This is a genomic window from Terrimonas ferruginea DSM 30193 (assembly GCF_000425585.1).
Lineage (GTDB): Bacteria > Bacteroidota > Bacteroidia > Chitinophagales > Chitinophagaceae > Terrimonas > Terrimonas ferruginea.
The window spans coordinates 55,997-113,667 of the sequence record NZ_AUDS01000022.1; the positions used below are offsets into that span (position 1 = coordinate 55,997).

Here is a 57,671-nt window from a genome sequence, read left to right on the forward strand (position 1 = left end):
TTCAGCGTGCTGGCATTGGGTGATACGGCTTACCCGCTGTATTGCAAAACGGGTGAAGACGTACAGCAGCGCTTCAAAGCATTGGGCGCAACAGAAATAATCCCTATGCAGAAATGTGACGTGGATTATGATGCGGATGCTGATGCCTGGTTTGAACAGGTGGCGAAGTTGTTATCTACTCCTGCAACGGTATCTGCCGCTGCCCCTGCCCCCATTGCAAAAAAAGCCTCCGGTAAAAAATATTATGAAGGAACGATTGTTGCCAATATCAATCTGAATGACCGCGGGTCCAACCGTGAGACCTATCATATTGAATTAACAACAGAAGAGCCCGTTGTGTATGAACCAGGTGATACCATCGGTATCGTGCCACGCAACCGCGCCGTCGTTGTTGACCGTATTCTTGCACTGACCGGTGCTGATGGCGAACAACTCGTTACCACACCAAAAGCATCAGCTTCTATCAGGGAGTTGCTGACGATTCACCTGAATATCTGCTACCTGATGACGAACACCGTCAAAAAATATGCAGCACTCACCGCTCAGGATATTCCCGATACAAGAATGGACCTGGTAGACCTCCTGCGTATTTATCCGGTGAAAGACGCAACGGTTTTTACAGAAGTACTTTCCTTGTTATTACCGGTTGCTCCGCGCCTGTATTCCATTGCCTCATCGCCCGCGGCGCATGGTGAAAATGAAATACATATTACCGTTGCCAAAGACCGTTTCCTCGCAGAAGACGAGCAGCGTTTTGGTTTGTGCAGCGAATTTCTCGGTGACCTGCCAACCGGATCGACCTTGAATTTTTACATACATAAAAGCCGCAATTTCAAATTACCTGCACCGGATAAAAAGATCATTATGATCGGTCCGGGAACAGGTGTGGCGCCATTCCGTTCTTTTCTTGCAGAGCGGGATGCAACGGGTGCTGGTGGCGAAAACTGGTTTTTCTTCGGCGGGCAATATTTTGAAAAAGATTTTCTTTATCAAACGGAAATGCAGGCTTTTCATCAAACCGGCGTACTCAGTCGCCTCGATCTCGCTTTCTCGCGTGATCAGGCAGAAAGAGAATATGTGCAGCATCGCATGTTGCAGCAGGCGGCCGATCTCTACAACTGGATCGAACAGGGTGCCCATATATACGTAAGCGGTGTAAAAGATCCGATGAGCAAAGAAGTAGAACAAACCTTGTTGCAGATCATCCGTGAGCAAGGTGGCAAGACAACTGAAGAAGCAACGGCGTTTCTCGAACAGCTACGCAAAGAAAACCGATACGAAAAGGACGTTTATTAATATGGCATGAAAGAAAAGAATAACCTGTCGCCTGTTGAACGAATCAAAACATCCAGTGATGGTTTGCGTGGCACATTGAAAGAAAGCCTGCACGACCAGATCACCGGTGCCATCCGGGAAGACGATCAGTCACTGATCAAATTCCACGGTATGTATCAGCAGGATGACCGCGATCGCCGGGAAGAACGCAGCGCCAAAAAGCTGGAATGGCTTTATTCTTTTATGATCCGGCTTCGTTTGCCCGGAGGTTTGATCTCGCCGGAACAATGGCTGGGTATTCATCATGTGGCCGGGGAACATTCAACCGGTGTTATCAAGATCACCACGCGCCAGACCGTACAGTTGCATGGCATCCTGAAGTCGCACATCAAACCAACCATACAGGCATTCAATACGCTCAACCTCGATTCCATTGCCGCCTGTGGTGATGTGAACCGCAATGTGATGTGCAGTGCGCATCCGGGCCAGTCGGCTATCCACGAACAGGTCTTTGCTTTTGCCGATAAGATCAGTACGCTGGCACTGCCCAAAACACGCGCTTATTACGAAATATGGCTGGATGAAGAACAGATTGCCGACCGCAAAGAAGAAGATCCGCTCTACCAGGACCGCTACCTGCCACGTAAATTCAAAATAGCGATTGCCATTCCACCCAATAACGATGTAGATGTTTTTACCAACGATATTGGGCTCATAGCCATAGTGGAAAATAATGAGCTGAAAGGATTCAACATTGCTGCAGGTGGGGGATTGAGCGCCACACATGGCAATGCTGCCACCTACCCGCGGCTGGCATCGATGCTCGGATTTGTGGATGCAGAAGAAAAAGTATTGAAAGCCGTTTACGAGATCATGACCATTCAGCGCGATAATGGCAACCGCGCCGACCGTAAACTGGCGCGATTGAAATATACCATTGACAGAATGGGAGTGGACGGCCTGAAAGAAGAATTGGAAAAACGTTGCGGGTTCAAACTGGAACCGGCCAGGCCCTATACTTTCGCTACACGGAAAGATCAATATGGCTGGCAACAGAATCATGCCGGCAACTGGTATTACACGGTATTTGTGGAAAATGGCCGCGTGTTGGATGAGGAGCAGTTGCCTTTGAAAACAGCCTTGTATGAAATTGCGCAGACAGGCAAGGCAAATTTCCGTTTCACCGGCAACCAGAATGTGATACTCAGTGATGTGCAGGATGAGGACAAGCCACTCGTGGATGAATTGCTGGAGAAATTTGGCATTGCCGGACATACACGGCGGGCTGGCGCGTTGCGCAAAAATGCGATGGCCTGCGTGGCGTTCAATACCTGTCCGCTTGCATTAGCGGAAGCACAGCGTTATCTTCCATCCCTGATATCGAAGATCGAACCGCTGCTGGAAAAATATAATTTACAGGAAGAAGAGATTACGCTGCGGATGACCGGTTGTCCCAATGGATGTGGTCGCTCACCTGCAGCCGAGATCGGGCTGATCGGAACCGCTTATGGTGAATACAACCTGCATATCGGCGGTGACCGCATCGGAGAAAGATTGAATACAAAATACAAAGACAGTCAGAACGAAGAACAACTGTTGCTGACATTGGATGAACTGTTTCATACCTACGTGAATGAAAGAAAGGACGGTGACAACTTCGGAGACTTTGCTTATCAGAAATGGATTCAAGGAAAATAATAAAATGGACAATCCGGCAAACGATATAATAACAGAAGTAGCTGCGGAGCAGAACGAACTGTTTCCCGTGTTTCTGAAACTGGCCGATCTGCGTGTGCTGGTGGTGGGCGGTGGTGCGGTGGCATTGGAAAAATTGCAGGCGCTGGCAACCAATTCGCCGTCCGCGCGGATAAGGATTGTGGCAACAGCGCTCAAAGACGAGGTGAGGGCATTGCTGGACAAACACAGTAATCTGTTTGCAGAAGAAAGGCCCTTTATTACAGACGACCTGGATAACACGGATATTATTATTGTAGCGGTAAACGACCGGGCGGTGAGTGAACGCATTGCAGCGGTGGCGAGGCTGCGCGGCATACTGGTAAATGTTGCCGATACGCCGGACCTTTGCGACTTTTATCTCGGATCGGTTGTGCGCAAAGGAAATCTCAAACTGGCCATTTCCACCAATGGCAAATCACCAACGATGGCCAAGCGGGTGCGTGAAGTGTTAGAAGAAGCGATCCCGGATGAACTGGATGAATCGATCCGCAACCTGCACCAGATCCGCAACAGGTTGAATGGAAATTTTCCTGAAAAAGTAAAAAAGCTGAATGCGCTGACCCGAACGCTCATCGAGAAAGACAACGGCAACGGCGAAAAACGCTGGCGCAAAGTGGCTACCTACTCCCTGCTCGCATTCGGTCTGATGTTGGTCGGTCATTTCATCTTCTCTTATATTCCCCTTTCCTCCATCGGCGATCAGGCCGTTACTTTCTATCAGTCGCTTGACCGGTCTTTCCCCATTATGTTACTGGCCGGGTTCCTGGCGCAATTGGTGGACGGTGCATTGGGCATGGGTTATGGTGTAACCAGTACCAGTGTGTTGTTGTCCGCCGGTATCAGTCCCGCTGCTATCAGCGGCAGCGTACATACCGCTGAAATGTTTGCCAGTGGTGCATCGGGTTATAGTCACTATAAGTTCGGCAACGTCAATAAAAAATTATTCAAAAAACTCGTGATCCCGGGTGTGATCGGTGCTATTATAGGAGCCATTTTACTACGCAAGCTCGGAGATCAATACGCAGATTATATACGTCCGGTATTGGCTATTTATACACTTATATTGGGTGTCAAGATACTGACCAGTGCTTTCCGTAAGCAGCAGCGAAAGAAAAAATTCAAACAATACGGATTGCTTGCCGGCACGGGTGGATTTCTCGATTCATTCGGCGGCGGGGGCTGGGGACCAATCGTCACCACCACGCTTATTACCAAAGGCCGTACGCCGCGTTATGTAATCGGCTCGGTGAGTCTCACTGAATTCTTTGTCACGCTCGCAAGTGCATTCACTTTTTTTGTCATGCTCGGTGTTACGCATTGGCAAACGATCGTTGGTTTGATCGTGGGTGGTTTGGTGGCCGCACCTATTGCCGCCAAACTTACGGGCAAACTACCCCGTAAGACTTCCTTTATTTTATTAGGGTTGCTGGTTATTTTCTGGAGTGTGCGGATACTCGTGAAAGTGCTTTGAGAGGTGTAAGGCGTAAGGTGTAAGGCGTAAGGTGTAAGGTGTAAGGTATAAGGCGTAGGGTTATAGGGTTTAAAGAAGTCTTTGCTCCTTAGGCGTCTCTGCGTGAAAAGCACAACCCTGTTATTCACTATTGACCATTCACTATTCACCCAACTCGAAGGTAATAACTTTCCTGAAAATATTTAGTCCACAAAATTGGTAGAGTAATAGTTTGACTATACTTTTGGTCTATATTATTAAATGCGATGAATATACTTTCTTATAGTGAGAAGATGATGCCGCAAATGCCGGCACGATGTTGTTAGCTCCCACCCCTTTCTTATTATTCCCAATAATTCCCGCGGCCGGTCCGCACAACTGTTTCAAAAAAAAACCAACCATGCAACGCATCTTTTTCTTTTTACTGCTATTACTCGGTACAACTGTCAGCGCACAGGAAACCACCGTGCTGCAGATCTCCGGTCAGGTCACTGATCAGGAAAGACAGCAACCTTTATCCGATGTCAACGTTCAGGTAAAAGGAACTGTAGGAGGCACCGTTACCAACTCGGCCGGTCAGTTCAGTCTGCGCACCAAAACAAAACTTCCGCTGACACTTGTTTTCTCTTCGATTGGTTTTGCCACACGTGAGATCGTAGTGAGCAGCCTGGGTTCCGATCTGCGGATTGAACTTGTTACGCAAACCGTACTGGGAAATGAAGTAGTAGTAACGGCATCACGTGTGCCGGAGAATATTTTGCGTTCGCCCGTGGCAATCGAGAAACTGGATATCCGCGCTATCCGGGATGCGGCAGCTCCGAGTTTTTATGATGCGTTGGAAAATGTGAAAGGCGTACAAATGACCACCTCCAGTCTTACTTTCAAAGTACCGAATACCCGCGGTTTCAATATCCCCAACAACTTCCGCTTTATGCAATTGGTAGATGGGGTGGATATGCAGGCCGCAACACTGGGTGTGCCGCTTGGTAATGCTATTGGCCCCACGGAACTCGATATTCAAAGCGTAGAGATTACGCCCGGCGCGGCTTCCGCTTTGTATGGCATGAACGCGATCAATGGAATGGCCAACCTGTTGACCAAAAGTCCGTTTACACACCAGGGGTTGAGCGTTTATCAAAAAACAGGTGTGAACCACGTAGATGGCAAAGACCGTGACCCCGGTATTCTCTCCGAAACAGCGATCCGTTATGCCAAAGCTTTCAACAACAAATTTGCTTTTAAAGTAAACTTCAGCTATCTCACCGGTGTGGACTGGCTGGCCAACACAGCAACGGATCAGAACCCGAATAATCTCAATACCGCCAACCCGGCTTATCCGCAACTGAACGGGGCAGAAAACAATCCTGCTTATGATGCCTGGAACCGGTATGGCGATGAGAACAACAACGCCGTAACCATCAGTGGTGTAAACTACCAGGGAGGTAACAAAACTTTTATCGTGCGCCGTACAGGCTATTGGGAAAAAGATCTGGCAAAGCCGCGTGTCGATAACCTGAAAGCGGATCTGGCGCTTCACTACCGGATACATGACAACGCGGAATTATCCTATGCGTACCGGGTAGGCAAAATGGACGGCGTTTTCCAGCGGGGAAATAAAATTCAACTGGACAATGTGGTGGTACAAAACCATAAACTGGAATTAAAAGGACATAACTATTTCGTTCGTACTTACGTGTCGTTGGAAAATACCGGCGACTCCTACAACATCAAGCCGCTGGCGGATAACCTGCAACTGACACATTTATCCAATGGTGCATGGGGTACGCGTTTCAAAACGGCATTGCAAAATGACATCAACAATGGCGTAGACCTGGCTACCGCGATGCGTAACGCAAGAGCCGCGGCAGATGCCGGCCGTGCAGAACCGGGAACGCAGGCGTTCAATGACCTGAAAAATACCATTATCCGTATCAATAATTGGGACCACGTGAACGCAGGTATTGCCGGTGCACCGGCAACGGGTGGAGCCTGGCTTTCGCAAAAGAGCCGTATGTACCATGCCGATGCGCAATATGATTTTGAAAACAAAATCAACTGGTTCAACCTGCTGGTAGGTGTGGATGCGCGTATCTACGAAGTGGTGCCCGATGGCAACAACTTTGTGGACTTTTCGCGGCCGGTTGCGGATCGCAACAAACCCGTGGAAATAGATGGCAAAGTGCCGGACTCTACTGATTTTGGTAAAAATGTTTACTATAAAAAATTCGGCGCTTTTGCGCAACTGACCCGCACCTTCTTCGATGAAAAACTGAAAATATTTACCTCAATAAGGGTTGATTACAATCCTGAATTTGATCCGAAAATAAATCCACGTTTCGCCGTTGTATACACTGCCGCTAAAAAACACAACTTCCGGGCATCCTTCCAGAATGGTTTCCGTTTTCCGGCACTGTTCGAAGCATTGTCCTTCGTGAATAACGGAAACGTGCGCCGGGTAGGGGGGCTTTCCTATATCAACGAAGGCCTTGGTTACCTGGATAATTCTTACACGCTCGCTTCGGTCAATGCCTTCAATGCAGCGGTAAACCGCGATGTATCGAATGGTGCTACGGCCAATGCTGCTGCGTTGAACAACCGTCAGTTGCTGGAGGTGACCAACCTTTCTCCTACCAGACCGGAGCGGATCAATTCATTCGAGATCGGCTACAAAGCGATATTGCTGAACAACAAACTCGTGGTGGATTGGGATGCCTACACCAATGTGTATGACGGGTTTCTCGGACAGGTGGAAGTGGCCGTGCCGGTCACCGATAAAGTAGGAACAGATGCTTCCGTTATCGACATGCTGGCCGCCAACCGAAACCGCCAGGTACGTTACCGTGTATATACCAATGCGCGCAACAAGTACAACAACTTCGGATCATCGATCGGCGTAACCTGGAATTTTTTCAAAGCCTTTACCGTGTCGGGCAACCTGAACTATAACGACATCAAGGCCAATAAAACAAGTGATGTATTCGTAACAGGATTCAATACGCCGAACTGGGTAGCGAATCTGTCGATTGGTAACCGTCAGTTGTTCACCAATTTCGGCTTCAATGTGGTGTGGCGCTGGCAGGATGCATTTGTATGGGAAAGCCCGCTGGCTAATGGTTCCGTACCATCTTACAGCACCATCGATGCACAGGTGAACTATCGTTTTCCGAAACTTAAAAGCACGATCAAGATCGGCGCCTCCAATATTTTCAACAACAGGTATATACAATATGCAGCAGGTCCGACAATTGGCGGCTTGTATTATGCGGCCATTACTGTGGACGGACTGCTGAACAACTGATCGCGAGAAGCGGAAAAACAACTAAAAAAAAGACCATGGAAAAGATTTATTTAAGTGATGCGGGGCCGAAAGTATCGCCTGCCGTGTACGGTTTCTGGAGATGGGATGACACCAGTGAAGCGGGAAGCCGTGAAGTGGAGCGTATTGTAAATTTTTGCCTGGAAAAAGGCATTAATACCTTCGACCATGCAGACAGATACGGGAAATATGCTTGTGAAAAATTATTCGGTGAAGTGATCAAACGAAAGAGTTTCCGTCGTGAAGAGGTGGTGCTTTTCTCCAAGTGCGGGGTGGTGGTGCCGCACGCGGCCGATCCTTCCATTCGTCTTAAATATTATGATACGTCCTCGGAGCATATCGTTAAAAGTGTAGAAAACTCGCTGCGTAACCTGCATACTGACTACCTCGATATCTTTTTACTCGATCACCTCGATCCGTTATCCAACCTGGAAGAAACGGCGCTGGCGCTCGAGCGGTTGAGAACAGCGGGCAAGATCCGGAATGTCGGCGTATCGGGCTTTACCGTATTCCAGCACCAACTGCTGACATCCTACCTGAAATTACCCATCGTTACACACCATATCGAACTGAACCTGTTGCAAACGGAGGCGCTGGACAACGGACAACTTGATTATATCAAGCAGCGTTATATGCGCCCGCTTGCGGCTGCGCCGCTCGCGGATGGCCGTATCGAAAATGGCACCGATGAGCTCGCGGTGCGTGTGCACAACAAACTGGAGGAGATCGGTAAGAAATATGATGCGAACATAGAATCTATTGCCGTGGCATGGATCATCAAACTGGGTGCATTACCGTTGATCGGTACGCGCAGCGAACAGCGCATACAACATATCATCGATGCCTTTGATATTAAACTGGATCAGCAGGATTGGTATGATTTGTATAATACATCCAAAGGGGAGAGTTTACAATTTGATGATTTGAAAATTTGAAAATCGGGGAGTGGGAGTGAATGGTCAATAGTGAATAGTGAATAGTGAATGGTGAATGGTGTGTAGAGGAGTGGTGAATCGTCAATCGTGAATAGAGAGTGGTCAGCTCCCTGATGTCGGTGCTTCGGCCTCTCGAAGGGGCACAAGTGAATCCGCATTCCCATGGTTCGTGTATACACGAACCATGACGTGAACGCACTGACTTAATACCTATCACTTAATACTTAAAAACTCCCTCATAAAATAATAGTCTATAAAAACGATAGACTAATAAAAAATGCCTAGTTTTGTTCCGATGTTAGTTTATCAACTATCCATAGTACTCGTAAGCTGGCTCTCTTCTTTTCATGGCAATGCCGTTCCTGCTGCCGTGGTGGTGCAGGGAAAAGTAGTGGATGCGCGTAATGACAAACCCATCGCCAAAGTGCATGTGTATGTTGTACGGGGAGAAGAGGAAGCGCTCACCGATAACAATGGTCGTTTCCGTGTACAGAGCTGGCAGTCGCTGCCCTTGAAGGTGTCGGCCACTGCGCAGGGATTTCAGACGGTTTCCCTCCTGGTGAAAGAACCGGGAAAGGAACTCGTGATCCGGCTCAACCGGGAATGACAGACGGATATCGTTACGTGGCCGAGTGGTTAGGCAAAGGTCCGCAAAGCCTTCTACGGAGGTTCGAATCCTCCCGTAACAACTTTCATGGCAAACAGTTGTTTACAGGGTAGTGTTTCTACACTCGCCCTTTTTTCTTTTACCCCTATTCCCGCACTGCGTATCTTTGCTCCTCATTAAATACCTGTTATGTCGCAGCACCCGGAAACAAGAGCTATCCGCATACAAACTCCCCGGACAGCCCAGAAAGAACACGCTACTCCGCTTTTTCTTACCAGCAGTTTTGTATACGACAAAGCCGAGGACATGGCCGCTGCCTTTGAAGATGACAACCTCGATGTAAATATTTATTCACGTTTTTCCAATCCAACCGTGGATGAGTTCATCGCCAAAATCGCATCATTGGAAGGTGCGGAAGATGGTGTGGCCACCGGCACAGGCATGGCCGCTGTTTTTTCTACCTTCATGACATTCCTGAGTGCAGGTGATCATATTCTTTCCGCCTCTGCCGTTTTCGGCAGTACACATTCCATCCTTACTAAATATTTACCTAAATGGGGCATCACGTCGGATTATTTCGACATGAACAAACCGGAAAGCATCGAGGCATTGATCAAGCCCCATACAAAAATGCTTTACCTGGAAACGCCATCTAATCCGGGTTTGGATATCATCGATATCGAATATGTGGCAGGTATTTGCAAACAGAAAGGAATCCTGCTGGTAGTAGACAATTGTTTTGCTACACCGGCGGTGCAGCAGCCGCTTGCACTGGGTGCTGATCTTGTTATTCATTCGGCTACCAAATTCATCGACGGACAGGGACGTGTGTTGGGCGGTGTGGTCGTGGGACGCAAGGAGCTTATTTATCCCTTATATCTTTTTATCCGCAATACCGGACCGTCCATGAGTCCGTTCAATGCCTGGGTGCTGACCAAGAGCCTGGAGACATTACATCTTCGTATGGAAAAACATGCGTCGAATGCATTGGCACTGGCGAAACATTTTCAAAACCATCCGCAATTGAGCTGGGTAAAATATCCCTATCTCGATACGCATCCGCAACATGCGGTTGCCGTTAAGCAAATGAGCAACGGTGGGGGTATTGTTACATTCGAGATTAAAGGCGGAGTGGAGAAAGGAAGAACGTTCCTCAATTCATTGAAGATGCTCAGCATGACCAACAATCTTGGTGACAGCCGCAGCATTGCTTCTCATCCGGCATCGACCACACATTCTAAATTATCCGAAGCAGAAAGAGCCGCGGTGGGCATTACTCCCGGTCTTATTCGTATTTCCGTAGGCCTGGAACATGTGAGCGATATTATTGCGGATATTGAGCAGGCGTTGGAGGTTTGCAAGTGAACGGAGAAGCTAGTCTAGGCGAGATGTTTTTGAATATTTTCCAATCCTAGTTTGATAAATTTTCGGTTGGAAAATAAGGTTTTCTTTCTGTCACTCCATGCTTCAAGACGTAAGGAAAGTTCGTTTTCGCTTAAATTCCTATCATCTTTCATAAGAAAGTCTATAGTAGATAATAGTTCCAACCCAAAAGGCGTGTAGAAGCCGTTAAGAAATTTTTTGGTTCTATCAACAATCTGCCTATAGGCTGTGTTTTCCGGAAGGTTTAGATAATCCAGTATTTCTTGTTCCGCATCTGGAACAAGACCAAGTTCCTCAAAGGGTTTTTTATCCTTGGAACTATAACCTGTTATATAACTCCCGTTCAGATAATATAAAACATGTTTTACCTTTCCCGAATAGGGGCCATAAAAGTTCGGCTGATAGTCTAGTTTAAAAGCCTCCTTCGCTCCAAATCTCTGGAGGAAATAGGCGACTTTTTCAGCAGAAAACTCTGAAACAAATTCTCCATTTCTCACCAAATCATATAAGATGGCTAATAACATTGCCCTGGCGGGAGTAAGTTTCACACGTTCTTTTTTTAATGCTTCTTTTATTTTTGAATTAGGCTCATAGATGTAAACATCAATATCCAGATCACTCAGATATTGCTCTAATAAATTTTTCACTCTCGACCAATCTAGTCCGCCATTACCGGCTCCCAAGGGGGGGACTGCGATAGATTGTATTTTATATTCTGAAACTATTCTTATGAGATCTTTTAATCCGGCTTCTATATAACTGTATTCGGAAGGTTTTCTCCAGGAAGTTTTTGTAGGAAAATTGATGATTAATCTCTCTCCACCTAGTAAGGATGACTCATTAGTGACCAGAAGTTTTCCTACAGCTATTTCCTTCTCTTTGCAAGCTTTTATATAGGCCTTTAGATTATTAGGGAACAATTTACTAAACTGCAAAGCAATGCCTTTTCCCATAACGCCATCGGTGTTGACGGTGTTTACGAGGGCTTGTGCTTCACTCTCGAAGATGTCTCCTATTTTGTATTGAATCATAAACTAAAAATAAGCTGTCGCCTTCACTTGAATTTTTGTCTCATCTACTCCGTATTCTTTCAACTTCGATTTAGCGGCTTCGTTGTAAACCAAAAAACCTGCTATGGCGGAATAGGGTATATCACCTAAAACCAAAAACTCGGCTTCTTTCCGGCGTTTTAAGTCAAGATCTGCCTCATCTTTCCAGTATTTCGCATCAATGGCATTTTTGTCAAGAATGGTCTCTATTTCCTTAATATTAGTTTGATCATATTGATCAGATAAAGAGCTTACGGCGTGTCCATCTGTAAATATAAATGGCAATCCTACTTTAAGAATACGTTGAAGCGAAGTAACGCAGTAAACAATCTCCGGTGCTGAAACTGAGTTGACCATATTATATCCCCTTTGAACAACATATAGCATCGGCATGCGTACTCCGAAATAAAACGGTATATAATCTCCCAGTAGTTTTCCGTTTTTTAGCATAAACTGATTTCTGGAAGAAATAAGACTACCATCTCCAATTGAAATAAACGAAGGGTTCGCGTTCACTGAACTATTATGGGTAATCCCAAACCGAATAATATGCGGCAAATTACCGATATGCGTAATTCTATACAGATATATTTTGTCGTATTGCGGCACAGTAAAGCTAAGTATATTAGCAAATTTACTATTTAAATCTACGATATACAACTCATTTTCACATTCCGGCAAGCGTTGAAATACCAAATTGTCGAGACGTTTTTACACGCCTGCGGCGAAAATTAAAAATGTGCAAATATGTAAATGTGAAAATTCAATACAGGACATCTTACTGAATCATTTACACACTTGCACATCTACGCATTTCCACATTATTTCTTCATTCGCTTCTCCAATTGCTGCAACGTCGCACGAAAATCCTTGGGTAATTCGGCAATGAATAATTTTTCCTCCCCCGACGGCAGGGTAATGGTCAGTCTGCTTGCGTGTAATGCCAGGCGACCCATCAGCGGCCGCTCTTCTTCCGCATCGCGGGAAAGTTTGAATTTTGATTTGAAAGAAGACAGGAAAATGGGTTTGCCATCGCCATACAATGTATCACATACAATGGGATGACCAAGTTCTTTACAATGTACGCGGATCTGGTGCGTGCGACCGGTATGAATGCGGAACTGCACAAGACTGTACATGCTGAAATTTTCCTGCACTTCATAATCGGTCAAAGCATCCTTGCCTTTGCGGTTGATCACCATCAGCGGCGGCTTCACCGGATGCGGCGCGATCTTGCCGTCCATTTGACCGGAAGGCGGATCGGGTACGCCTAACACCAAACCGGTATAAATTTTCACCGTAGATCGTCCTTCAAATTGCTGGGAAAGAAATTTATGTGCATCGGCATTCCGGGCAAAAATGATCAGACCACTCGTGTCTTTATCTAGGCGGTGAACGGTAAAGATGTCGCCGTATTTTTCCTGCAATTGTCTCTTCAGGGAAATTTCCTTGCCTTCGCGGTCCGGGATGGACAATAACCCGGATGGTTTATTGATGGCAATGAGGTCTTCGTTCTCAAAAATGATCATGATCAGCGGCCTTTCTTAAAGTGTTTGAGATCGCGTACTTCTTTTTCTGTCAGAAAACGCCATTTGCCTCTTTCAATATTTTTCTTGGTGAGTCCGGCAAACATCACGCGGTCCAGTTTTTTTACATCATAACCTACCGCTTCAAAGATGCGGCGGACGATGCGGTTACGGCCATTGTGTATTTCTACACCGACCTGTGTTTTATCACTTGCATCTGAATAAGCCAGTACATCCACATTGGCGGGGCCATCCTCCAATGTCAGACCTTTCAGTATTTGATCGAAATGATTTTTTTCGAGTGGCTTGTCCAGGGTTACCGCGTAGATCTTTTTGATCTCGTGTTTGGGATGCGTCAGTTGTTGCGCCAGTTCGCCGTCATTGGTAAGCAGCAGCACACCTGAGGTATTGCGGTCCAGCCGGCCAACGGGGAATACGCGTTCGGTCGTGGCGCGTTTGATGAGGTCCAGCACCGTTTTCCTGTTTTGCGGGTCGTCGGTGGTAGTGAGGTAATCTTTGGGTTTGTTGAGCAGCACATACACCAGGTTGCGGCTCGGGAAGATCTTTTTGCCGTTCACCTTTACCTCGTCGCTTTCTTTTACTTTGAAGCCCGGTTCGGTAATCACTTCTTTGTTCACCTGCACCTTTCCTTCTTTCACCAGCTCGGCTGCTTCACGGCGGCCACAGATGCCGGCATGGGCAACGTATTTGTTGAGGGGCATTTCGCCGGTAAGGGCGGGGCGGGGAATAGCGGCTTTGGTAACGATTCCTTTTTGTTTGCTTTCGAGACCGCGCTCTTCTGCTTTTTTCTTTTCAAAAAATTCGGCGCGTTCCTTTTTGTACTTTCTCTTTTCCTGCTTGAATTCTTCTTTAATAGCGGCGTTGCTCTTTTTTACGGCAAACTTGGAAAAGTTGTCTGTTCTTTTTTTCATGCGAAGTAGATTACTGTTTTACAACAGGGATGAGCGGCGAAGATACAACGCATTTCCCCCATTTCTAAGCTCTATATAAAAAATCCCACACCGGGGAGTGTGGGATTGATAGCTAATCGCTTGTTTATAATCGGATTACTGGGGCTGAGCGGGCGCCTCGGTTCTTTTCTTTTTGCGGTCGCCATGTTTTTTGCGCGACTCTTTCATCTTTTGTTGCTGCTCGGGCGTAAGGATGGATTTCATCGATTCTTGCTGCGCTTTCATGATCTTCTTGCGTTCTGCTTTCTTAGCGTCTTCGCTGAGCGATTGATTGTCTTTAAGCGCTTTGAGCTGATCGCCCGTGGCTTTACGGCTGGCCGCGAGTTTCTCTGATTGCTCGGGAGTAAGATTCAGGTCCTGTCCCCATTTGCCATCTTTTTTTCTTTCCTTGCCTTTGAACTCACCTCTTTTGGTCATGCCTTCCTTACGATCCTTGCGGAAGCTTTCCATCTGTGTTTTTTGTTCGGGGGTCAGGAGCGCCTGCGACTTTGCATGATAGTCCTTGCGCAGGGCTTCCATTTTTTCTTTGTTTTGTTCGGGGCTGAGATTCTGTGTTTTCAGCGCCTCCATGTCTTTGCGGCGTTGTTCCTGCAGGCTTTTGAATTGTTTTTTCTGGTCTTCGGTGAGGTTGAGTTTTGCCATTTCATCGCCACCACGTTTTCTCATGCCTTCAGCCTTACTATGGCCGTCATGTTGACGTTCGGGAATATCCTGGGCTTGGGCCGCCGATACGGTCAATGCCGCCGCCAGCAGTAAAAAGAATGTTTTTTTCATATTGCGATTTCATTTTAATGCCCGGTACGCGTCTGCGGGCGGTTAACAATGCATTTACGGAAAATAAGACCCCGGAACATGTCCGGGGTTTAAAAGCAAGTATGAATATTTTCGTAGAAAGCGGATGCTTAACAGTTTCTTCACTCTTTGTTGGCCAACTGACCACAAGCCGCATCGATGTCTTTGCCGCGGCTGCGACGCAGGTGCGCATTTACCCGGTTCTTTTCCAGGTAGTTCATAAACGCTTCCACTTTTTCTTCTGTGGGTTTGGAGAAACGGGCGAAGTCGATCGGGTTGTATTCGATTATATTAACCAGGTCGGCAGGCACCTGGCGGTAGACTTTGATCAATTCATCCGCATCCTTCTGGCTGTCGTTGAATTCATTGAACAGGATGTATTCAAAAGTGATCTCGTTCTTTGTCTGTTTGTAAAAATAATTCAATGCATCCACCAGTGATTTGATATCGTTGGTGTCGTTGATCGGCATGATCTGGTGGCGTTTGTTGTCATTCGCCGCATGCAGGGATAAAGCAAGTTTGAATTTTACTTTGTCGTCGCCCAGTTGACGGATCATTTTGGCAACACCCGCAGTAGAAACCGTTATACGGCGCGGACTCATGCCCATGCCTTCCGGTGAGGTGATGCGTTCGATCGATTTGAGTACGTTCTTATAGTTGAGCAGGGGTTCACCCATACCCATGAATACGATGTTGGTCAGTTTTTTCCCATACACCCGTTCACTTTGCTGGTTGATCAGCGCTACTTCATCGTAGATTTCATCATAAGTAAGGTTGCGTTTGCGGTCGATATAACCCGTGGCGCAGAATTTACAGCTCAGGGAACAACCGATCTGCGAGGATACGCAGGCAGTTACCCGGTGTTCAGTGGGAATCAGTACGCCTTCCACAAAATGCCCGTCGTGGGTGCGGAAACGGGTCTTGATGGTGCCGTCCTCCGAGTATTGGGTGGCGTCAACCGCCAGGGCAGGAAACGAAAAATCCTGGCTCAGGTAATGCCGGAGCTCCTTGCTCAGGTTGGTCATGGCTTCCAGCGAAGGTGCCTGTTTCAGCCATATCCAGTCGTATACCTGCTTGGCTCTGAACTTCTTTTCTCCTTTTTCCGCAAAATACTCTTCCAGTTCGGCCAGCGTAAGGTGACGGATATTTCTTTTCACGTGCGTGCTCATTTTGCAAAGGTAGATAAAACCTTTGGGCTTCCCGATAGAGAGATACAGCTTACATTTGCGGCCTAAACGTTTTGCATGAATCCTGTCTATGTGATCGATGCCGTCCGCACACCGGTGGGGAAGTTCGGCGGATCCCTCAGTTCGGTTCGCCCCGACGATATGCTTGCCCATGTGATCAAAGCCCTGCTGAGCCGCCAGCCATCAGCTGATCCCGCTGCTATTGAGGATGTTATAGCCGGCGCCGCCAACCAGGCCGGGGAAGATAACCGCGATGTGGCCCGCATGTCGGCCCTGCTTGCCGGATTGCCAGTAACCGTAGCCGGTAATACCGTTAACCGCCTCTGCGGTTCGGGTTTGCAGGCCATCATGGACGGTGCCCGCCAGATCGCAACCGGCGATGCGCAACTCGTGATAGCCGGTGGCGTCGAAAGCATGACACGCGCCCCCTTTGTAATGGGGAAATCTTCCGAGCCTTTTCAACGCAATGCCGAATTGTACGATACCACGCTCGGCTGGCGGTTTATCAATAAAAAATTGTCCGCACTCTACCATCCGTACAGTATGGGCGAGACCGCAGAGAATGTGGCTAAACAATGGAACGTGTCCCGCCAGGAACAAGACACCTTTGCTTTTGCTTCACAACAAAAATTCATAGAAGCGTGGAAAGCCGGTAAATGGCAACAGGAGATTGTGCCCATCGAAGTAACGGAAGGGAAAAAAGAAACACGTGTTTTTGATACCGACGAACATCCGCGCCAGACCAGCATGGACAAACTCGGCTCACTCAAACCGGCTTTTGTAGCGGATGGCTCGGTGACCGCGGGTAATTCAGCCGGCATCAATGATGGCGCCGCTGCTTTATTACTGGCAAGCGAAGAAGCAGTAACGCAATATGGCCTGCAGCCGATGGCCCGCATCGTATCGATGGCGGTGGCCGGTGTGGATCCTTCGATCATGGGCATCGGGCCAGTACCCGCCACCCGTAAGGCATTGCAGCGCGCCGGACTGACCGTTGACCAGTTGGATCTTATTGAACTCAATGAAGCGTTTGCTGCGCAATCCATCGCCTGTATCCGCGAGCTTGAACTGGATATCGATAAAGTGAATGTGAACGGCGGTTCCATTGCCATCGGGCATCCGCTCGGGTGCAGCGGCGCACGCATTTCCACTACCTTATTACACGAACTGAAACGCCGCGGCGGACGCTATGGCCTGGCCACCATGTGCATTGGTGTAGGACAGGGAATAGCGGTTGTGTATGAAAACCTGCAGCGTTAATACAAACGGTAAAGCAGTTTGCGTACAAGCCGGTAATTGGTGACGATCGAAAGAATGATCAATACCACGCCCACCAGCCATACACCCCAATGTATAAAAGAGGACAGTTCGGGGCGGTCAAACATCACAAAATGATGAAAGGCCCATTGTGCCAATTGTGTTACAAGCAAAGCTGTTAACACGATTGTGATATATACGGGAATAAATCTTTTGGAAAAATTACGGCTCAGCCATGCGGGTGAATACCCGATCGTCAGCAGCAATTGCAGGCTGTCGCGGCTTCTCGCGATCACGAGTTGCAGGTAAAAGGAGAACAACATCAAGGCAAGAATCACCACGAGCAGGCCGAAGATGCCGAGTCCGCTGAAGATGCCATCAATCACCATTTTGTTGCGTCCGAGGATCGTTTTGTCTTTGTTGAGTTTATAATCTTTCCCGTCAAGAAACCGCAGGAAATCGGGGTTGTTGGCATCTTTTGTTTTGATGAACAAACGCGTGGCACTCACTTCACGTCCTTTGCCAAATTCCTGGTTGGCCCAGTCGAGAAATGATTTGGGTACGAGCACGGAGTTGATGCGGTCGCTGAAGGCGGCAATTCTTCCTACAAATATTTCTTCTTTTTCCCTGCCTTCGCAATGGATGTTTACGGCCAGGCTTGTGGCGGTCTCTCTTGAGATCTGCGGCAGTCCCTGTCCCGGTGCAAACACGTTATATATTTCGAGGAAATCGGAAGAAAGAATAATCGGCACGCTTCGTTGCCCGGGTTGCCAGGCAAAGGAAGGCGGCACCGTATCGATGTAGCTGTTGTCGAGTGCTTCGAGAAACATATCGGTGCGGAAAGGGATCATGGCGCCGGCGCTCAGCTTTACGTGAAAGTCATTGGCCAGCAGCGGCTCCACGCCATCGATGAAAGGCTGTTTTTTCAGCTCATCGATATCGGTCTGGCGGAATAGATTTTTTTCTTCCTGTCCCTGCGTTTCGGCGGTCACATTTTTTGTGATGGAAATATAATCGAACCCGTTTTTACGGATGCTTCCCTCGCGCAGCAATGATTGAATGTTGATGTACATCTGTATGGCACAAAGCAGCAGCAGTACGCCAATACCCAGGCCTGCGTAAGAAAAGAGGCGTGAGCTTTTGTTGGTGCCGGTCTGCAGTAAGGGGCGTATAGGTTTAAAAGAAAGTGCCATAGGTTAGAGGTAGAATAAACGGGTAAAAGGAAAAAAGTCGATGCGTTCAAGATCGGCGAAGATGATCGAAGCGCCACGGACGGCCGCTTCTTCCAGCATCAGCTCCATGGCTTTCTCCGCATTGCGGTTATCGAGGTGACTGAAAGGCTCGTCGAGCAGGAGGAAGTCGAATGGCTGCATCAGCGAGCGGATGATGGCTATGCGTTGTTGCTCTCCGTAGGAGCAGGTGCGGCCCAATGATGCGAGTTTACTGCCCACACCGAGGCGTTCTGCCATCTGGCGCACTTTGTCTTCGTTGTGATAGGGATTCAACTGCCGTTTGATTTCCAGGTTTTCCATCACGGTTTGTTCAGGTAACAGGCGCATGTCCTGGAATACAATGCTCACTTGCGAACTTCTGAAACCGCTCAGGGTTTCGGGGTCGATCGTTTGCAAAGATTGCTGATCATACAGAATATCTCCGGTATACTCCCTGCGTATGCCGTAAAGGAAATGCATCAGCGATGTTTTTCCGCTGCCGGATGGCGCAATGATTTTGGTGAGTTCTCCTTTTTGAAAAACAATTTCCTTTCCCCATATCTCGGAACGTTTTTTCCGTTCCTCTTCAAAATAGACGGGCAATAGATCCCGGATTGTCAACTGCATAATTAAAAGTATAAAAAAAGCCGCAGCACTTTTCAGTGGTTGCGGCTTTTTTGTATGATAAGTTTTTATTACTTCTTTTTCGCAGGCTCTTCCGTCAATGGTTTCATGGGTGCCGGCGGTGGAGGCGGAGGAATGGTATCGAGACCATCATATTGGATGTCTTCGTCCACTACTGATTTTTCCGGTACCATTTGTACTGCGTAGTCATGCAGTTGCTTCAGGCTGTTCACCTGCTTGTTGACCAGGTTTACTTCAAAATCTGTACTGTAACGGCCATCTTTCAGATCGGAAAGGATCCATAAATTTTCCCAGGTATTCATGCTCAGGTCATAGATCTTTTGTCTCTCAGGATTGTCATTGATATCCTGCTTCATCGTAAAGGTCATCATCTGGCGGATATCAGCGTACAAAGCAAACTGGTGGCCATTGAAGCGGTCGCCATAAGCGGGTTTGGATGAGCTGGCACGGAAAGTAGCCACGTCCGCATCGCTGTTGCTGATAAGCAGCCAGTCTTTGTCGTTGATCACTTTAATGGAAGGCGGTATTTCTTTGAGGAATTTATCTTCCAGTGTGGTATACACTTGTGTATAAGCCTTCTGATCACCGATGGCAATGCCAAACAGGTAGCTCGGGTCATTTTTTTCATACACATACATATCGTTGGAGCCGGTGCCGGGACCAAAACGCAGGGTGTCTTTTTTGCTTTCGAAACCAGACAAAGCAAACACCATTTCGCCTTTGAAAGCTTTGGTAATGGTTTCAACGCTCAGATTATACTGGGTAAGGAAAAGATTAGCCGTGCCATCGAGTCCGAGTAATTTAAACATATCGTTGATTGCCGGCAGCGGAGCTACCATAGCACCCACAACAGGCGCATTGGCAGGCAGGCGGTTAGTGAGGGACGCGTTGATCGCTCCGTTCTCGTATTTCTTCAGGATATTTTGCAGCTCTTTGCTGTTGTATTGATCCATGTGCGCCGTGATCTTGCCATTTTCAAACTTCACGGTACCCGTGGTAACGTTGTCTTTCATCAGACGGTCCAGTTTGAGAGAGCTCATCATGGCATCGTCGGAATAGGAGTTGGTGTATTCAGAGGCAATCCAGAAATGAATGTCTCCTTCGGACTTGATCAGTTTGGTAAAACGTGAATCGGAGTCCAGCAATTTGCTGCCGCTGAGGTTGTAGGTGTTCTTGATAAACAGAAGCAGGCTGTCTGAACCGAAACTTTCTGAACGCGAGTAGCCGCTGCCGCTGAAAGTGCCGGCAGGTGCATTACCCAGCAACACAAATCTTTTGTCGGTCCAGGAAAGAATCGCATCGTCTTCAAGAATGGTATAGCTGAAGCCGTCGCCTTTGGCGATGGTCAGTTTTTTCTCTTTTACCTCACCGAGTGTTTTTTCCAATGCTTTGGTGTCGGCCAGTTTTCCCTGGATCACGATATAACCACCCTGTCCCTGCTTTTTGGCAAACATTACGAACGGGGATTTTGTATCAACACCGGAAGAAGAAGGATCATTAAGCAAACGTTTGCCCAGTGAATCGGAGGTCTGGCTGGTCATTCTTTCGAAAAGTGCACTTTTCTTGATTTCTTCCCAGCTCAGTTTGGAAGAAATGGAGGGCGTATTGAAGTATACTACGTAGCCGGCATCTTTCGGAACCAGCAGGTCCGTTTTGCCGGACTTGCTGCAGGATGCCGCAACAAACACGATTGCCAGTAAGGCGAACAGGAGTTTATGTCTCATTTTTGATTAGGTTTCAGAGGTCAAATAAACGAAAACTTGGCAAGATCGCCGAATGGAACAGGGCTTTGCTGGCCGCTTCTCAGATCTTTTACCTGAGCGGTAGCGCTGTCTAGCTCCTTATCGCCGATGATGATGATGTACGGTATCTGTTTTTTCTCGGCGTATTTGAATTGTTTATCAAATTTCGTGGTTTCGTGGTAGAGTTCACTTTTCACACCGTTGGCGCGTAGCTCCTGCATGAGCGTCCAGGCCTGGCGGCTTTCATTTTCCCCTAAATTAAAAAACAGCACCTGGGTGCCGGTATGTACATCGTCCGGGAACAGTTTCAATTCTTCCATCACATCATAAATACGGTCTACCCCGAAGGAGATGCCCACGCCCGGAATATTCGGTACGCCAAACAGGCCGGTGAGGTCATCATAGCGGCCGCCACCGCCGATGCTGCCCATTTGGGCATCGCGGGCTTTTACTTCAAGAATACAACCGGTATAATAGTTCAGTCCGCGCGCCAGCGTAGGATCGATCACGAGGCGGCAGGGAGCTGCGGGGTTGGCCTGAGACACCACTCTTTCGAGTTCGCCGATACCTTCTGCACCGCCGGGGATATCGCCAAGCAGGTTGCGGAGCTGTGCGAGTTGTTCGGGGTTATCACCACCGATGCGCAGATAGCCCGCGATAATAGTTATTTGTTCATCGTTGATGCCGCGTTGTTTCAATTCTTCTTTCACCTGGTCGAGTCCGATCTTGTCGAGTTTGTCGATAGCCGTAGTGATAGCGGTCAGCAATTCAGGTGCGCCGCAACGTTCGGCCAGTGCGGCCAGCACTTTGCGGTTGTTGATCTTGATATCGACGCCGAGTTTGAGACGGGTGAATACATCGGCGTATAACTGTACGAGTTCTATTTCGTTGAGCAGGGATTTACTTCCGACCACGTCGGCATCGCACTGGTAGAATTCGCGGTAGCGCCCTTTGGCCGGGCGGTCGGCTCTCCATACGGGTTGTATCTGGTAACGTTTAAAAGGGAAACTCAGTTGCCCGTGGTTCATGGCCACATAACGTGCAAAGGGAATAGTGAGATCATATTTGAGGGCGCGCTGCGTAAGGTCTTTGTCGTTTTTTCCGTTCAATACATTTTCAAAGGCGACGCGTGCTTTGGCAGCATGATTGGGATCGGTAAGCCCGTTGTTGAGTACGCGGAAGATCAGCTTGTCGCCTTCTTCACCGTATTTACCCATGAGGGTTTCAAGGTTTTCCATCGCCGGTGTTTCGAGTGGCTGGAAACCGTATAATTCAAAAACTTCGCGGATGGTCCGGAAGATATAATTGCGTTTGCGTACAACGTCGGGGCCGAAATCGCGGGTACCCTGCGGTATGGAGGCGGCTACTTTTGCCATGTGATATGCAGTGGGTTAAGTCGTTTAAAAAATCAGGAACCGGCAGGCATTTTAACACCGTATTTTGCAATGATGGCATCGCATGCCTCGCTGATCTGTTGAAATACATCGTGATACCCGGGTTCTTCTCCGTACCAGGGATCAGGTACGTCGAGGTTTTTACCCGGAAACGCTTCGTTCATCAGCAGTGTTACTTTCGAAGGATCATATTTATTACCTGCGATACGACGGATCTCGTGGAGTACATCTTCTGCCAGTGCATAAATTTTGTCGTAACGGTCAAAATCGGCTGCGGTGAAATTGCGTGCCCGCTGATCGCAAATATTGATGCCGTTGATTTTGGCAACTTTTTGTGAAAGCCGGTGGGGGGCTTCGCCGGTATGATAACCGTTGGTACCGGCGCTTTCCACGGTCCATTCGAGACCGGCAGCTCTGGCTTTATGTTGTAAAATGCCTTCTGCCAGCGGGCTACGGCAGATATTTCCCAGGCATACCATTAAAAATTTCATCCGGCAAAGGTAGCGAATATCCGCCTGAAAGCCAGTTGCGCGCGGGTTTCTGCGGGTTATGGAATTAGCTGCTCACTGCATCTTATGAATGGCTGCGAAAGAACCTGCAAAAAATGATACTGAGCAAAAAAAAGCATGCAGATGTGTATAATCTGACATATTTGCAGGGATATAGTAAAAAAAAATTAATAATTTTCCACCTTCGGGTGTTACCTGATATGATAGAAGAATTTGAGCATAAAGTACGTCGCCGGGAATCATCATTCCGTTCTTTACGAGACTACGGGATGGGGATAATCTGGATAATACTGGGCCTGGCGTTTGTATTCCGCAAACAGCTTGGTGTGGGAGTAGACAGATATCCGCCTGATTACACGGATATCATACTCGGTGTGTTATTTATGTTATACGGATCGTGGAGAGTGTATCGCGGATATAAAAAAAAATATTTCAGGTGAACCAAGGGTTAAGGAGTTTATACGCCGCCATCCTGCTGAGCATTTGGGTTTTCACAGGATGTGGGTCTGATGGTAAAAAACAGGGCGAACCAGCCGATACACCAGTCAGTGGTACTATTCACATTAATGTGGATGAATCGTTCAAGCCGATTGTGAGCGAACTGATTAAGGTGTACGAATCCAACCAGCCGGACACACACATCATTCCCCATTATATGCCCGAATCGGACTGTATTGCCGGCTTATGGCCAGACAGTATCAGGATGATCATTACAACAAAGGCATTAAGCGAAGGCGAGCGCAATTTTATCTCCGATTCCATTAAGGTAGGCACCAGGCAAACGGCTGTGGCGAGAGATGCGGTAGCAGTGATTGTCAACCCTGCATCGCCGGATTCCGTATTTACCATGCAGGACATCCGCGAGATATTGGAAGGACGTTTTAAGAAAAATTTAATACCCGTATTTGACGGGGTGAAGGCAACCGGAACGGTACGATTTATCGTCGATTCAGTACTACGTGGAGGAAAGCTGACACCCCAGGCTGTAGCCGCAAGGTCGAGCGATTCGGTACTCAACTACGTAGCCGCAGTACCGGGAGCAGTAGGATTTATCGGCGTAAGCTGGATCGGCAACCCGGACGATGAGGAACAAAAAAGTTTTTTGAAAAAAGTTAAAATTGCCTGGATAGAAAGCAGCTATACGCAAGGCAAATATATTTTACCGGTACAGGCAAATATTTATACCAAACAGTACCCTATGGTACGTGATTTGGTATACCTGCTGAAAGAAAAACATTCGGGACTGGGAAGAGGCTTTGCCAATTTTATGGAAGGAGAGATCGGACAGTTGATTTTCAGAAGAGCTTACCTGGCACCGTTGTTAAGAGATTTCAGTATGAGAGCGATCCGGTTGAATGAATCGCCTCAATAAGACAGCGCTATATTTACAAATCATAAAAGAGAACCGTAATGAACAAGATGAAGATCACGCTTAGTTTTTTAACCGCCGGCCTCCTGGCTGTTATGAGCGTAAACGCTCAGTCGCTCCAGGACGGGGTTAAAGATCTGTATGCGGAAAGGACGCAAAGTGCGAAAGCGATTTTTGAAAAATTATTGGCCTCCAATCCCAACAATAATGAAGCTACCTATTGGCTGGGACAAACCTATCTGGCCAATGATGATGTAGAAGGCGCCAAAGCCGTATATGACAAAGGCCTTACAGCCAGCAATAATGCTCCGCTTATTGTTGTCGGTCGTGGTCAGGTAGACCTCGAAGAAAATAAAATTGCCGAAGCGCGTCAGCGTTTTGAAGCAGCCATCACCGCCAGTCGTGGTAAAAAGGGAGATGATCCCCAAGTACTCAATGCCGTAGGCCGCGCTATCACCAACGTATACGACGAGAAAGAAAAGAAAGGTGATATCAACTTCGCTATTGAAAAACTGGAAGCCGCTGCCCAGGAAAAAACAAAAGACAAATGGCTGCAGGCCGATATCTACACCAACCTTGGTAATGCACTGCGTAAGGCAAAACCAGGTGAAAACGGTGGTAAAGCTTTCGAAAACTACCAGAAAGCCAACCAGGCCGATCCCAGCTATGCTTATGCATATCTCCGTACAGCCCAACTGTTCGAGTCGCAAAAAAACTGGGATCTGTTCGAACAGAACCTGAACAAAGCCATTGAAGCCGATGCTAAATATGCACCCGCTTACTACCAGCTTTCTTATTATAAAATGGGCCGTCTTGACCTCGCTGCTGCAAAAGCTTTTGCGCAGAAATACAAAGAGAACTCTGACAACGATCCCCAGAACTCCTACCTGGAGTACAGTATCGACTGGGCTGCCAAAAACTTCGACCAGGCCATCGCCGGTGCTAAAAGCATCATTGCGCAAACTGGCGGTAAGGCTAAACCACGTGTATACAAACTGATCGCCGATGCCTACGTGCAGAAAAAAGACACAGCTGCGGCCCGGGAGTATGTAGACGAATACTTCAAACGCGCAAGACCCGACGAGATCACTGCACTCGACTACAAGCTGAAAGCAGATGTTTATTCAGCCATTCCCGGCCAGGAGCAGGCATTATATGCCATCTACATGGAGGGTGTAAACGCCGATACGTCAATCGATAATAAAGTACGCCTGCTGGACCAGGGTGCCGAGTTCTTCAAGAACAAAGGTCTCCGCGAACTGGAAGGTGATATCACCGCAGAATTGCTGAAAGTAAAACCCAAGCCTACCATCAACGATTGGTTTGATGCAGGACGTGCTTATTACTTCGGTAAGGCTTATACTAAATCTTACGACATTTTCAGCCAGTTTGTAAAAATCTACCCGGACTCTATCTACGGATATGAATGGAAGCTGAACAACGCCAAACTGATCGATACGGTGAAAAAAGACAGCATTGCCGTTCCCGACGCGGTGGCCCTGCTGGAATTCAGCAAGCGCGACAGTGTGCGCTATGCACCACAGATCAGCAGCGCGGCTTACTACCTGGTAACTTACTATGCCGCTAAAAACGAGCGTGACAAAGTGATCGAATACCTGGAAGTAATGAAGTCAGCAACAACTAACCCTGATCAGATCAAGCAGATCCAGTCAAATATCGATGCACTGACCAAACAGCCCGCCCAACAACCGGCCACAAGACCGAGGGGAGGCACGTCGGCAGCAGGTTCTAAATGACAATAAACTGCGCTTAAAAGAATACAAGGCCCGCGATTATATCGCGGGCCTATTTGTTTGTCAGAAAAATGTCGGTTAATTGATGTTGCTACCTTATTTTTGCGCCTAGAGTAAAATTTACTAATGATCCATTTACTCCAGGCCAATATATCCACTTCAGCGCCCAGCTCCTATCTGCCTATCGGATTACAGATAGCATTTGCTGCGGGCTTGGTCGCACTGCTAATGGTGCTGACCCACCTTCTCGGGCCCAGAAGGAAAACTTCAGACAAACTTCAAAACTTTACGAGTGGTATCGAGTCCCATGGCGACGCACGTCAGCCCATGGCGATCAAATACTTCCTCACAGCGATCCTGTTTGTCCTCTTTGATGTGGAAGTGATCTTTTTCTACCCCTACGCCGTCAATTTCAAGGAGTTGGGCTGGGCAGGTTTCGGAGCAGTGCTGATGTTTGTCGGCTTCTTCCTGTGCGGCTTCATATATATCATCAAGAAAGGAGCCCTTAAATGGGAAGATTGAGCCAGAACCCTTGATTTTACTGGGTTTTGGAGGAACTTTACCGGCCGGGATTTTGTTATAGTAACAACAACACTTCCCCCGGGAAGTACAAAATATATTTTTTATGAGTCGTCCCGTATCATTCAATATCAAACAGAAACCGCTGGTAGACGATATCAGCATGGCGGAAATGCCTGCCGGTCATCAGGGTGAAGGTTTTTTTGCCACCACACTTGACAGTGTAATCGGTCTGGCAAGAAAAAATTCCATCTGGCCTTTGCCATTTGCCACTTCCTGCTGCGGTATCGAATTCATGGCTACCATGGGAGCACACTACGACCTCGCGCGTTTCGGCAGCGAGCGGGTGGGCTTTTCTCCGCGCCAGTGCGATCTGCTGATGGTAATGGGTACCATTGCCAAAAAAATGGGACCTGTGGTTAAACAGGTATACCTGCAGATGGCAGAACCCCGCTGGGTAATGGCAGTTGGCGCCTGCGCCAGCAGCGGGGGCGTATTTGATACATACAGTGTACTGCAGGGAATCGACCAGGTTGTACCTGTAGACGTGTACGTGCCCGGATGTCCTCCGCGCCCCGAAGCCATCCTGGATGGTGTGATCCGTCTTCAGGACCTTATCGGCCGCGAAAAACTCCGCCGCCGCAACAGTGATCAGTATAAAGCCCTGCTGGAAAGCTACGGCATTCAATAAACGAATTTGAACTCCGGGACAGTGGGCACCTCACATTTCCCGGACAATCCCTTTTCCCAAATCTGACATGGCACTGACCAACGAACAAATACAGGAAAAATTAACCGCAAAATTCGGCGACCAGGTTGCAGGCTTTGATGAGTCCTGGGGCATGCTGAGTTTTGAAGCACCCAAAGAACTCAACCTGAAGGTGCTTAATTTTTTATACGACGAACCAGAATTGAAGTTCCGTTTCCTCACCGACCTCTGCGGCGTACATGATCCGGAAAAAAAGGGAAAGGAACTGGCCGTCGTTTATCATCTGCACAACCTCGAAGACAATGTCCGTCTTCGTTTCCGTGTATTTACCAGCATCCATCAACCCGATATATATACCGCTACCGGCCTGTTTTCCTCCGCCAACTGGATGGAAAGGGAAACCTATGATTTCTACGGGGTAAACTTTGTAGGACATCCTAACCTGAAGCGTATCCTTAACGTGGACGAAATGGAGTACTTCCCGATGCGCAAAGAGTTTCCGCTGGAAGATCAGAGCCGTATCGATAAAGACGATGAGATGTTTGGCCGCGGCGGCACACTTGGTTTCGGTACCGAAAAGTCCGAATCAGGCACTGTTACCGAAGCAGAGAAGCATGACACGGGGGAGGAGATAATTTAATTTGAAAATTTGAGTATTTGAAGATTTGGTAATGTGGCCCGGGCCGCAGCCTCTTCAAAGTCTCAGATCTTCAAATGCAAAGAAAATCTGACGATAGGGAAATGCGGTTGACTTCAAAGCATTTTCAAATCCTCAAATTTTCAAATCATCAAATTAGCACTATGTCTGAACAGCATATAAAACTTCCGGAAGGAAGTATTGAAAAAACAACCACCACGCTCAATCTCGGGCCTACGCACCCTGCCACACACGGGGTGATGCAGAATATCCTTGAATTGGATGGAGAGCGGATTGTTTCTACTGAACAAACCATCGGTTATATCCACCGGGCTTTTGAAAAAATTGCCGAACGCCGGCCGCTGTACCAGATCACGCCGCTCACCGACCGTCTCAACTATTGCTCGGCTCCGCTGAACAATATGGGCTGGCATCTTACCTGCGAGAAACTGCTCGGCGTGTCCACTCCCAAACGTGTCGATTACCTCCGCGTGATCGTAATGGAACTGGCACGTATCTCCGATCACCTGATCTGTAATTCCATTGTGGGCGTAGATAGCGGCGCTTATACCGGGTTCCTTTACGTCATGCAGTACCGCGAACTGATCTATGAAATCTATGAAGAGATCTGCGGTTCACGTTTGACCACCAACATCGGCCGTATCGGTGGCTTCGAACGCAATTTCAACGATATCGCATTCCAAAAGATTGAAAAATTCCTCGACGAATATCCACGCGTATTGAAAGAGTTTGAAAACCTCTTTACACGCAACCGTATTTTCATGGACCGCCTCATCGGTGCAGGTCCTATCAGCGCTGAAAGAGCACTGAACTATGGGTTCACCGGGCCTAACCTGCGCGCCGCAGGTGTGGATTACGATGTACGCATCAGCAATCCCTATTCCAGCTACCAGGATTTTGATTTTTCCGTACCCGTTGGTACTACCGGCGACTGTTACGACCGTTTCCTGGTGCGCAATGAAGAAATGTGGCAAAGCCTGAGCATCATCCGCCAGGCCATGCAAAAATTGACGGAGTTCAAAGGAGCAGAGGCGGATGTATACCACGCCGATGTACCGGAATATTATCTTCCGAAAAAAGAAGACGTATACACCAAGATGGAAGCGCTCATCTGGCACTTCAAAATCATCATGGGAGAGATCGATATGCCGAAAGGCGAGGTTTACCATTCAATCGAAGCAGCCAACGGCGAGCTGGGTTATTACATGATCAGCGATGGAGGACGTGCCCCGGCGCGTCTGCATTTCCGCCGGCCCTGTTTCATTTACTACCAGGCTTACGAAGAACTGACCAAAGGCTCTATGTTGAGTGATGCCATCATCGTGATGTCTTCCCTCAACCTGATCGCCGGTGAGATGGATGCCTAAAAATAAAAAGTCAAAAGTGAAAATTAAAAAATTCACGACAGTTGAATAATTGCAGCCTCCGGGATTTTTTAAATTTTGACTTTTAAATTTTGAATTTGACATGATAAAGTTTTCAGAAGAAAAACTACAAGAAGTCTCCAACATCATTGCCCGCTATCCGCAGGGCAGGCAGAAGAGTGCGCTGTTGCCGGTATTACACCTGGCACAACAGGAGTTCGGAGGCTGGTTGGATGTACCTGTTATGGATTACGTGGCTTCCTTGCTGCAACTCGAGCCTATCGAGGTGTATGAAGTGGCTACCTTCTACAGCATGTACAACCTCAAGCACGTTGGGCGATACATGTTTGAAGTATGCCAGACCGGTCCTTGTATGCTGCGTGGCAGCGATGACATAGTGAAATATATTTACGATAAACTCGGGATCAAACCCGGCGAAACCACATCCGACGGGATGTTCACCCTGAAAACGGTTGAATGCCTCGGCGCCTGTGGTTATGCGCCCATGATGCAACTCGGAAAACATTTCCGTGAGCACCTGACACCCGAAAAAGTTGACAGCATTATCGAAGAGTGCCGCCAGCATGCAGCTTCAGCCAACTGAGGATGCAACGCCCGTTCTTTATCATATTGATTGCGCTGTTGCCTTTGTACGCTTTTGCACAAAAGGATACAACGGTTATTAAAAATGCCATGCTCCGGCTGGATCAGGCATTGCTCAACCGCGACAGTGTTGCCTTGGCACAACTGCTGCATCCGCAACTGACCTATGGACATTCGAATGGTTGGGTGCAAAGCAGGGAAGAAGTCTGGACAGATGGAGTTACCGGAAAACTGCGGTATAAGACTATCCGCCCCGAAGCCGCTGCAACATTTGCAGCAACGGAAACGACGATCATTACGCGGCAACTGATTTATGTGGAAGGAATGGTAAGTGATAAACAGTTTGCGATGCAGTTGCAGGTATTGCAGACCTGGATAAAAACAAAAAACGGCTGGCAGTTGCTGGCCAGGCAGAGTGTAAAAACTGCCAATAACGAACCAATAAAATAGCCCGGTTTAATAAACCGGTACGATATAAGTACTATGGGACGAAAATTATTACTGGAAAAAGATAAAGTAGAAGGCATCCGCTACTTTGACGTGTATCGCCGCGAAGGTGGTTACCGCAGCGTGGAGAAGGCTTTGAAGAGCATGAGCCCCGACGGTATTACCGAAGAGGTGAAGAAGAGCGGCCTTCGTGGACGTGGCGGTGCAGGTTTCCCTACCGGTATGAAATGGAGCTTTCTCGCCAAACCCGAAGGAGTGCCCCGTTATCTCGTGGTCAATGCCGACGAGTCCGAACCCGGTACTTTCAAGGACCGCTACCTGATGGAATTCATTCCGCACCTGCTGATCGAAGGAATGATCGTTTCCTCCTATGCGCTAGGTTCCAATACTTCTTTTATTTATATCCGTGGCGAATACGCCTGGATCGTGGATATTCTCGAGCAGGCAATCGCCGAAGCCCGCAACAATGGATTTTTGGGTAAAAATATTCTCGGTTCCGGTTTCGACTGCGAAATCTATGTGCAGCGCGGTGCCGGTGCTTATATCTGTGGTGAAGAAACAGCCCTGATCGAATCATTGGAAGGTAAGCGTGGTAATCCGCGTATCAAACCTCCTTTCCCCGCCGTAAAAGGTTTGTGGGGTTGTCCTACGGTGGTAAACAACGTGGAAACGATCGCTGCCGTAGTGCCGATCATCAATGAAGGCGGTGAAGAATATGCAAAGATCGGTGTCGGTAAATCTACCGGTACCAAACTGATCTCTGCCTGTGGTAATCTCAACAAGCCCGGGGTGTATGAGATCGACATGACCATCTCTGTGGAAGAATTTATTTTCAGCGATGAATATTGCGGTGGTATTCCCAACGGAAAAAGGCTGAAAGCCTGTATTCCCGGAGGATCTTCCGTTCCCATTCTGCCGGCCAACCTGTTGTTGAAAACAGCGAAAGGTGAGTCGCGCATCATGAACTACGAGAGTTTATCTGACGGTGGTTTTGCTACCGGTTCGATGATGGGGTCAGGTGGTTTTATTGTATTTGACGAAGATCAGTGCGTAGTGAAACATACTTATACGCTTGCCCGCTTCTATCGTCATGAAAGCTGTGGTCAATGTTCGCCCTGCCGTGAAGGCACCGGCTGGATGGAAAAGTTGTTGCTGCGCCTGGAAAATGGTCAGGGTAAAATGAGTGATATCGATCTGCTCTGGGATATCCAGCGCAAGATCGAAGGTAATACGATTTGTCCGCTGGGTGATGCGGCTGCATGGCCGGTTGCGGCAGCGATCCGTCACTTCCGTGATGAATTTGAATGGCATGTCCTGAATCCGGAAGAAGCGACAAAACGCAACTTTGGATTGGCGCATTATGCGGACGAACTCGCCGTACCGGCGAGTTAAGTCAAAATTCAAAAGTCAAAATTCAAAAGGCTTTTGAAAGGAGGAAAAAGGCATAGTTCGGGAGTGAAAAGATCAAGGTTAAGAGCGTCGTGTTGAGTAGTATTGCACTTTTAACTTTGAATTTTGACTTTTGAATTCAGCAAAGCCTTACAATATTTCAGAACGGTGTTATTGTTTTTCGAAAGAAGTAGTTCTTTTTATACAAGGAGTTTCGCAGGAAAAGATGTTCCGGTCTTTGTTTGAGCAGTTATTACGCAGTGCTACTTCGGTAGCGGCTAATGTTGCAGAAGGAAGGGCTGGTGTATCAAGGAAGGATTGGCTGAATTATTTGGCTATTGCATTAAAGTCAGCCAATGAAACAAGGTATTGGTTGAGATTAATCAATGATACAATTAGCTTAAATAAAGACGCGCTCGCAAGCTTATCCAACGAGGCAGATGAGTTGTCAAAAATTTTAGCAGCTATTTTGGTGAAAGCGAAACGAAATAACGAGTAGATATTTAAGCGTCTTAAAAGAAGTGTATTCTTTTTGACTTTTGACTTTTGAATTTTGAATTAATATGTCTGAAGTAAAAATATTCAAAGTAACCATCGACAACATTACCGTCGAGGTGCCGGCAGGAACAACCATCCTGCAGGCGGCCCGCCAGGTTGGTGGTGAAGTGGCTCCCCCGGCTATGTGTTATTACACTCCCCTCGAAGGCAGTGGTGGCAAATGCCGTACCTGTCTCGTGGAAGTAGCCGCCGGCTCTACTGCGGATCCGCGCCCAATGCCCAAACTGGTTGCCAGCTGCCGTACCACCGTGATGGACGGTATGGTAGTGAAAAATATCACCAGTGACCGCGTCCGCGACGCCCGCGCCGGCGTAGTGGAATTCCTGCTGCTCAACCATCCGCTGGATTGCCCCGTGTGCGATCAGGCGGGCGAATGTCACCTGCAGGATCTCAGCTACGAACACGGTGGCGAAGGCACACGCTACGAATTCAAACGTCGCACGTTTGAAAAACATAACCTGGGTCCTTACATCCAGTTGCACATGACACGTTGCATTCTCTGCTACCGCTGCGTTTTCACTGCGGATCAGTTGACACAAAAACGTGTACATGGTGTACTCGACCGCGGCGACCACGCCGAGATCGCCACTTATATCGAGAAATCACTCGACAACGATTTTATCGGCAACGTAATCGACGTATGCCCGGTAGGCGCACTCACCGATAAAACTTTCCGTTTCAAAAACCGTGTATGGTTTACCAAACCCGTAGATGCACACCGCGATTGCGACAAGTGCTGCGGTAAAGTAACACTCTGGCAGCGCGGCGACGAAGTACTCCGCGTAACGGCACGCAAAGACCAGTGGGGTGAGATCATGAACACTGAAGAAGGCAAAACCGGCTGGATTTGCAATGAATGCCGCTTCGAGAAAAAACAAACCAGCGACTGGACCATTGAAGGCGCTACACGTATAGCACGCCATTCGGTCATCTCCGCCAACCACTATGTGGATGCGGAAAAGCCGAAAGAATTTATCAACGATGTAATGGGAGGCCGCTCACCCAAACTGCTCATGGATATCCATGATGTGAGTGATGTGAACGATCCGTCTGTTGATCTCAGCAAAATCGATGGACCCGCTACCGGTGAAACCTTTAACAAAACGAACCCGAAATAACGACAACACATGTATTTACTGGCAATAGATCCGATCTGGTGGCTGATTATTGAAAAGCTCGTGCTCATCGCTTTTGTGATCACCGTTTCCATGGTGGTGGCCATGTATGCCACTTACGGAGAGCGGAAAGTAGCGGCCTTCATGCAGGACCGTATCGGTCCCAACCGCGCGGGTATCTTCGGTATTTTTCAGCCTTTTGCCGATGCCGGAAAACTGTTTTTCAAAGAAGAGATTATTCCGGTATCATCATCGCGTTTTCTTTTCATTCTCGGGCCGGCGCTTGCAATGATTACCGCTTTGCTGACCAGCGCCGTTATTCCCTGGTCGGTACCGCTCGACATCAACGGTCGCAGTGTGCCCCTGCAGATCGCGGACGTGGACGTAGGAATTCTTTTTGTATTCGGCGTGGTAAGTATTGGCGTATACGGTATCATGATTGGTGGATGGGCGAGTAACAACAAGTTCTCCCTGATCGCGGCCGTGCGCGGTGCTTCGCAAATGGTTTCTTACGAACTGCCGATGGGACTTGCTTTGCTCGGGGTATTGCTGTTTGCCGGTGACCTGCGCATGAGCAGCATCGTACAAACACAGGTGGAACACGGATGGAATGTGATCTATCAGCCACTCGGCTTTATCATTTTCTTCATCTGCGCACTCGCAGAATGTAACCGTACACCGTTTGACCTTCCGGAAGCAGAGAACGAATTGAACTTCGGTTACCACCAGGAGTACTCTTCCATGAAATTGGGATTCTATCTGTTTGCCGAATACATCAACATGTTCATCAGTGGTGCGGTAATGGCCGTGCTGTTCTTCGGCGGCTATGATATTCCGTTTGTCAACGAAGCGGCATGGGGATTAGGGCAGAACACGATGGCCATCATCGGCTTTGCCGTGATGATGTCGAAAGCCCTGTTCTTTGTATTCGTATTTATGTGGATCCGCTGGACCATCCCGCGCTTCCGTTATGATCAGTTGATGACATTGGGTTGGAAAAAACTGGTGCCGCTGGCTTTGGTGAACCTGATCATCTCTGCGGCAGTAGTATTGTGGCTGAAGAAATAAGAAGGAGATTAAACGATAGTACCGGACGTTCAGCGTTCTGCTTCGTCTCCTGATAAAATATATATTTGCGAAAATTAAAATAACCGCATTACGCGGAGAAAGATATGCAACTAACAAACAGAGCTAAACCAGTTGACCGCAGGCCGATGAATGCCATCGAACGCCTGTATCTCTGGAATATTCTGAAAGGGATGATGATCACGATCCGTCACTTCTTCAAGAAGAAGGCGACTATTCAGTATCCCGAGCAGAAACGTCCGTTTTCACAGGTATTCCGTGGACTGCATATCCTGAACCGTGACGAGGAAGGACGTGAACGTTGTACCGCCTGTGGCCTTTGCGCAGTAGCTTGTCCGGCTGAAGCCATTACCATGGAAGCAGCAGAACGGGAGCCGGGAGAAGAGAACCTGTATCGCGAAGAAAAGTACGCCGCGCGTTACGAAATCAACATGCTGCGTTGCATCTTCTGCGGTTATTGCGAAGAAGCTTGTCCGAAAGATGCCATTTATTTGTCCCAGACATTTGCACCGGCCAACTACGGACGCAGCGGCTTTATTTACAAGAAACAGGATCTGCTGATCCCGAATCCGGTAGAAGATCCGGAAGGATTTAAAAAAGCGCAGGGAGAAATTGCCCGCAAATAACAACCAGCTACGAATAATCACGCATTGCGAATATTAGCGTAAAACGATGAACATTACACAAATACTCTTTTGGTTTCTCTCTGTGATCGCCATATTCAGCGCGCTGATGGTGATCACCAGTAAAAACCCGGTACACAGCGTGCTGTGGCTGATCGTCACCTTCTTTGCCATTTCCGGTCACTATATCGTGATGAATGCCCAGTTCCTGGCCATCGTCAACATCATCGTGTATGCCGGTGCCATCATGGTATTGTTCCTGCACGTGTTCATGCTGATCGATCTGCGGGCCAATACGGAGCCGCAGCAAAACCGCTGGATCAAGATCGCCGGTGGCATTGCCGGAGGCTCGCTGATGCTGGTAATGATCGCTGCGCTGCGCAATGTCGACATCAAAGCACAGGACGCTGGTATCAACACCAATAATATCGGATTGATCAAAAACCTGGGTCGTGAATTGTTCACCACCTACGTCATACCTTTTGAATTGAGCAGCGTACTGTTCCTGAGCGCAATGGTAGGTGCCGTAGTATTAGGTAAAAAGGACTAACGCTTAAAAAAGAGACTATGCCTATTAATTATTACATATTTCTGGCTATTGCCCTTTTTTCCATCGGTGTGGTAGGCGTGCTTACCCGTCGCAATGCCATTATCATTTTCATGTGCATTGAACTGATGCTTAATTCGGTGAACCTGCTGCTGGTGGCATTTTCCAAAATGCATCACCTGGCGGCCGGCGCCACGCCCACTACGGGTATCGACGGGCAACTGTTCGTATTCTTCATCATGGTGGTGGCTGCGGCTGAAGTGAGCGTGGGACTGGCCATTATTGTGATGATGTACCGCAATATTCATTCAGTGGATGTTAATTTCTTAAACCGGTTGAAACACTAGTACCCGCATTGCCCGGGCCTAATTCATAAAGATGAAGAACGCATTACAACTCGCTTATCTGATCCCGCTTTTCCCGCTGTTAGGTTTTCTGCTTAATGGCCTGGGAAGAAAATATTTTTCCAAAAGCCTGATCGGCACCATCGGCAGTGGCGCCATCCTCGCGTCGTTTGCGGTAAGCCTCTGGGTATTTTTCCAGGTGAAAAGCGGCAACACACACGTTGCACATTATTTCAACTTCATCTCCGTAGGAGACCTGAAGATTCCTTTTGCTTTTCAGATCGATCAGTTGTCCTCCCTGTTCCTGCTGATCATTACAGGTATTGGTTTCCTGATTCACCTGTATTCCACAGCTTATATGCATGATGAAAAGCCGGAACACTTCGGCCGTTATTTTGCTTACCTCAACCTGTTCGTATTCTCGATGCTGCTGCTCGTAATGGGGGCCAACTTCGTGATCATGTTCATCGGTTGGGAAGGCGTTGGTCTTTGTTCTTATTTATTGATCGGTTTCTGGTTCAGGAAAGAAGAATACAACAAAGCGGCAAGCAAAGCTTTCATTATGAACCGCATCGGTGACCTTGCTTTCCTGATTGCGCTGTTCTGGCTGATCAACAAAACGGGTACCGTTACCTTCCTCGAAGTATTCAGTGCGGAATCGCTTTCCAAACTTTCCGATAGGGATATCACCGTAATTACCGCTTTACTCTTTGTGGGTGCAACCGGTAAGAGTGCGCAGATTCCGCTGTACACCTGGCTTCCGGATGCGATGGCAGGTCCCACACCGGTATCGGCGTTGATCCACGCCGCAACGATGGTAACCGCAGGTATCTATATGATTGCACGCAGCAACGTATTGTACTCGATGGCGCCTGCGGTAATGACCGTGATCGCGATTGTTGGCCTGGCAACAGCGCTGCTGGCCGCAACCATTGCGTTGAAACAAAACGACATCAAAAAAGTATTGGCCTATTCTACCGTTAGCCAGTTGGGTTATATGTTCCTGGCACTGGGTACCGGTTCTTATGTGGCGGCTGTTTTTCACGTAATGACACACGCTTTCTTCAAAGCCCTGATGTTCCTCGGCAGCGGCAGTGTGATCCACGCCATGGGTGGCGAACAGGATATCCGCAAAATGGGCGGGCTGTCAAAATACATGAAGATCACGAATATCACCTTCCTGGTCGGCTGTCTGGCGATCGCGGGTATTCCCGGTCTTTCAGGTTTCTTCTCCAAAGATGAAATCCTGGCCGGCGCTTTTGCCACTTCGCCGGTGTTTTATGCGATCGGTCTGTTCACGGCTTTGCTGACGGCATTCTATATGTTCCGTTTGTATGCCACTACATTCCGCGGTAGTTTCCGGGGTACGCATGAGCAGGAGCATCATCTGCATGAAAGTCCTGCAGCCATGACCATTCCGCTGATCGTGCTGGCGGTTCTTTCGATTGTGGGCGGCTATGTAGGTGTACCTGAATTCATCGCAGCAGGTGCGCATTCACTGAAAGATTTCTTATATCCGGTCTTCGAACCTTCTTATAAAATATTGCAGGAGCATCATGTAAGCCATGAAACAGAATGGGGGCTTACAATCGGCTCAACCATCGCCATCCTGGCCGTAGTAATTTATGCCTGGACACGTTTCAGTAAAAAACCTGACCTCGCCGAGCCGCAGGGATTGGGTAAAGTGCTGGCGAATAAATGGTATGTGGATGAGATCTATGATGCGGTAATTGTAAAACCATTGAACAAACTCGGCGCGCTGCTGAACAATATAGTTGAAACAAAAGTGATCGACGGCATTGTGAATGGTGTAGGCCGGTTGGTGAACTATGGTGGCCGTCAGTTGCGTTGGGTGCAGAGCGGTCAGGTTGGATTATATGTGTTGCTGATGGTGTTGAGTATGATCGTGATTTTCGTGTTGCAGTTTTTCTTCAGGAAATAAAAAAGATTATTGAACAATATTTCCCGGAAAGGATGAAGGCACAACGCCGGCTTCTGTATCCGGGGCATTAAAGCACCGCAGTGGCGGTATAGGCTATATGATCGCACTTTTATTGATACTGGTTCCTTTGCTGAGCGGCATAGCGACTTTTTTTATAAAAAAGGAGCAGGCTGCCCGTAGCTGGGCCATGTTGGCTGCCGTAGTAACCCTTGCTGTTTCCCTGCTGGGACTTACCGTGCTGAATAAAGCAAATTACCTTTCCTTCCACGCTACGTGGTTACCCGAGCTGGGCAGCAGTTTTTCTGTTGGTCTCGATGGCATGGGGCAACTGCTTTGCCTGCTTACATCCCTGGCTTTTCCGCTGGTGTTCCTCGCTACCTGGCGCAGAAGCTATCCGAATGGTCATTCCTTCTTTGGATGGATGTTGCTGGCGCAGGCCGGTCTGATGGGCGTATTCCTGGCCACGGATGCCTTGCTGTTCTATTTCTTCTGGGAACTGGCACTTGTGCCGATGTACTTCATCTGTTCACGCTGGGGTGGTGAACGCAGGATTCCGGTTACTTTCAAATTCTTCGTATATACGTTTGCCGGTTCAGTAATCATGCTGGTCGGCCTGTTGTATGTTTACTTCAGTGCAGGTAATTCATTTGCCATGCATGATTTCTATGCGGTACGTCTTACCAGCAAAGAACAAACTTTCCTTTTCTGGATGTTCTTTGTTGCTTTTGCGATAAAGATGCCCATATTTCCCTTTCATACATGGCAGCCTGATACGTACGAGCAATCGCCGACTGCTGCCACCATGATCCTGAGTGGTGTGATGGTGAAAATGGGGCTGCTCGGTCTGCTGCGTTGGTTGCTGCCGGTGTTGCCGATCTCTTCCTATGCATGGGGTGATGTAGCAAGTGGCATGGCCGTAACGGGCATCATCTATGCATCGCTGATTGCCATGCGCCAGGATGATATGAAACGCCTGATTGCTTATTCGTCCATTGCGCACATCGGTCTGATGTGTATCACCATCTTCTCTGAACACAAAACAGGTCTGCAGGGAGTGATGATCCAGATGTTCAACCATGGTATTAACATTATCGGATTGTGGATCATCGTAGAGATCATCGAGCGTCAGTTTGGTACACGTAAAATGAGCCAGCTCGGAGGTATTGCACAAAAAGCGCCGGTGATGGCCATCTTCTTTGTGATCATTGCCTTTGCCAATATAGCGCTGCCGCTTACCAACGGATTCATCGGCGAATTCCTGATGTTCAATGGCATCCTGAATTCTACCGTTACCAAATACGGTGTATTGCTGACCGTGCTTGCCGGTACGGGTATTATTCTCGGAGCAGTATACACATTGGGAATGATCCGCAAAACATTTTATGGTGAAGTAAACGAACTCACCGCCAACGCACGTGATCTGAAATGGAATGAAAGCCTCGCGCTGACGATCATCGTGGCCATCATCATTGTATTGGGCATTTATCCGCAGCCGGTGCTGAACCTGACCAATGAGATCACCGACACCATCTTGAAAAACGCCGACGTCTTGTCTATAAAGAAGTAAGAGGAAAGAACTATGAACGCACTTGTATTATCCGCCATTCTGGGAGTAGTCATGATGTTTAGCGGTATTCTGCTGAAGCGCCCCGCTGCCATCCGCAGCGTAGCCATAATTGGTTTGCTGCTGCTGCTCGCAAGCAATATGCTCGACATGTCCGGTACACGGTTTTTTTCCATTAATCTGGGAGACTTCCTGCACTTCGACCGGTTTGCATTCCTGTTCAATTCCGTTGCTATCTTCTGCGTGCTGGTATATGTACTGCTCACCGGCAAAGCGATTGAAAGAGTAGGCGTGAAGAATTATGCGGATTATTTTGCCCTGTTCTTCTTCGTCCTCTGCGGCATCTTCCTGGTTACTTCATTCCAGTCTTTGCTGATTCTTTTCCTCGGTATAGAAATCATTACCATTCCGCTTTATATTCTTACCGGCAGCGACAAACGCAACCTGAAAAGCAATGAAGCGTCGTTGAAATATTTTCTCATGGGTGCCTTCTCAACAGGGCTCATGCTCATGGGTATCGCGCTGATCTATGGTGCGCAGGGAACATTCGCTATCGAAAAATTCAACCTGCTGAAAATACCGGGGTCTCCGCTGATGATTGCGGGTATGTTGCTGATGCTTTTCTCGATGGCTTTTAAAGTATCTGCGGCGCCGCTGCATTTCTGGACGCCAGACGTGTACGATGGCGCACCAACAGTGTTTACTTCATTCATGGCCACGGTGGTGAAAGCCGCGGTGTTTATTGGTTTTATCCGTTTGTTTGAAAATGCCTTTGGTTTGCTGCAGCCCACCTGGCAGTTATGGGTGGCGTTGATGGCGGCTGCCACACTTTTTGTGGGCAACATCACGGCGGTGTTCCAGCAAAGTGTAAAGCGAATGCTGGCTTATTCCAGTATTGCACAGGCGGGCTTTATGATGCTGGCGATCTTTGCGCTGAATGGCGATGCAAAGGAAGGGCTGTTGCTGTACGGAGCGGCCTATAGCCTGGCTACTATCGGTATCTTCAGCGTGTTGTCGCGCATGGATGATTACAGCTACGAAAGTTTCAATGGTCTTGCCGCACGCCAGCCACTGGTTGCTGCAACACTTACCATATTCCTTCTTTCACTGGCGGGTATTCCGCTTACGGCGGGCTTCCTCGCGAAGTTCTACATGATCAAGGCAGTAGTGGCTACGGGTTCCAACCTGTGGCTGGTTGTATTTGCCCTGCTGATGGCGGCCGTGAGCGTGTATTACTACTTCCGCGTAATCCAGGCCATGTATTTCCGCGAAGCGGGCGAACACAGTGCTTCATTCCAGGAACCCGGCAAAGGATTCAAATGGGTGCTTGTATTGGTCGCTGCGTTGATAATCGCACTCGGGTTATTCCCCAGCCTGCTCCTTAACTGGCTTTACTTTTAATTCAAAAGTCAAAAGTAAAAATTCAAAAGTGCTGAGGCGCATGAAGAAAGCCCGGTTACAATTGACGATTCACTTATTTTCTTCGTGCTGATTTGTGTAACTTCGGGAGGCATTCCTTTTTCTGCTATGAGCGGAAAGAATACGAAGCATAAAATTTCATGACCTGGCGTGATGTATTTTCTTTAGCCTATCGCACAATCGGCAGTAATAAACTGCGGACAGGTCTTACTGTCTCTATCATTGCATTTGGCATCATGGCGCTGATCGGGATCATTACGGCGATCAAGGCAATGAACCAGAAATTTTCCGAAAGTTTTTCAACAATGGGAGCGAATGCATTTACTATTCGTTTCCGTGAGCGGAACATCCGTTTTGGTGGTGGCGGGGGTAATGATGTGACTGTATCCAAAAAAGGCCAGCGGGAAAAAAAATCAAACATGGGTAAACGCATCACGCGCGATGAGGCGGTGATGTTTGCACAAACCTATAAATATCCTGCGCAGGTAAGCATATCGATATTTGGCAGTCGCAACAGCATAGCCTCGTATGGCAGCAAGAAAACCACTCCGAATGTAATGGTGTATGGCGGGGATGAAAACTATGTTCAGCTGAACGGTTTCCGGTTGTCATCGGGAAGAAACATGAGTCGCCAGGATGTAAGCAGTGGGCAGAATATTTGTATACTCGGCTTTGATGTAGCAAAGAGGTTATTCGGTGGAGATGCGCCGGAAACGGCGGCGACAGGCAAAATGATCCGGATCAACAATCTTCCCTATCGGGTACTGGGTGTATTGGAGAGCCGCGGCACTTCATTCGGATTCAGCAGGGACAATATGATCATCACCAGTTACCAGAATATCGAAAGAAACTTTCCGGCGGGAAACTCGTATGTGATAGCGGTGATGACCGGACAGATCACGCAGGTGCCTACGGCGATGGGGGAGGCAGAGGGTACGTTCAGGGCGATCAGGAAAATGAATCCGTCGGAGGCGAATAATTTTGCCCTGGACCGCAGCGACAGTATAGCGGAGAAAGCCATGAACAGCCTGGGTTTCCTGACGATATCGGCTACGGTAATCGGGTTGATCACGCTGATCGGAGCGGCCATCGGGTTGATGAATATTATGCTGGTATCGGTATCGGAGCGGACCAAAGAGGTGGGACTGATCAAGGCGATAGGAGGAAAGAGCAGTGTGGTACGCCGGCAATTTTTAATGGAAGCAATCGTAATCAGTCTCTTAGGAGCTGTGTTCGGCATATTTCTTGGGATAGTGATCGGCAACCTGTTTTCGATTGTTTTGCAGACGGGCTTTGTCGTTCCCTGGAACTGGGTTTTCTACGGCATTATTCTCTGTAGTATAGTCGGATTACTGGCCGGTCTTTACCCGGCACTGAAAGCGGGAAAGCTCAACCCGATAGATGCATTGCGCTATGAGTGAGGCACGTACAGAGGATCAAATGAGATGAAATTCTTATCAAATTGTTTTCAAAGAATTGTTGCTTTTCAAAAAATCCTTAACTTGAAGCCCTTACGCAAAAAAGTATAGCGTGGAAGTTTCTGGTTTGAACTTTTTCGTTAGCATTGCAGCGTTAAAAACAAGACACTTTTATCTCACAAAAAAATCTAAAAAATTTAAGATCATGGCGGAGACTAAACCCACTGCAACAGTAAAAGCTACATCTGTTCAGGCCAAGAAAAGCAGTAATGCCATTTCCTGGATTGCTCCTATCGTTTGTATTGTTGCAGGTTACTGTATCTGGCGTTTTATTTTTGGTAATCCCGACGGTTTTAAAACACCCGATCCTGCCGGTGGATTCTGGCCACACCACAAAGATCCCAAAGGTGCATTGAATGGTATCTATGAAGGTGGTATCATCGTTCCGATCCTGGTCGGTATGCTCCTGATGGTAATCGTATTCTCTATTGAAAGATTCTTGACCATTATCAAAGCATTAGGAAAAGGTTCTATTTCCGATTTCGTAAGAAAAGTACAGTATCACCTGGCTAACCGTAACGTAGATGCTGCTATTGCTGAGTGCGACAAACAAAGAGGTTCTGTTGCCAACGTAATGAAAGCTGGTCTGCGCCGTTACAAAGAGATGATCACTGAAACAGGGCTGGACACTGACCAGAAAGTACTGGCTATCCAGAAAGAAGTGGAAGAAGCTACAGCGCTCGAACTGCCTATGCTGCAAAAGAACCTGGTGTTCCTTTCTACTATCGTATCCTGTGGTACCCTGATTGCCCTCCTCGGTACGGTACTGGGTATGATCCGTTCATTCTCTGCGCTTGGTGACGACGGTGGTGGTAACGCCGGTGAACTGGCAAAAGGTATCTCTGAGGCCCTGTATAATACAGCACTCGGTATCGGTACTTCTGCTGTGGCACTGATCATGTACAACATCTTCACTACCAAGATCGACTCTATCACGTACGGTATCGATGAATCAGGTTTCACCCTGACCCAAAGCTTCGGTTCTCTCTACAAATAATTCTCCGGAACTATTTGTGTGGAAACTGACTCATTTTTCATCTAAATACTAAACGTTTTACAAATGCCAAGTGTCAAAATACCGAAGAAAAGCACGGACACCGATATGACGCCCTTTGTGGATATCGGGTTCCTGATCCTTTCCTTCTTTATCATGGCGACCAAGTTCAAGCCACCTGAGCCGGTGCCGATCGTAACGCCTAATTCGGTAAACTCCACTGAGTTGCCCGATAACAACGCGGTTATGATCAGTATCGACAAGGATAACAAAGTTTACTTTTCCGTATTCGCTAAAAAAGACCCTGCGATTGCCGATGAGATCGTGCGTAATGTGGCATTATCCCGCAACATTACCCTCTCTGACGCTGAGGTGAAAAACTTCCGCAACAGCATCACCGGTATGCCGGTGAACAAGCTCAAGGGTTACCTGGCTTATCCTGCTGCCGAGCAAAGCAAGATCAAACAGGATGGTATTCCCGTGCTGGACTCTGCAACAAACGAGCTGGTATGGTGGATTGCGGCATCTGAGCGTGCATTTGCAGGCCAGGAGCTGAAATACCTGATCAAAGGTGACGGTGAATCCAAGTATCCCACGTTCAAAGCAGTGGTAGATGCGCTGAAGCGCAACGACAAACTGAAATACAACCTGGTGACCATGCCGGAAGGCGTTCCCGGTAACAGCGACCTGGATGCTTATAACCGCGAGGTACAGCGCCTGGGAACGAAGAAGTAACTAAAAATTTTAATTTTTAAAATCATTTAAAATGGCAAGTTTAGATACAGGCGACGGCGGTGGCGGCCACAAGAAAGGCCCGGGCGTGAAGAAAGCCAAAAAGCTGAACACACGCGTGGACATGACACCGATGGTTGACCTTGCCTTTTTGCTGATCACCTTCTTCATCTTCACTGCGACGATGAACAATCCGACGACCATGGACCTTAATATGCCCAAGGACACGGATAAAAAGGATGAACTGACAAAAACAAAGCAATCAGGTGCCCTTACGCTCATGCTGGGTAAAGACAATCACATCTTCTATTATGAAGGTGAATTGCTGCCGGATGGTTCCAACTTCAAAACAGCCTCTTATTCTCAGGTGCGTGATATCATCATCAAGAAGAAGAGGGAAGTAGAAGCCTCCTATGTGCGCGACCCTGCATGTGAGGCGGAAAAGCAGAATGCCGGAAAACCCATTAGTCTCTGCAAGCAAAAAGACTTCTTTGTGATGATCAAACCCACAGATGAGTCTTCCTATAAGAATGCGGTAGACATCCTGGACGAAATGACCATTAATAAAGTTGAACGCTATGCTCTTGTGAAAGTAGCTGATACTGAGATGGATCTGATCAAAGCAACCGAAGGCAGCGCGCCAAAACAATAAGCGGCTTGTGGAAACTATCCGCTTTAGCATCTAATTAAAACAAATTAAAGAAATGGAAGCCAACAAAATACTATCGTCGGATTTGCTGGACCTGGTTTTTGAAGGTCGCAATAAAGACTATGGTGCCTATGAGTTGCGCCGGACGTACAACAAGCGTATCGGTATTGCGTTGCTCATTACTGCTGCCGTGGCAATCCTGGCGCTCGTAGCCTCTTTCGTGGCCAATGCCCTGAAGAGCAAGGAGCCTGAGAAAGTAGCCCTGACAGAGGTCACCATCCAGGAAATCAAGCCGCCGGAGGAGGAGAAGCCGGTAGAACCGCCACCTCCACCGCCGCCAAAAGCACCAGATCCTCCCAAGATCGAAATGAAACAGTTTACCCCTCCCGTGGTGGTAAAGGATGAGGAAGTGAAAGAACCACCTCCCACCAACGAAGAGTTGAAAACTGTTAAGATCGACGTAATCAACCAGGAAGGTATCAAGGACATGGGTATCGCCACACCGGTACAGATCGATGAAGGTAAAGGTGTGATCGAAACCAAGAAAGTAGTAGAGCCTGAGATCTTCGAAAAAGTGGAAGTGGAAGCTTCTTATCCTGGTGGTCCTAAAGCGTGGGAAAACTTCCTCCGCCGTAACCTCGACCCCAACGTTCCCCCGGATAACGGAGCGCCTCCCGGCAACTACACTGTTTATATCCAGTTTGTAGTGTCTGTGGACGGTACGGTGAGTGATATTAAACCGCTGACCAGCCATGGTTACGGTATGGAACAGGAAGCTGTTCGTGTACTGAAGAAAGCTACCAAATGGGTACCTGCTATTCAGAACGGCCGCTCTGTAAAAGCTTATCGCAAGCAGCCGATCACCTTCCAGGTAGAAGAACAATAATTCAAACTTCTTACTGATAAAAAAACCTCCGCAATCCGCGGAGGTTTTTTTGTGAATAGTGAATAAGTCAATAGTGAATGATCATTATTGAGCGTGATTCTAATTGCTTGTCATTATCTGCTGAAACCATTTACACATTTTCACACTTGCACATTTACACATTGAATTTCCACGTGTGGAAATTCACCCTGCCGGTATCTCATTGAAAAGTATAAACCATGGATACCAACAAAATTCTAACCGCAGATGTACTCGATATCGTATTCGAGGGACGCAACAAAAGTTATGGGGCTTATGAGCTTCGCAAAACTTATTCTTCACGTTTAAAAAAAGCATTACTCATCACGGGGCTTGCTGTTGCAGGGATAGTAGCCAGCGCCGCTGTAATCAACAACAACAAAAAAAATCTGTCACAGCAAATCGACAACGAGGGCGTGAAAATTACGGAGGTTGAAATGCCGGAAGAAGAGAAAAAGCCTGAACCGATTCCTGAAGAACAAAAACCACAGGAGCAACCGCAGCAACAATTGGTAGAACAGTTGCAGTTGCAGACGATCAAATCTACCAATGTTGTAATAGCAGATGACGACCAGGTTATAGATCCTCCTCCCACGCAAGATGATCTGAAAAATTTAAAGATCGATCTACAAACAAATCTTGATGGGGCTGTTGACAAAGGCATAGCCAATCCCGCCAAAATTCTGGACAATGGAACCGGCATCATTCCTGAAAAGAAAAATCCGGAACCGGATATCTGGGAGAAAGTGGAGATCGAAGCTTCATTCGAAGGAGGCCCCAAAGCCTGGGAAAGTTTTTTACGCAGAAACCTTGATGCCGATGTGCCTCCCAACAATGGCGCACCCGAAGGCAAGTACACCGTGATCGTTCAGTTTGTAGTAGATGAAAACGGTGTGGTAAGTGACCTCAAACCGCTCACGCATCATGGCTTTGGTATGGAGCAGGAAGCCTTGCGTGTTTTAAGAAAAGCAAGCAAGTGGAAACCCGCCCAGCAGAACGGCCGCCTGGTGAAAGCGTATCGCCGTCAACCGATCACGTTTGAAGTAGCGCAGAATTGAGGTGTAAGAGGAGAGGCGTAAGATGTAGGGTGAAAACAGCCGTAATAAGTATTAAGTAATAAGTTGAACAGCCGCGGAAGCGCCAGGAGCTTAGCCAGTGACGACTGACGTTAAGCACCTCGGTTAGCCCCTGTTAATACATTTTCAAATTATCAAATTTTCAAATTAACAATAAAGCCCCGCGAGCGGGGCTTTATTGTTATACGTTCTCGGCGAGTAGTTGCCGTATGAGTATTTCAAGTTCCTTGATTCTTTTTTCCAGCATCGGAAGATTGCGGCTGAGCGCCTGGCTTCTTAATGCAGCCGTATAATCATGCGCAGGAGAACCGGTGACAGCTTTGCCGGCTTCGATGGATTTGCTTACGCCGCTTTGCGCATTTACTTTGGCTCCGTCGCCGAGTTGAATGTGACCGACAATACCAGCCTGCCCGCCGATCATTACGCCGTTACCGATTTTGGTGCTGCCACTTACACCGGCCTGTGCTGCAATGACGGTGCTGTTGCCTACTTCCACATTGTGCGCGATCTGGATCAGGTTGTCCAGCTTGGCGCCCGATTTAATAACGGTGGAACCGATGGTGGCACGGTCGATCGTGGCGTTGGCTCCGATCTCTACATAGTCATGGATCACTACATTGCCGATCTGCGGTACTTTCTTAAAACTACCATCTGCTTGCGGGGCGAATCCGAATCCATCACTGCCCACTACCGTACCGGCATGGATCGATACATGATTGCCGATCTGGCAATCGTGGTAAATCTTTACACCGGGATGAATAACACAGTTGTCGCCGATGGTGACGTTATTGCCGATATAAGCGTTGGGATAAATTTTAGTATTGTTGCCGATGCGTACATTTTCGCCGAGATAGGCAAATGCACCGATGAATACCTGTTCGCCATACGTAGCCGATTTGGCGATATAAGCCGGTTCCTGAACGCCCTGAAGCTGTTGCTGCATGATCTCCTGGTACTTGGTCAGTAGCGTGGCAAAAGCGCTGTATGCATCCGGCACGCGGATCAATGTTGCGCTCACGGGTTGTTTCAGTTCATAGTTTTCATTCAGGATGATCACGCTGGCACCGGTGCTGTAGAGGTAGTCCTCATATTTAAGATTGGCCAGGAAACTGAGTTGCCCTTCCCTGGCTTCTTCAATTTTTCCAAAAGAGTTCACGGCAACATTCGGGTCGCCCTCAACTTTACCGTTAATAAGAAAAGCAATCTGGGAGGCAGGGAAGGTCATATAGTTTAATGTTAAAACGAGTTTGAAAATGCCCGGTTCTTCCTAAGCATATCTCATACAACAAATGTAATGTTTTTTGACCTTGCTGCTTAAATTGTGCTGGATCAGGGCATTGTCCACTTCCGAGATATCTTTGATGGTCCCGTCTTTGAAAAGTATGCTGATCCGCTCGTCAGTAAGGTTGTAAGTGGTGTTGCTGGCTACTCCCGTGAATACCAGGTAGTGAGCTTCCTCCGGGCCTACCCCGAATTTTTCCATAATGGCTGCTCTCGCCTGCTCCAGGGTTTGTCCGGGTATGGGTTCGGCCTGCAATTTTACCTTATACAATCTGCGGTCAATCAAAGAACGGCAAAGCAGGCTTAATATTTTATCCGGGTGATGGATCCAGTTTTTGATCGTGGCCATGATATCGTGATCGTCCAACTGGCAGAACGCCGGTAATACTGCTTTTATATTGCGGTATTCATCAGGCTTTTTCAGCATTTTGTCAAAGGTCAATGAAGCGGCATTCACTTCTTCGCCAAGGGCGATGAGTTCTTTTGCACGATGGATGATCTTGACCACCATCATTTCGGCAGCGATCACCGTTTTGTGCAGGTATACCTGCCAGTACATCAGCCTGCGTGCGAGCAGGAATTTTTCAATGGAATAAACGGCTTTCTCTTCTACCAGTAAATTACCATCTTTTACCGCCAGCATTTTGATGATACGGTCATAACCGATCACACCCTCCGCCACGCCGGTGAAAAAGCTGTCGCGGTTCAGGTAATCCATGCGGTCTACATCCAGTTGTCCGGATACCAGTTGATGCAGGAAAGGTTTGGAGTGTTTGTTGGTGAAGATGGCGATGGCGGTAGAAAGCTGACCGTTAAACTCTTCATTGAGCGCTTCCATGATACAAAGCGATATTTTTTCATGGTGCGCACCGGGAATCAGTTCGTTTTCGAGCGCATGGGAAAACGGACCATGGCCGATATCGTGCAGCAGGATCGCGATCTTTGCGCCCAGCTCTTCGTCTTCGGTAATAGGGATCTGCTTGCTTTTTAATTCACTTAAGGCTGTACACATCAGGTGATAAGCACCAAGCGAATGATGCAATCTTGTATGCACGGCTCCGGGATAGACAATATGCGCAAATGCCATCTGGTGAATATTTCTCAACCGCTGATAATACGGATGAGAAATGATTTGCAGGATCAAAGGATGATCGATGGTAATAAATCCATAGACAGGGTCGTTGATGATCTTGCGGACAGCGTTCATTTTTTGATTTTTGGTAAAGCCCGGACCGGGAAAGAGAACAAAAGTACGCTACCGGCCATGAAAAAGCTAACTTACACTGTGCCGGGTCTGCACGGCGGTCAAGTCTTAACAAGAAAAAAGGGAAACGCTTCCCGGCAAGTGGAACCTTGGCTGTAAATTTGGAAGAATTCAAAAAATCAAAATTCAAAGCCACTCCGTTTTTTTTGACTTTTTACTTTTTAATTTTTACTTGAATATGGCATTAGCGCATATAATCTGGGTCGACGACGAAATAGAGAGCCTGCAATCGCAGAAACTTTTCCTGGAAAACAAAGGATACGATGTACAGACGTTTACGAATGGATTTGATGCCATTGATTACGTGAAAGATAATCTCGTGGACGTAGTATTGATCGATGAATCGATGCCGGGCATTACGGGGCTGGAAACACTGGCCAAAATAAAAGAGCTGAACCAGTCGCTGCCCGTGGTGCTGATTACCAAAAACGAAACCGAAAACCTGATGGATGAAGCCATCGGTTCGCAGATAAGCGATTACCTGATCAAACCGGTTAATCCCAACCAGGTTTGGCTGAGCCTGAAAAAGATCATCGACAACAAAAGGCTGGTATCGGAAAAAACCACGACAGCTTACCAGCAGCAATTCCGCAACCTGTTCATGGCCCTGAACAGCAATCCCGACTTCAACGAATGGATGGATATCTATAAAAAACTGGTGTATTGGGAACTGGAGATGCAAAAAACCGACAGTCCTGAAATGGTGGAAGTCTTGCAGACACAGAAGAATGAAGCCAATACGGAGTTTTTCAAATTCATCTCCCGCAATTACTCGAAATGGACAGGACCTAAAAGTGTGGAAGGCCCGGTGATGAGTCATTCGCTGATGCAGTTTAAAGTATTGCCTCACCTGGAAAAAGGAACACCGCTGTTTTTTATACTGATCGACAATCTCCGGTTTGATCAATGGAAAGCCATTCAACCCATCTTTGCCGAAAGCTTCCGGATACTGGAAGAAGATAGTTTTTACAGTATTCTTCCCACCGCCACGCAATATGCGCGGAATGCCATTTTTGCCGGCATGTTGCCCATCGACATAGAAAAGAAATTTCCCAATCAATGGAAAAACGACGATGAAGAAGGCGGGAAAAATCTGCACGAAGAAGAATTGTTGCGCGCGCAGTTGAAGCGGTTGGGCAAGGAAGATATAAAAGTGTCTTATACAAAAGTGGTCAACAACCAGGCGGGCCTTGATTTGGTCAACAATATGCACAACCTGCTGACCAATGACCTCAACGTGATTGTTTACAATTTTGTAGACATGCTCAGCCATGCGCGCACGGAAATGGAAGTGCTGAAAGAACTGGCGGGAGATGAAATGAGTTACCGCAGCATCACGGCCAGTTGGTTTGAGCACTCACCGCTGCACCAGGCGCTGCGGAAGATTTCGGAGAAAAACATCCGGGTGATCCTGGCTACCGATCATGGCAGTGTGCGGGTAAAAAATCCCTGCAAAGTGGTAGGAGACAAGCAAACGACGACCAATCTGCGTTATAAACATGGCCGGAACCTGAACTATGAACCAAAGGATGTACTGGCCTTCCGCGACCCGAAAGAGGCCGGATTGCCGACGCCTACGGTCAATTCTTCCTATATATTCGCAAAAGAGGACGGGTTCCTGTGTTACCCCAACAACTACAACTATTACGTCAACTATTACCGGAATACGTTCCAGCACGGAGGTGTCAGCCTGGAAGAAATGATCGTTCCCGTGATCAAAATGCAGAGCAAGTAGGAAAAACCGTGCATCTGTTGTGGAAAAAACGCTGACAACAGGCCGGTTCTCCCGGCCAGGCTTGCGTAAATTTGTGGTTATTCATTTATATCATTAACGTTCCGGATGAAATACACTCAAACCACGCTAGACAAGTTAGAGACGATACCTGAGCAGTCGGGTTATGTGCTGCGGTATGAACGCGGAACCTTTCAGAGCGGTTATTGCATACTGGAGGAGAAGAAGGTTATTGTGTTGAATAAATTCCTGCAGATCGAAGGGCGGATCAATACGCTGATGGACCTGATCACCCAACTGGACATCAATCCCGATATGCTGACAGACGATGCCCGTAAATTATATCTTGAGATCAATGCCCGTGCGCAGCAGTCTCAGGAAGACTGACCACATCCGCGCCGGCGGAATAAAACAAACCTGTGTCCTGTCCTCCGCTTAAAATAACATTCCTGGGAACCGGTACAAGCAGTGGTGTGCCGATGATTGGCTGCGACTGTGAAGTATGCCGGTCTGCCGATCCGCGTGACAATCGCCTGCGGTCGAGTATACTGGTGCAATCGTCTGCCACAACGCTGATCGTGGATACGGGCCCCGACTTCCGCTACCAGATGTTGCGCGAGGATGTGCGTCACCTCGATGCCGTATTGTTTACGCACCCTCATAAAGATCATATTGCCGGTCTCGATGATATCCGGGCCTATAATTTTTTCTCCCGGAAGCCGATGGATATTTATGCGAACTCGTTGACGGAAGAGGCGCTGCGTCGTGATTTCTATTATGCATTTGCCGATACAAAATATCCGGGTCTTCCCGAATTGAATCTCCACACATTTGACGAGGAGCCGTTCATGGTGGGCGACATACCGGTACAGCCTGTTACGGTATGGCATTATAAAATGCCGGTAAGCGCTTTTCGTTTCGGCACATTTACCTATATCACAGATGCGAACCGGCTGGATCCGGAAGCGTGCTCGCTTGTGCGCGGGTCATCAGTATTGGTGGTAAATGCGCTGCGTAAGGAACAGCATCTTTCGCATTTTACGCTGCAAGAAGCGGTGACATTGGTGAATGACCTTGAAGTTCCGCAGGCTTATTTTACGCATATCTCGCATCAGTTAGGATTGCATGCGGAGGTGAGTGAAGAGTTGCCGGAAGGGATGGCGTTGGCTTATGACCGGCTGGTGGTGGAGGTGTAGGGAGTGGTAAGTTTTAGGTAATAAGAGATGATGTAAGTTCTGGAGCAGTAAGTGTAATAACCGGCATCGGTATCTTATACTTTGATTTAAAATAAGCAATTATTTTGTCTAGATGGCGAACCGCCCTTGCAAAATGTTTATCGTGAGTCAGGTGTTGCTTAACGGATTTATTTTCACGATTATCATGGCAAAGATAGCGGGCACGTCTGGCCAGGCCTTCTAATTTGACATAGCTTAAATAAATGTCCTCATCAATTTTGGCAGGCGATAATCCAAATGGATTTAATGCATTTTTGACCTCTTCTTGCGCTCTGTAGTGCAAATCTGCAATCCTGGCCAGGTGGGCATTGACTGCATGAACGGCAGAATAAAAGCATACCGTTACCTGCCAATCCCAGAATTTCGAGTTTTGCTTGTTTGTGCTCTCTAAGAAGAAAAGATTCTTTTGAGTCTGTGAAATATGTTCGTCAAATGAAGCCAACTTAATGTAATAGGTTTATGTATTGTGGTGGAGTTGATAAATTATCAGACTCTTCGACAATAGTGGATGATAGGTAGAAGCCTTTATCGAAATATCGTGCATTGATCTTTGCTTCAGTAAGCAACAAAGCATTTTCCATGGCTTCATCGTCGTCTTTTATCTCTGCCCAAACCAAAAGCTTGGAGTCTGTCAATGCCATGGCAAGTTTTAGCGGTTTATTGTTAGTTGAACCAAGTTCTGAGACATATTCCCTCAAAATACTGGTGATGAAGAATCTTGAACTGGTCTCCCGTGAGTTTCTGAATACTGCTGCAGTGTTCCCTGAGATAAGCTGATCATAAAACTTTTTTGTTTCAGCGGTGGCAACTCCTGAAGAATACAAAAGATAATCCGTTCTGATATGATCAATCATCTTTTCGAACCATGCTGACGTTGTGGTGTCTTTTCTGATTGCCTGATTGTTGATTATATCATTCTTTTTCTGCGGCATGTGTGATGAGGATGTTTACAGGACAAGCTTTTCTGGGGTGTTCTGATCTTTCAACTCCGCCTCCAGTTTCCGGAATGCCGACCACATATCGTGACCGACTGCCTGCCAGTCGCCAGTGAGTGCTTCTTCGTTGGTTCGCTGGGATAATCTCGTTCTGAATTCAGCTATCCTACTGCCGCCGGAAAAGACAGACAAGAATCCATTCCAAAAGGAAAATTGTTTTTTTATCCGAAAGTATACTGCTCATGATTTGTGGTTGAATAAATCAAAAGTACATTGCCGTAGTACCCATAGCCGTACGATAAACACTTAAATTTTAATGAAAATTTTATACTTTTTTCAAACCTAACACTTGTTAGTTTCGGTCAATAACCTTTATTTTTGTACAGACCTTTAACGATGCCGTTTGCTTGCCGTAAAAACCTATAAGGCTCAAAAGGCCTTATAGGTTTAATTTTTTAATTTACTTATGAACTTCCTACAGAACGAACTCACCGAACAGGTAGCACAGACCGCCCGCGACTTCGCCCGTCAACACATCCGCCCATACATTATGGAGTGGGACGAGTCCCAGGAATTTCCCGTTGAAACATTTAAAGAAATGGGCAAGTTGGGACTGATGGGCGTACTCGTACCCGAACAATACGGCGGTGCCGGACTTTCTTATTTCGAATACAAAACCGTTATCGAAGAAGTAGCCCGCGTCTGCGGCTCTGTAGGACTCAGTCTCGCCGCACACAATTCACTCTGTACCGGACATATCCTGCAATTCGGCAACGAAGAACAAAAACAGACTTACCTGCCCAAACTCGCCACCGCCGAATGGATCGGTGCCTGGGGTTTGACAGAAGCCAACACCGGCAGTGATGCCGGCAATATGCGCTGCACAGCCGTCCGCGATGGCGATGGATGGATTATCAACGGCACCAAAAACTGGATCACGCACGGCAAGTCCGGCGACGTGGCCGTAGTTGTCTGCCGCACCGGCGAACCCCGCACACGCAACAACGCCACCGCCTTTATCGTGGAAAGAGGAACACCGGGTTTCAGCGCCGGAAAAAAAGAAAATAAACTCGGTATGCGCGCCAGCGAAACGGCTGAAATGGTTTTCGATCAGTGCCGTATTTCCGATAGCCAGCGCCTCGGAGAAGTAGGGGACGGTTTTTACCAGGCCATGAAAGTGCTCGATGGCGGCCGCATTTCGATTGCCGCCTTGTCACTGGGCATTGCCCGCGGCGCTTACGACGCGGCGCGACAGTATGCACAGGAGCGCCATCAGTTCGATAAACCCATCGCAAGCTTCCAGGGTATTTCCTTCAAATTGGCCGATATGGCCACCGAAATAGAAGCGGCCAATCTCCTTATCCTGCAGGCCTGCGATCTCAAGAACCGCCATTTACCCATGACCCGCGAAGCCGCCATGGCCAAATACTACGCAAGCGAAGTAGCCGTGAGGGTAGCCAACGATGCTGTGCAGGTATTCGGCGGTTATGGCTATACCAAAGATTTTCCCGTTGAAAAATTCTACCGCGATGCCAAACTCTGCACCATCGGAGAAGGCACCAGCGAAATTCAGAAACTCGTGATTTCGAGAGAAGAGTTGAAGAAGTAATGTGATAATTTGATGATTTGAAAATTTGAAAATGGCGATTATAACAGGAAGTATCCGGCTGTTTCATTGTCAAATTTTCAAATCATCAAATTCTCAAATTAACTACTTCACTTCCTGCATATCCACCAACCGCTTATAAAAACCGTTTTGCGTGATCAGTTCGGCGTGGGTGCCGCGCTCAACAATTTTTCCCTTTTGTAATACGATGATTTCGTCGGCATGACGGATCGTGCTGAGACGGTGAGCGATCACGATACTCGTGCGGTTCTGCATCATGTTGTTGATGGCATCCTGCACCAGCCGTTCGCTTTCGGTATCGAGAGAAGACGTGGCTTCGTCGAGAATCAGGATCGGCGGATTTTTTAACACGGCGCGGGCAATAGTCAGGCGCTGACGTTCGCCACCGCTGAGTTTGCTGCCACGGTCACCGATGTTGCTTTGATAGCCCAGTTCCTTTTGTGTGATAAAATTATGCGCATTCGCTACTTCGGCAGCCTTGTGTATTTCTTCATCACTGGCATCGGTGGCACCCAATGCAATGTTGTTGGCAATGGTATCGTTGAACAGGATGGGCTCCTGCGTTACAATGCTCATCTGGCTGCGTACACTGTGCAGCGAATAATCGCGGATGTTGACGCCATCGATCAATACCTCACCGGATGTCACGTCATGGAAACGCGGCACAAGATCGGCGAGCGTGGATTTTCCTGCGCCTGAAGAGCCTACAAGCGCGACCGTTTTTCCTTTTTCAACAACGAGATTAATATTGTCCAGGATCACCGCATCGTCATAAGCAAAACGCACATTGCGGAACTCGATGCTGCTGTTGAACGATTCCAGTTTTTTCCCATTGGGGTTATCATCTACGGTTTGAGGTGTAGTCAATACTTCTTCAATCCGTTTGATCGCAGCCGACCCTTTCTGCATATTGCTGAAAGATGTGGACAACGTTTTTACCGGGTTGATGATGTTGTAGAAAAGCGCCAGGTAGGTAAGGAAAAGAGAGGCATCCAGTCCATCGAGCTTTTGCTCCAGCACCAATTGGCCGCCAAACCAAAGTATGCCAACAAAGACCATTACCCCCAGTAATTCAGACATGGGAGAAGCCATATCGCGGCGGCGGCTGATACGATTTTTGGCATCCAGCAATTCATCGTTGATGCGTCCGAACCGGCCCTTCAATAATGATTCTACGTTGAAAGCTTTGATTACCCGCAGACCGTTGAGGGTTTCGTCGATCACCGACAAGGATTCACCATGCTTTTCGGCAGCTTCGTTGGAGTGACGCTTCAGCGCGCGTGATATGCGACCCAGCACAAACCCGATAACCGGGATACAAATTAAGATGGCGAAGGTCAGTTTGGGGCTGATATAAAACAGTACGCCAAAGTTGACGACGATGGTGAGGGGATCGCGGATCCATCCTTCCAATGCTCCAACCAGTGAAGACTCCACCTCGGACACATCGTTCGTAATGCGGCTGATCAGATCTCCCTTGCGCTGTTCGGTGAAATAACCGATCGGTAAATGCAGGATCTTTTCGTACAGCTCCGACCGCAGGTTGTTGACGATGCGGTTCTTGAGCGGATTGAGCACATAGAAAGAAAGATAGAGGAAAAGATTTTTGAGAAAAATGGACACGATAATGATCACACAGATGACCGCCAGCCCGTGCAAAGGATTGAAAGGCTGCCCGGGTTCAATCAGGAACCTGCTGATATAAGTGGTAACCGGGTTCTCACCCAGCTCACCCATATTGCCCTTAAAAATAAGTTGAAAGAAAGGAGCCAGCATGCCCAATGACACAATGGAAAAGACTATCGACAGCACAATAAAGACAAAGTAGAGGACTACTTTGCCCTTGAATTGCCCGAGATAGTTAAAAATCCTCGAATATTTCTTCATTACAGTATTAATAGCTTAAACGGCACAAAGTAAGTAATTTTACCGCCGTAGCCCAAACCGCCCGGAACAGCGGCCTGCCGTCTGTAAAATTCACCGGTCCGGTACGGGAAAAATCAATGAATTATGGAAGAAGGAAAAAGACAGAAACAGATCGCCGGCCTGCTCAACGAAGAAATGAATACCATTTTTCAACGGCTGGGACTCAACATGATCGGTGGAGGAATGGTTTCCATTTCATCTGTTAAAGTAACACCGGACCTGCTCGAAGCCCGCTTCTATGTGAGCTTTTTCCAGGTGGCCGACAAAGAAGCTGCGCTCAAACACATAGAAGATAAGCATCATGAAATCAAAAAAGAACTGACGGCACGCGTGCGTCATCAATTGCGGAGCATGCCCGTGCTGAAATTCTTCTACGACGATACCCTGGATCATGTATTCCGTATGGAAGAACTGTTCAAAAAAATCAACGAAGAAAAGAATAAAGGCGAGTAACCAGCATCTCACCAAATAACCGGACATCTCTTGTACTTCCTATTTGCCTGGCGGTATTTCAAAGCCAAAAAATCAGCGAATGCCATCAATATCATTGCATGGATCAGCATTGTGGCGATCGTTATCGGCACTACTGCATTGATCCTGGTGTTGAGCGTGTTCAATGGCTTTGAAGGATTGGTGAAATCATTGTATTCCTCTTTTTATACCGACCTGCGCATATCTCCCAAAGACGGCAAAACACTCAGCCTGTCAGCAGCGCAGCTTGCAGATTTGAAAAAGACCGGTGGCGTTGCCAACGTTTCCCTGGTGGTTGAAGAAAAGGCGATCGTCCAGCAGGGCGACTACCAATCCGTTGTTTATCTCAAGGGAGTGGATGAAACCTATCG

General features: G+C 47.7%; 55 protein-coding genes and 1 tRNA gene (2 of these 56 running past the window's edge). 40 read left to right on the plus strand and 16 right to left on the minus strand.

Annotation, left to right across the window (positions count from 1 at the left end):
* The 8 genes from H608_RS0109260 to H608_RS0109295 form a co-directional block, all read left to right on the plus strand.
* Positions 1-1,296, plus strand: the 3' portion of a protein-coding gene (locus H608_RS0109260) for a diflavin oxidoreductase (protein WP_028787437.1). Its footprint begins 411 nt before the window's first position; only the last 1,296 of its 1,707 coding nucleotides appear in the window; the start codon falls outside the window, past its left edge; the stop codon is at positions 1,294-1,296.
* A 6-nt stretch (positions 1,297-1,302) separates the two neighbouring features.
* Positions 1,303-2,973: an NADPH-dependent assimilatory sulfite reductase hemoprotein subunit gene (locus H608_RS0109265; RefSeq protein ID WP_028787438.1), complete on the plus strand. Its 1,671-nt coding sequence runs from the start codon at positions 1,303-1,305 to the stop codon at positions 2,971-2,973.
* Positions 2,942-4,483 (plus strand): TSUP family transporter, encoded by a 1,542-nt coding sequence (locus tag H608_RS0109270; RefSeq protein ID WP_245565745.1) that lies wholly within the window; start codon positions 2,942-2,944, stop codon positions 4,481-4,483. Before H608_RS0109265 ends, H608_RS0109270 begins: the two co-directional genes overlap by 32 nt.
* A gap of 379 nt (positions 4,484-4,862) precedes the next feature.
* The gene (locus H608_RS0109275) at positions 4,863-7,760 is read left to right on the plus strand and encodes a TonB-dependent receptor (protein WP_051268163.1); all 2,898 of its coding nucleotides are present in this window, start codon (positions 4,863-4,865) and stop codon (positions 7,758-7,760) included.
* Between the two features lie 35 nt (positions 7,761-7,795).
* A complete protein-coding gene (locus H608_RS0109280) occupies positions 7,796-8,713 on the plus strand; it encodes an aldo/keto reductase (protein ID WP_028787441.1) in 918 nt (305 codons plus the stop codon).
* Positions 8,714-8,990: 277 nt separating this feature from the next.
* Complete coding sequence (locus H608_RS0109285; protein ID WP_081658844.1) at positions 8,991-9,320, plus strand: carboxypeptidase-like regulatory domain-containing protein; 330 nt, start codon at positions 8,991-8,993, stop codon at positions 9,318-9,320.
* A gap of 11 nt (positions 9,321-9,331) precedes the next feature.
* Positions 9,332-9,402, plus strand: a tRNA-Cys gene (locus tag H608_RS0109290).
* A 107-nt stretch (positions 9,403-9,509) separates the two neighbouring features.
* Positions 9,510-10,685 (plus strand): O-succinylhomoserine sulfhydrylase, encoded by a 1,176-nt coding sequence (locus H608_RS0109295; RefSeq protein ID WP_028787443.1) that lies wholly within the window; start codon positions 9,510-9,512, stop codon positions 10,683-10,685.
* 14 nt (positions 10,686-10,699) lie between these two features.
* On the opposite strand, the gene darG is transcribed toward H608_RS0109295, so the two are convergent.
* The 6 genes from darG to rlmN form a co-directional block, all read right to left on the minus strand.
* Complete coding sequence (gene darG / locus H608_RS0109300; RefSeq protein WP_038007992.1) at positions 10,700-11,734, minus strand: type II toxin-antitoxin system antitoxin DNA ADP-ribosyl glycohydrolase DarG; 1,035 nt, start codon at positions 11,732-11,734, stop codon at positions 10,700-10,702.
* Between the two features lie 3 nt (positions 11,735-11,737).
* Positions 11,738-12,448: a type II toxin-antitoxin system toxin DNA ADP-ribosyl transferase DarT gene (gene darT / locus H608_RS0109305; protein WP_051268164.1), complete on the minus strand. Its 711-nt coding sequence runs from the start codon at positions 12,446-12,448 to the stop codon at positions 11,738-11,740.
* 125 nt (positions 12,449-12,573) lie between these two features.
* The gene (locus H608_RS0109310; protein WP_038007994.1) at positions 12,574-13,281 is read right to left on the minus strand and encodes an RluA family pseudouridine synthase; all 708 of its coding nucleotides are present in this window, start codon (positions 13,279-13,281) and stop codon (positions 12,574-12,576) included.
* Positions 13,282-13,283: 2 nt separating this feature from the next.
* Positions 13,284-14,210, minus strand: a complete 927-nt coding sequence (locus tag H608_RS21810) for a pseudouridine synthase (RefSeq protein ID WP_028787447.1) — start codon at positions 14,208-14,210, stop codon at positions 13,284-13,286.
* Positions 14,211-14,345: 135 nt separating this feature from the next.
* Positions 14,346-15,023, minus strand: coding sequence for a Spy/CpxP family protein refolding chaperone (locus H608_RS21815; RefSeq protein WP_038007996.1), 678 nt, complete (start codon positions 15,021-15,023; stop codon positions 14,346-14,348).
* A gap of 140 nt (positions 15,024-15,163) precedes the next feature.
* Positions 15,164-16,210 (minus strand): dual-specificity RNA methyltransferase RlmN, encoded by a 1,047-nt coding sequence (gene rlmN / locus H608_RS0109325; protein WP_028787448.1) that lies wholly within the window; start codon positions 16,208-16,210, stop codon positions 15,164-15,166.
* Between the two features lie 75 nt (positions 16,211-16,285).
* Between rlmN and H608_RS0109330 the strand changes: the two genes are divergently transcribed.
* Entirely contained in the window at positions 16,286-17,488 is a 1,203-nt protein-coding gene (locus H608_RS0109330) for a thiolase family protein (RefSeq protein ID WP_028787449.1), read from the plus strand.
* Here H608_RS0109330 and H608_RS0109335 read toward each other — a convergent pair.
* From H608_RS0109335 to H608_RS0109355, 5 genes are all read right to left on the minus strand, one after another.
* Positions 17,485-18,678 (minus strand): ABC transporter permease, encoded by a 1,194-nt coding sequence (locus H608_RS0109335; RefSeq protein WP_028787450.1) that lies wholly within the window; start codon positions 18,676-18,678, stop codon positions 17,485-17,487. The two genes, H608_RS0109330 and H608_RS0109335, sit on opposite strands and share 4 nt — an antisense overlap.
* A 3-nt stretch (positions 18,679-18,681) precedes the next feature.
* Positions 18,682-19,323 carry an ATP-binding cassette domain-containing protein gene (locus H608_RS0109340; RefSeq protein ID WP_028787451.1) on the minus strand — a complete coding sequence of 214 codons (642 nt, stop codon included), beginning with the start codon at positions 19,321-19,323 and terminating at the stop codon, positions 18,682-18,684.
* Between the two features lie 68 nt (positions 19,324-19,391).
* Positions 19,392-21,065, minus strand: a complete 1,674-nt coding sequence (locus H608_RS0109345) for a DUF4836 family protein (protein ID WP_028787452.1) — start codon at positions 21,063-21,065, stop codon at positions 19,392-19,394.
* Between the two features lie 20 nt (positions 21,066-21,085).
* Positions 21,086-22,459: a histidine--tRNA ligase gene (hisS, locus tag H608_RS0109350; protein ID WP_028787453.1), complete on the minus strand. Its 1,374-nt coding sequence runs from the start codon at positions 22,457-22,459 to the stop codon at positions 21,086-21,088.
* 32 nt (positions 22,460-22,491) lie between these two features.
* Entirely contained in the window at positions 22,492-22,968 is a 477-nt protein-coding gene (locus tag H608_RS0109355; protein WP_028787454.1) for a low molecular weight protein-tyrosine-phosphatase, read from the minus strand.
* Between the two features lie 218 nt (positions 22,969-23,186).
* On the opposite strand from H608_RS0109355, the gene H608_RS24355 reads away from it, so the two are divergent.
* The 25 genes from H608_RS24355 to H608_RS0109480 all read left to right on the plus strand — a co-directional run bounded on the left by H608_RS24355 (position 23,187) and on the right by H608_RS0109480 (position 46,811).
* Positions 23,187-23,426 carry a hypothetical protein gene (locus H608_RS24355; RefSeq protein WP_071836942.1) on the plus strand — a complete coding sequence of 80 codons (240 nt, stop codon included), beginning with the start codon at positions 23,187-23,189 and terminating at the stop codon, positions 23,424-23,426.
* Entirely contained in the window at positions 23,423-24,358 is a 936-nt protein-coding gene (locus H608_RS0109365; protein ID WP_038008000.1) for a PstS family phosphate ABC transporter substrate-binding protein, read from the plus strand. Before H608_RS24355 ends, H608_RS0109365 begins: the two co-directional genes overlap by 4 nt.
* A 38-nt stretch (positions 24,359-24,396) precedes the next feature.
* On the plus strand, positions 24,397-26,112 hold the full coding sequence (locus H608_RS0109370; protein WP_028787457.1) for a tetratricopeptide repeat protein: 1,716 nt from the start codon (positions 24,397-24,399) through the stop codon (positions 26,110-26,112).
* Between the two features lie 123 nt (positions 26,113-26,235).
* On the plus strand, positions 26,236-26,631 hold the full coding sequence (locus H608_RS0109375) for an NADH-quinone oxidoreductase subunit A (RefSeq protein ID WP_051268166.1): 396 nt from the start codon (positions 26,236-26,238) through the stop codon (positions 26,629-26,631).
* A gap of 103 nt (positions 26,632-26,734) precedes the next feature.
* A complete protein-coding gene (locus H608_RS0109380; protein ID WP_051268167.1) occupies positions 26,735-27,319 on the plus strand; it encodes an NADH-quinone oxidoreductase subunit B in 585 nt (194 codons plus the stop codon).
* Positions 27,320-27,386: 67 nt separating this feature from the next.
* Positions 27,387-27,977, plus strand: a complete 591-nt coding sequence (locus tag H608_RS0109385) for an NADH-quinone oxidoreductase subunit C (RefSeq protein ID WP_028787460.1) — start codon at positions 27,387-27,389, stop codon at positions 27,975-27,977.
* Positions 27,978-28,138: 161 nt separating this feature from the next.
* Positions 28,139-29,362 carry an NADH-quinone oxidoreductase subunit D gene (locus H608_RS0109390; protein WP_028787461.1) on the plus strand — a complete coding sequence of 408 codons (1,224 nt, stop codon included), beginning with the start codon at positions 28,139-28,141 and terminating at the stop codon, positions 29,360-29,362.
* A 100-nt stretch (positions 29,363-29,462) separates the two neighbouring features.
* A complete protein-coding gene (locus H608_RS0109395; RefSeq protein ID WP_028787462.1) occupies positions 29,463-29,963 on the plus strand; it encodes an NADH-quinone oxidoreductase subunit NuoE family protein in 501 nt (166 codons plus the stop codon).
* A 2-nt stretch (positions 29,964-29,965) separates the two neighbouring features.
* Positions 29,966-30,412 carry a nuclear transport factor 2 family protein gene (locus tag H608_RS23555; protein WP_081658845.1) on the plus strand — a complete coding sequence of 149 codons (447 nt, stop codon included), beginning with the start codon at positions 29,966-29,968 and terminating at the stop codon, positions 30,410-30,412.
* A gap of 33 nt (positions 30,413-30,445) precedes the next feature.
* Positions 30,446-31,801, plus strand: coding sequence for an NADH-quinone oxidoreductase subunit NuoF (gene nuoF / locus H608_RS0109405; protein WP_028787463.1), 1,356 nt, complete (start codon positions 30,446-30,448; stop codon positions 31,799-31,801).
* A gap of 130 nt (positions 31,802-31,931) precedes the next feature.
* Positions 31,932-32,297: a four helix bundle protein gene (locus tag H608_RS0109410; RefSeq protein WP_028787464.1), complete on the plus strand. Its 366-nt coding sequence runs from the start codon at positions 31,932-31,934 to the stop codon at positions 32,295-32,297.
* A gap of 64 nt (positions 32,298-32,361) precedes the next feature.
* Positions 32,362-33,474: an NADH-quinone oxidoreductase subunit G gene (locus H608_RS0109415; RefSeq protein ID WP_028787465.1), complete on the plus strand. Its 1,113-nt coding sequence runs from the start codon at positions 32,362-32,364 to the stop codon at positions 33,472-33,474.
* 9 nt (positions 33,475-33,483) lie between these two features.
* On the plus strand, positions 33,484-34,539 hold the full coding sequence (nuoH, locus tag H608_RS0109420; protein ID WP_051268170.1) for an NADH-quinone oxidoreductase subunit NuoH: 1,056 nt from the start codon (positions 33,484-33,486) through the stop codon (positions 34,537-34,539).
* A gap of 104 nt (positions 34,540-34,643) precedes the next feature.
* On the plus strand, positions 34,644-35,183 hold the full coding sequence (nuoI, locus tag H608_RS0109425) for an NADH-quinone oxidoreductase subunit NuoI (RefSeq protein WP_028787467.1): 540 nt from the start codon (positions 34,644-34,646) through the stop codon (positions 35,181-35,183).
* Positions 35,184-35,229: 46 nt separating this feature from the next.
* Entirely contained in the window at positions 35,230-35,730 is a 501-nt protein-coding gene (locus tag H608_RS0109430; protein WP_028787468.1) for an NADH-quinone oxidoreductase subunit J family protein, read from the plus strand.
* Positions 35,731-35,747: 17 nt separating this feature from the next.
* Positions 35,748-36,074 carry an NADH-quinone oxidoreductase subunit NuoK gene (gene nuoK / locus H608_RS0109435; RefSeq protein WP_028787469.1) on the plus strand — a complete coding sequence of 109 codons (327 nt, stop codon included), beginning with the start codon at positions 35,748-35,750 and terminating at the stop codon, positions 36,072-36,074.
* A gap of 31 nt (positions 36,075-36,105) precedes the next feature.
* Complete coding sequence (gene nuoL / locus H608_RS0109440; protein WP_028787470.1) at positions 36,106-38,013, plus strand: NADH-quinone oxidoreductase subunit L; 1,908 nt, start codon at positions 36,106-36,108, stop codon at positions 38,011-38,013.
* A 97-nt stretch (positions 38,014-38,110) separates the two neighbouring features.
* Positions 38,111-39,580 (plus strand): complex I subunit 4 family protein, encoded by a 1,470-nt coding sequence (locus tag H608_RS0109445; protein WP_028787471.1) that lies wholly within the window; start codon positions 38,111-38,113, stop codon positions 39,578-39,580.
* A gap of 12 nt (positions 39,581-39,592) precedes the next feature.
* Complete coding sequence (locus tag H608_RS0109450) at positions 39,593-40,978, plus strand: NADH-quinone oxidoreductase subunit N (RefSeq protein ID WP_028787472.1); 1,386 nt, start codon at positions 39,593-39,595, stop codon at positions 40,976-40,978.
* 158 nt (positions 40,979-41,136) lie between these two features.
* The gene (locus H608_RS0109455) at positions 41,137-42,417 is read left to right on the plus strand and encodes an ABC transporter permease (protein ID WP_028787473.1); all 1,281 of its coding nucleotides are present in this window, start codon (positions 41,137-41,139) and stop codon (positions 42,415-42,417) included.
* Between the two features lie 202 nt (positions 42,418-42,619).
* The gene (locus H608_RS0109460; RefSeq protein ID WP_028787474.1) at positions 42,620-43,471 is read left to right on the plus strand and encodes a MotA/TolQ/ExbB proton channel family protein; all 852 of its coding nucleotides are present in this window, start codon (positions 42,620-42,622) and stop codon (positions 43,469-43,471) included.
* 63 nt (positions 43,472-43,534) lie between these two features.
* Positions 43,535-44,203 carry an ExbD/TolR family protein gene (locus tag H608_RS21825; RefSeq protein ID WP_051268171.1) on the plus strand — a complete coding sequence of 223 codons (669 nt, stop codon included), beginning with the start codon at positions 43,535-43,537 and terminating at the stop codon, positions 44,201-44,203.
* Positions 44,204-44,234: 31 nt separating this feature from the next.
* Positions 44,235-44,852 carry an ExbD/TolR family protein gene (locus tag H608_RS0109470; protein WP_028787475.1) on the plus strand — a complete coding sequence of 206 codons (618 nt, stop codon included), beginning with the start codon at positions 44,235-44,237 and terminating at the stop codon, positions 44,850-44,852.
* Positions 44,853-44,904: 52 nt separating this feature from the next.
* Positions 44,905-45,735 (plus strand): energy transducer TonB, encoded by an 831-nt coding sequence (locus tag H608_RS0109475; protein ID WP_028787476.1) that lies wholly within the window; start codon positions 44,905-44,907, stop codon positions 45,733-45,735.
* Positions 45,736-45,953: 218 nt separating this feature from the next.
* Positions 45,954-46,811 carry an energy transducer TonB gene (locus H608_RS0109480; RefSeq protein WP_028787477.1) on the plus strand — a complete coding sequence of 286 codons (858 nt, stop codon included), beginning with the start codon at positions 45,954-45,956 and terminating at the stop codon, positions 46,809-46,811.
* Between the two features lie 199 nt (positions 46,812-47,010).
* Here H608_RS0109480 and lpxD read toward each other — a convergent pair whose 3' ends face one another.
* Together lpxD and H608_RS0109490 are read right to left on the minus strand one after the other, a co-directional pair.
* Positions 47,011-48,054, minus strand: a complete 1,044-nt coding sequence (lpxD, locus tag H608_RS0109485) for a UDP-3-O-(3-hydroxymyristoyl)glucosamine N-acyltransferase (RefSeq protein WP_028787478.1) — start codon at positions 48,052-48,054, stop codon at positions 47,011-47,013.
* 42 nt (positions 48,055-48,096) lie between these two features.
* A complete protein-coding gene (locus H608_RS0109490) occupies positions 48,097-49,317 on the minus strand; it encodes an HD domain-containing protein (RefSeq protein ID WP_028787479.1) in 1,221 nt (406 codons plus the stop codon).
* A gap of 235 nt (positions 49,318-49,552) precedes the next feature.
* Between H608_RS0109490 and porX the strand changes: the two genes are divergently transcribed.
* The 3 genes from porX (at position 49,553) to H608_RS0109505 (ending at position 52,302) form a co-directional block, all read left to right on the plus strand.
* Positions 49,553-51,109 (plus strand): T9SS response regulator signal transducer PorX, encoded by a 1,557-nt coding sequence (gene porX, locus H608_RS0109495; RefSeq protein WP_028787480.1) that lies wholly within the window; start codon positions 49,553-49,555, stop codon positions 51,107-51,109.
* A gap of 105 nt (positions 51,110-51,214) precedes the next feature.
* On the plus strand, positions 51,215-51,493 hold the full coding sequence (locus H608_RS0109500) for a hypothetical protein (RefSeq protein WP_028787481.1): 279 nt from the start codon (positions 51,215-51,217) through the stop codon (positions 51,491-51,493).
* A 32-nt stretch (positions 51,494-51,525) separates the two neighbouring features.
* Positions 51,526-52,302 carry an MBL fold metallo-hydrolase gene (locus tag H608_RS0109505; protein ID WP_028787482.1) on the plus strand — a complete coding sequence of 259 codons (777 nt, stop codon included), beginning with the start codon at positions 51,526-51,528 and terminating at the stop codon, positions 52,300-52,302.
* Between the two features lie 13 nt (positions 52,303-52,315).
* Here the strand turns inward: H608_RS0109505 and H608_RS0109510 are convergent, their stop codons facing one another.
* On the minus strand, positions 52,316-52,783 hold the full coding sequence (locus tag H608_RS0109510) for a hypothetical protein (protein WP_028787483.1): 468 nt from the start codon (positions 52,781-52,783) through the stop codon (positions 52,316-52,318).
* Between the two features lies 1 nt (position 52,784).
* Positions 52,785-53,273 (minus strand): hypothetical protein, encoded by a 489-nt coding sequence (locus H608_RS0109515; protein ID WP_028787484.1) that lies wholly within the window; start codon positions 53,271-53,273, stop codon positions 52,785-52,787.
* A 469-nt stretch (positions 53,274-53,742) separates the two neighbouring features.
* Between H608_RS0109515 and H608_RS0109525 the strand changes: the two genes are divergently transcribed.
* Entirely contained in the window at positions 53,743-54,885 is a 1,143-nt protein-coding gene (locus H608_RS0109525) for an acyl-CoA dehydrogenase family protein (protein ID WP_028787486.1), read from the plus strand.
* A 102-nt stretch (positions 54,886-54,987) separates the two neighbouring features.
* Here H608_RS0109525 and H608_RS0109530 read toward each other — a convergent pair whose 3' ends face one another.
* Positions 54,988-56,790, minus strand: a complete 1,803-nt coding sequence (locus H608_RS0109530; protein WP_028787487.1) for an ABC transporter ATP-binding protein — start codon at positions 56,788-56,790, stop codon at positions 54,988-54,990.
* Between the two features lie 123 nt (positions 56,791-56,913).
* On the opposite strand from H608_RS0109530, the gene rbfA reads away from it, so the two are divergent.
* Positions 56,914-57,282: a 30S ribosome-binding factor RbfA gene (gene rbfA / locus H608_RS0109535; RefSeq protein ID WP_028787488.1), complete on the plus strand. Its 369-nt coding sequence runs from the start codon at positions 56,914-56,916 to the stop codon at positions 57,280-57,282.
* Between the two features lie 30 nt (positions 57,283-57,312).
* A protein-coding gene (locus H608_RS0109540; protein ID WP_028787489.1) for an FtsX-like permease family protein crosses the window boundary here: on the plus strand, positions 57,313-57,671 show its 5' portion. 865 nt of this gene lie beyond the right edge of the window; 359 of the gene's 1,224 nt are visible here — the first part of the coding sequence; it begins with the start codon at positions 57,313-57,315; its stop codon lies beyond the right edge, outside the window.

Coding starts and splice junctions, on each gene's coding strand:
- H608_RS0109330 (WP_028787449.1), top strand. CDS start 16,286: ATGAATCCTGTCTATGTGATCGATGCCGTCCGCACACCGGTGGGGAAG.
- H608_RS0109335 (WP_028787450.1), bottom strand. CDS start 18,678: ATGGCACTTTCTTTTAAACCTATACGCCCCTTACTGCAGACCGGCACC.
- H608_RS0109445 (WP_028787471.1), top strand. CDS start 38,111: ATGATCGCACTTTTATTGATACTGGTTCCTTTGCTGAGCGGCATAGCG.
- H608_RS0109500 (WP_028787481.1), top strand. CDS start 51,215: ATGAAATACACTCAAACCACGCTAGACAAGTTAGAGACGATACCTGAG.
- H608_RS0109530 (WP_028787487.1), bottom strand. CDS start 56,790: ATGAAGAAATATTCGAGGATTTTTAACTATCTCGGGCAATTCAAGGGC.
- rlmN (WP_028787448.1), bottom strand. CDS start 16,210: ATGAGCACGCACGTGAAAAGAAATATCCGTCACCTTACGCTGGCCGAA.
- H608_RS0109265 (WP_028787438.1), top strand. CDS start 1,303: ATGAAAGAAAAGAATAACCTGTCGCCTGTTGAACGAATCAAAACATCC.
- darG (WP_038007992.1), bottom strand. CDS start 11,734: ATGATTCAATACAAAATAGGAGACATCTTCGAGAGTGAAGCACAAGCC.
- nuoF (WP_028787463.1), top strand. CDS start 30,446: ATGGGACGAAAATTATTACTGGAAAAAGATAAAGTAGAAGGCATCCGC.
- nuoH (WP_051268170.1), top strand. CDS start 33,484: ATGTATTTACTGGCAATAGATCCGATCTGGTGGCTGATTATTGAAAAG.
- H608_RS24355 (WP_071836942.1), top strand. CDS start 23,187: ATGATAGAAGAATTTGAGCATAAAGTACGTCGCCGGGAATCATCATTC.
- H608_RS0109390 (WP_028787461.1), top strand. CDS start 28,139: ATGTCTGAACAGCATATAAAACTTCCGGAAGGAAGTATTGAAAAAACA.
- H608_RS0109490 (WP_028787479.1), bottom strand. CDS start 49,317: ATGAACGCTGTCCGCAAGATCATCAACGACCCTGTCTATGGATTTATT.
- H608_RS21825 (WP_051268171.1), top strand. CDS start 43,535: ATGCCAAGTGTCAAAATACCGAAGAAAAGCACGGACACCGATATGACG.
- H608_RS0109280 (WP_028787441.1), top strand. CDS start 7,796: ATGGAAAAGATTTATTTAAGTGATGCGGGGCCGAAAGTATCGCCTGCC.
- H608_RS21815 (WP_038007996.1), bottom strand. CDS start 15,023: ATGAAAAAAACATTCTTTTTACTGCTGGCGGCGGCATTGACCGTATCG.
- H608_RS0109415 (WP_028787465.1), top strand. CDS start 32,362: ATGTCTGAAGTAAAAATATTCAAAGTAACCATCGACAACATTACCGTC.
- H608_RS0109475 (WP_028787476.1), top strand. CDS start 44,905: ATGGAAGCCAACAAAATACTATCGTCGGATTTGCTGGACCTGGTTTTT.
- H608_RS0109525 (WP_028787486.1), top strand. CDS start 53,743: ATGAACTTCCTACAGAACGAACTCACCGAACAGGTAGCACAGACCGCC.
- H608_RS0109355 (WP_028787454.1), bottom strand. CDS start 22,968: ATGAAATTTTTAATGGTATGCCTGGGAAATATCTGCCGTAGCCCGCTG.
- H608_RS21810 (WP_028787447.1), bottom strand. CDS start 14,210: ATGAAAAAAAGAACAGACAACTTTTCCAAGTTTGCCGTAAAAAAGAGC.
- nuoI (WP_028787467.1), top strand. CDS start 34,644: ATGCAACTAACAAACAGAGCTAAACCAGTTGACCGCAGGCCGATGAAT.
- H608_RS0109515 (WP_028787484.1), bottom strand. CDS start 53,273: ATGCCGCAGAAAAAGAATGATATAATCAACAATCAGGCAATCAGAAAA.
- nuoL (WP_028787470.1), top strand. CDS start 36,106: ATGAAGAACGCATTACAACTCGCTTATCTGATCCCGCTTTTCCCGCTG.
- H608_RS0109345 (WP_028787452.1), bottom strand. CDS start 21,065: ATGAGACATAAACTCCTGTTCGCCTTACTGGCAATCGTGTTTGTTGCG.
- H608_RS0109380 (WP_051268167.1), top strand. CDS start 26,735: ATGAGTCGTCCCGTATCATTCAATATCAAACAGAAACCGCTGGTAGAC.
- hisS (WP_028787453.1), bottom strand. CDS start 22,459: ATGGCAAAAGTAGCCGCCTCCATACCGCAGGGTACCCGCGATTTCGGC.
- nuoK (WP_028787469.1), top strand. CDS start 35,748: ATGCCTATTAATTATTACATATTTCTGGCTATTGCCCTTTTTTCCATC.
- rbfA (WP_028787488.1), top strand. CDS start 56,914: ATGGAAGAAGGAAAAAGACAGAAACAGATCGCCGGCCTGCTCAACGAA.
- H608_RS0109310 (WP_038007994.1), bottom strand. CDS start 13,281: ATGATCATTTTTGAGAACGAAGACCTCATTGCCATCAATAAACCATCC.
- H608_RS23555 (WP_081658845.1), top strand. CDS start 29,966: ATGCAACGCCCGTTCTTTATCATATTGATTGCGCTGTTGCCTTTGTAC.
- H608_RS0109460 (WP_028787474.1), top strand. CDS start 42,620: ATGGCGGAGACTAAACCCACTGCAACAGTAAAAGCTACATCTGTTCAG.
- H608_RS0109295 (WP_028787443.1), top strand. CDS start 9,510: ATGTCGCAGCACCCGGAAACAAGAGCTATCCGCATACAAACTCCCCGG.
- H608_RS0109480 (WP_028787477.1), top strand. CDS start 45,954: ATGGATACCAACAAAATTCTAACCGCAGATGTACTCGATATCGTATTC.
- H608_RS0109450 (WP_028787472.1), top strand. CDS start 39,593: ATGAACGCACTTGTATTATCCGCCATTCTGGGAGTAGTCATGATGTTT.
- H608_RS0109370 (WP_028787457.1), top strand. CDS start 24,397: ATGAACAAGATGAAGATCACGCTTAGTTTTTTAACCGCCGGCCTCCTG.
- H608_RS0109340 (WP_028787451.1), bottom strand. CDS start 19,323: ATGCAGTTGACAATCCGGGATCTATTGCCCGTCTATTTTGAAGAGGAA.
- H608_RS0109375 (WP_051268166.1), top strand. CDS start 26,236: ATGATCCATTTACTCCAGGCCAATATATCCACTTCAGCGCCCAGCTCC.
- H608_RS0109285 (WP_081658844.1), top strand. CDS start 8,991: ATGCCTAGTTTTGTTCCGATGTTAGTTTATCAACTATCCATAGTACTC.
- H608_RS0109455 (WP_028787473.1), top strand. CDS start 41,137: ATGACCTGGCGTGATGTATTTTCTTTAGCCTATCGCACAATCGGCAGT.
- H608_RS0109395 (WP_028787462.1), top strand. CDS start 29,463: ATGATAAAGTTTTCAGAAGAAAAACTACAAGAAGTCTCCAACATCATT.
- H608_RS0109275 (WP_051268163.1), top strand. CDS start 4,863: ATGCAACGCATCTTTTTCTTTTTACTGCTATTACTCGGTACAACTGTC.
- H608_RS0109470 (WP_028787475.1), top strand. CDS start 44,235: ATGGCAAGTTTAGATACAGGCGACGGCGGTGGCGGCCACAAGAAAGGC.
- H608_RS0109385 (WP_028787460.1), top strand. CDS start 27,387: ATGGCACTGACCAACGAACAAATACAGGAAAAATTAACCGCAAAATTC.
- porX (WP_028787480.1), top strand. CDS start 49,553: ATGGCATTAGCGCATATAATCTGGGTCGACGACGAAATAGAGAGCCTG.
- H608_RS0109430 (WP_028787468.1), top strand. CDS start 35,230: ATGAACATTACACAAATACTCTTTTGGTTTCTCTCTGTGATCGCCATA.
- lpxD (WP_028787478.1), bottom strand. CDS start 48,054: ATGACCTTCCCTGCCTCCCAGATTGCTTTTCTTATTAACGGTAAAGTT.